The sequence below is a fragment of the Nonomuraea roseoviolacea subsp. carminata genome, assembly GCF_024172185.1.
Lineage (GTDB): Bacteria > Actinomycetota > Actinomycetes > Streptosporangiales > Streptosporangiaceae > Nonomuraea > Nonomuraea roseoviolacea.
Genome location: NZ_JAMZEC010000001.1, coordinates 1,766,467 through 1,824,137 on the forward strand (window position 1 = coordinate 1,766,467; position 57,671 = coordinate 1,824,137).

43 protein-coding genes (2 of these 43 only partly in view) are annotated in these 57,671 nt (G+C 72.4%); 24 read left to right on the plus strand and 19 right to left on the minus strand.

Features of this window, described 5'->3' with window-relative positions:
* Positions 1 to 245, plus strand: partial view of a hypothetical protein gene (locus tag HD595_RS08035; protein ID WP_253767106.1) — the 3' end only. It extends 598 nt beyond the left edge of the window; only the last 245 of its 843 coding nucleotides appear in the window; its start codon lies beyond the left edge, outside the window; it ends in the stop codon at positions 243 to 245.
* A 79-nt stretch (positions 246 to 324) separates the two neighbouring features.
* On the opposite strand, the gene HD595_RS08040 is transcribed toward HD595_RS08035, so the two are convergent.
* The gene (locus tag HD595_RS08040) at positions 325 to 1,197 is read right to left on the minus strand and encodes a sugar kinase (RefSeq protein WP_253767108.1); all 873 of its coding nucleotides are present in this window, start codon (positions 1,195 to 1,197) and stop codon (positions 325 to 327) included.
* Positions 1,198 to 1,386: 189 nt separating this feature from the next.
* Between HD595_RS08040 and HD595_RS08045 the strand changes: the two genes are divergently transcribed.
* The 3 genes from HD595_RS08045 to HD595_RS08055 all read left to right on the plus strand — a co-directional run bounded on the left by HD595_RS08045 (position 1,387) and on the right by HD595_RS08055 (position 3,347).
* Positions 1,387 to 2,109, plus strand: a complete 723-nt coding sequence (locus HD595_RS08045) for a hypothetical protein (protein ID WP_253767110.1) — start codon at positions 1,387 to 1,389, stop codon at positions 2,107 to 2,109.
* Between the two features lie 182 nt (positions 2,110 to 2,291).
* A complete protein-coding gene (locus tag HD595_RS08050) occupies positions 2,292 to 2,996 on the plus strand; it encodes a maleylpyruvate isomerase family mycothiol-dependent enzyme (protein WP_253767112.1) in 705 nt (234 codons plus the stop codon).
* 105 nt (positions 2,997 to 3,101) lie between these two features.
* The gene (locus HD595_RS08055) at positions 3,102 to 3,347 is read left to right on the plus strand and encodes a DUF6343 family protein (RefSeq protein ID WP_253767114.1); all 246 of its coding nucleotides are present in this window, start codon (positions 3,102 to 3,104) and stop codon (positions 3,345 to 3,347) included.
* Between the two features lie 8 nt (positions 3,348 to 3,355).
* On the opposite strand, the gene HD595_RS08060 is transcribed toward HD595_RS08055, so the two are convergent.
* From HD595_RS08060 to HD595_RS08070, 3 genes are all read right to left on the minus strand, one after another.
* Positions 3,356 to 3,607 (minus strand): DUF3040 domain-containing protein, encoded by a 252-nt coding sequence (locus HD595_RS08060; protein WP_253767116.1) that lies wholly within the window; start codon positions 3,605 to 3,607, stop codon positions 3,356 to 3,358.
* An 87-nt stretch (positions 3,608 to 3,694) separates the two neighbouring features.
* A complete protein-coding gene (locus HD595_RS08065; RefSeq protein WP_175594158.1) occupies positions 3,695 to 3,940 on the minus strand; it encodes a type B 50S ribosomal protein L31 in 246 nt (81 codons plus the stop codon).
* A gap of 27 nt (positions 3,941 to 3,967) precedes the next feature.
* Positions 3,968 to 4,768 (minus strand): SDR family NAD(P)-dependent oxidoreductase, encoded by an 801-nt coding sequence (locus HD595_RS08070; protein WP_253767118.1) that lies wholly within the window; start codon positions 4,766 to 4,768, stop codon positions 3,968 to 3,970.
* A gap of 225 nt (positions 4,769 to 4,993) precedes the next feature.
* On the opposite strand from HD595_RS08070, the gene recQ reads away from it, so the two are divergent.
* Complete coding sequence (recQ, locus tag HD595_RS08075; protein WP_253767120.1) at positions 4,994 to 6,802, plus strand: DNA helicase RecQ; 1,809 nt, start codon at positions 4,994 to 4,996, stop codon at positions 6,800 to 6,802.
* A 128-nt stretch (positions 6,803 to 6,930) separates the two neighbouring features.
* Here recQ and HD595_RS08080 read toward each other — a convergent pair whose 3' ends face one another.
* Both HD595_RS08080 and HD595_RS08085 read right to left on the minus strand, forming a co-directional pair.
* Positions 6,931 to 7,905, minus strand: a complete 975-nt coding sequence (locus HD595_RS08080; protein ID WP_253767122.1) for a glycoside hydrolase family 5 protein — start codon at positions 7,903 to 7,905, stop codon at positions 6,931 to 6,933.
* On the minus strand, positions 7,906 to 8,520 hold the full coding sequence (locus tag HD595_RS08085; RefSeq protein WP_253767124.1) for a PadR family transcriptional regulator: 615 nt from the start codon (positions 8,518 to 8,520) through the stop codon (positions 7,906 to 7,908).
* Between the two features lie 78 nt (positions 8,521 to 8,598).
* On the opposite strand from HD595_RS08085, the gene HD595_RS45680 reads away from it, so the two are divergent.
* Positions 8,599 to 8,730 (plus strand): hypothetical protein, encoded by a 132-nt coding sequence (locus HD595_RS45680; RefSeq protein ID WP_301309467.1) that lies wholly within the window; start codon positions 8,599 to 8,601, stop codon positions 8,728 to 8,730.
* Between the two features lie 399 nt (positions 8,731 to 9,129).
* Here HD595_RS45680 and HD595_RS08090 read toward each other — a convergent pair whose 3' ends face one another.
* On the minus strand, positions 9,130 to 9,684 hold the full coding sequence (locus tag HD595_RS08090; protein WP_253767126.1) for an NUDIX hydrolase: 555 nt from the start codon (positions 9,682 to 9,684) through the stop codon (positions 9,130 to 9,132).
* 229 nt (positions 9,685 to 9,913) lie between these two features.
* On the opposite strand from HD595_RS08090, the gene HD595_RS08095 reads away from it, so the two are divergent.
* From HD595_RS08095 to HD595_RS08105, 3 genes are all read left to right on the plus strand, one after another.
* Complete coding sequence (locus HD595_RS08095; protein ID WP_253767128.1) at positions 9,914 to 10,537, plus strand: cysteine hydrolase family protein; 624 nt, start codon at positions 9,914 to 9,916, stop codon at positions 10,535 to 10,537.
* A gap of 190 nt (positions 10,538 to 10,727) precedes the next feature.
* The gene (locus HD595_RS08100) at positions 10,728 to 11,009 is read left to right on the plus strand and encodes a hypothetical protein (RefSeq protein ID WP_253767130.1); all 282 of its coding nucleotides are present in this window, start codon (positions 10,728 to 10,730) and stop codon (positions 11,007 to 11,009) included.
* A 412-nt stretch (positions 11,010 to 11,421) separates the two neighbouring features.
* Positions 11,422 to 11,901 (plus strand): hypothetical protein, encoded by a 480-nt coding sequence (locus HD595_RS08105; RefSeq protein WP_253767132.1) that lies wholly within the window; start codon positions 11,422 to 11,424, stop codon positions 11,899 to 11,901.
* A 16-nt stretch (positions 11,902 to 11,917) separates the two neighbouring features.
* On the opposite strand, the gene HD595_RS08110 is transcribed toward HD595_RS08105, so the two are convergent.
* Together HD595_RS08110 and HD595_RS08115 are read right to left on the minus strand one after the other, a co-directional pair.
* Entirely contained in the window at positions 11,918 to 12,424 is a 507-nt protein-coding gene (locus HD595_RS08110; RefSeq protein WP_253767134.1) for an erythromycin esterase family protein, read from the minus strand.
* Between the two features lie 86 nt (positions 12,425 to 12,510).
* Positions 12,511 to 13,320 carry an alpha/beta hydrolase gene (locus HD595_RS08115; protein ID WP_253767136.1) on the minus strand — a complete coding sequence of 270 codons (810 nt, stop codon included), beginning with the start codon at positions 13,318 to 13,320 and terminating at the stop codon, positions 12,511 to 12,513.
* Positions 13,321 to 13,537: 217 nt separating this feature from the next.
* On the opposite strand from HD595_RS08115, the gene HD595_RS08120 reads away from it, so the two are divergent.
* Genes HD595_RS08120 through HD595_RS08135 form a run of 4 tightly spaced genes read left to right on the plus strand, consistent with a single transcriptional unit; the run spans position 13,538 to position 18,019 of the window.
* Entirely contained in the window at positions 13,538 to 14,542 is a 1,005-nt protein-coding gene (locus HD595_RS08120) for an NAD-dependent epimerase/dehydratase family protein (RefSeq protein WP_253767138.1), read from the plus strand.
* A 29-nt stretch (positions 14,543 to 14,571) separates the two neighbouring features.
* On the plus strand, positions 14,572 to 15,261 hold the full coding sequence (locus HD595_RS08125; RefSeq protein WP_253767140.1) for a PIG-L deacetylase family protein: 690 nt from the start codon (positions 14,572 to 14,574) through the stop codon (positions 15,259 to 15,261).
* A 32-nt stretch (positions 15,262 to 15,293) separates the two neighbouring features.
* A complete protein-coding gene (locus HD595_RS08130) occupies positions 15,294 to 16,235 on the plus strand; it encodes a methionyl-tRNA formyltransferase (RefSeq protein WP_253767142.1) in 942 nt (313 codons plus the stop codon).
* On the plus strand, positions 16,232 to 18,019 hold the full coding sequence (locus HD595_RS08135; RefSeq protein ID WP_253767144.1) for a hypothetical protein: 1,788 nt from the start codon (positions 16,232 to 16,234) through the stop codon (positions 18,017 to 18,019). Before HD595_RS08130 ends, HD595_RS08135 begins: the two co-directional genes overlap by 4 nt.
* On the opposite strand, the gene HD595_RS08140 is transcribed toward HD595_RS08135, so the two are convergent.
* Positions 17,965 to 19,221: a condensation domain-containing protein gene (locus HD595_RS08140; RefSeq protein WP_253767146.1), complete on the minus strand. Its 1,257-nt coding sequence runs from the start codon at positions 19,219 to 19,221 to the stop codon at positions 17,965 to 17,967. The two genes, HD595_RS08135 and HD595_RS08140, sit on opposite strands and share 55 nt — an antisense overlap.
* Positions 19,222 to 19,229: 8 nt before the next feature.
* Positions 19,230 to 19,475, minus strand: coding sequence for an acyl carrier protein (locus HD595_RS08145; protein WP_253767148.1), 246 nt, complete (start codon positions 19,473 to 19,475; stop codon positions 19,230 to 19,232).
* Between the two features lie 135 nt (positions 19,476 to 19,610).
* Between HD595_RS08145 and HD595_RS08150 the strand changes: the two genes are divergently transcribed.
* The 8 genes from HD595_RS08150 (at position 19,611) to HD595_RS08185 (ending at position 37,188) form a co-directional block, all read left to right on the plus strand.
* Positions 19,611 to 21,068: a class I adenylate-forming enzyme family protein gene (locus HD595_RS08150; protein ID WP_253767150.1), complete on the plus strand. Its 1,458-nt coding sequence runs from the start codon at positions 19,611 to 19,613 to the stop codon at positions 21,066 to 21,068.
* A 61-nt stretch (positions 21,069 to 21,129) separates the two neighbouring features.
* Positions 21,130 to 22,623: a condensation domain-containing protein gene (locus HD595_RS08155; protein ID WP_253767152.1), complete on the plus strand. Its 1,494-nt coding sequence runs from the start codon at positions 21,130 to 21,132 to the stop codon at positions 22,621 to 22,623.
* Positions 22,620 to 28,838, plus strand: a complete 6,219-nt coding sequence (locus HD595_RS08160; protein ID WP_253767154.1) for a non-ribosomal peptide synthetase — start codon at positions 22,620 to 22,622, stop codon at positions 28,836 to 28,838. The genes HD595_RS08155 and HD595_RS08160 overlap by 4 nt, the downstream gene beginning before the upstream one ends.
* A complete protein-coding gene (locus HD595_RS08165) occupies positions 28,835 to 34,222 on the plus strand; it encodes a non-ribosomal peptide synthetase/MFS transporter (RefSeq protein WP_308211109.1) in 5,388 nt (1,795 codons plus the stop codon). The genes HD595_RS08160 and HD595_RS08165 overlap by 4 nt, the downstream gene beginning before the upstream one ends.
* A gap of 223 nt (positions 34,223 to 34,445) precedes the next feature.
* Positions 34,446 to 34,652 carry a cold-shock protein gene (locus tag HD595_RS08170; RefSeq protein ID WP_253767156.1) on the plus strand — a complete coding sequence of 69 codons (207 nt, stop codon included), beginning with the start codon at positions 34,446 to 34,448 and terminating at the stop codon, positions 34,650 to 34,652.
* 348 nt (positions 34,653 to 35,000) lie between these two features.
* Complete coding sequence (locus HD595_RS08175) at positions 35,001 to 36,434, plus strand: DEAD/DEAH box helicase (protein ID WP_253767158.1); 1,434 nt, start codon at positions 35,001 to 35,003, stop codon at positions 36,432 to 36,434.
* A gap of 269 nt (positions 36,435 to 36,703) precedes the next feature.
* Complete coding sequence (locus HD595_RS08180) at positions 36,704 to 36,976, plus strand: MFS transporter (protein WP_253767160.1); 273 nt, start codon at positions 36,704 to 36,706, stop codon at positions 36,974 to 36,976.
* A 74-nt stretch (positions 36,977 to 37,050) separates the two neighbouring features.
* Complete coding sequence (locus HD595_RS08185) at positions 37,051 to 37,188, plus strand: hypothetical protein (protein WP_253767162.1); 138 nt, start codon at positions 37,051 to 37,053, stop codon at positions 37,186 to 37,188.
* An 822-nt stretch (positions 37,189 to 38,010) separates the two neighbouring features.
* On the opposite strand, the gene HD595_RS08190 is transcribed toward HD595_RS08185, so the two are convergent.
* The 4 genes from HD595_RS08190 to HD595_RS08205 form a co-directional block, all read right to left on the minus strand.
* Positions 38,011 to 46,056, minus strand: coding sequence for an RHS repeat-associated core domain-containing protein (locus HD595_RS08190; RefSeq protein ID WP_253767163.1), 8,046 nt, complete (start codon positions 46,054 to 46,056; stop codon positions 38,011 to 38,013).
* A 358-nt stretch (positions 46,057 to 46,414) separates the two neighbouring features.
* Positions 46,415 to 47,527, minus strand: a complete 1,113-nt coding sequence (locus HD595_RS08195) for a 2-oxo acid dehydrogenase subunit E2 (RefSeq protein ID WP_253767165.1) — start codon at positions 47,525 to 47,527, stop codon at positions 46,415 to 46,417.
* A complete protein-coding gene (locus HD595_RS08200) occupies positions 47,520 to 48,530 on the minus strand; it encodes an alpha-ketoacid dehydrogenase subunit beta (RefSeq protein ID WP_253767167.1) in 1,011 nt (336 codons plus the stop codon). The genes HD595_RS08195 and HD595_RS08200 overlap by 8 nt, the downstream gene beginning before the upstream one ends.
* The gene (locus HD595_RS08205) at positions 48,521 to 49,408 is read right to left on the minus strand and encodes a thiamine pyrophosphate-dependent dehydrogenase E1 component subunit alpha (protein ID WP_253767168.1); all 888 of its coding nucleotides are present in this window, start codon (positions 49,406 to 49,408) and stop codon (positions 48,521 to 48,523) included. Before HD595_RS08205 ends, HD595_RS08200 begins: the two co-directional genes overlap by 10 nt.
* A gap of 232 nt (positions 49,409 to 49,640) precedes the next feature.
* On the opposite strand from HD595_RS08205, the gene HD595_RS08210 reads away from it, so the two are divergent.
* Together HD595_RS08210 and HD595_RS08215 are read left to right on the plus strand one after the other, a co-directional pair.
* Positions 49,641 to 50,033 carry a hypothetical protein gene (locus tag HD595_RS08210; protein ID WP_253767170.1) on the plus strand — a complete coding sequence of 131 codons (393 nt, stop codon included), beginning with the start codon at positions 49,641 to 49,643 and terminating at the stop codon, positions 50,031 to 50,033.
* Between the two features lie 99 nt (positions 50,034 to 50,132).
* A complete protein-coding gene (locus HD595_RS08215; protein ID WP_253767171.1) occupies positions 50,133 to 50,582 on the plus strand; it encodes an SRPBCC family protein in 450 nt (149 codons plus the stop codon).
* Between the two features lie 100 nt (positions 50,583 to 50,682).
* On the opposite strand, the gene HD595_RS08220 is transcribed toward HD595_RS08215, so the two are convergent.
* Entirely contained in the window at positions 50,683 to 53,889 is a 3,207-nt protein-coding gene (locus tag HD595_RS08220) for an AfsR/SARP family transcriptional regulator (protein ID WP_253767173.1), read from the minus strand.
* Between the two features lie 142 nt (positions 53,890 to 54,031).
* A complete protein-coding gene (locus HD595_RS08225; protein WP_253767175.1) occupies positions 54,032 to 54,595 on the minus strand; it encodes a TetR/AcrR family transcriptional regulator in 564 nt (187 codons plus the stop codon).
* Between the two features lie 170 nt (positions 54,596 to 54,765).
* On the opposite strand from HD595_RS08225, the gene HD595_RS08230 reads away from it, so the two are divergent.
* A complete protein-coding gene (locus tag HD595_RS08230) occupies positions 54,766 to 55,200 on the plus strand; it encodes a DUF6463 family protein (RefSeq protein WP_253767177.1) in 435 nt (144 codons plus the stop codon).
* On the opposite strand, the gene HD595_RS08235 is transcribed toward HD595_RS08230, so the two are convergent.
* A complete protein-coding gene (locus HD595_RS08235) occupies positions 55,197 to 55,565 on the minus strand; it encodes a nucleotide pyrophosphohydrolase (protein WP_253767179.1) in 369 nt (122 codons plus the stop codon). The two genes, HD595_RS08230 and HD595_RS08235, sit on opposite strands and share 4 nt — an antisense overlap.
* Before the next feature lie 103 nt (positions 55,566 to 55,668).
* Positions 55,669 to 57,671: the 3' portion of a CHAT domain-containing protein gene (locus tag HD595_RS46665; protein ID WP_253767181.1), read on the minus strand. The gene runs 826 nt beyond the window's last position; the window shows 2,003 of its 2,829 coding nt (coding positions 827-2,829); its start codon lies beyond the right edge, outside the window — the gene reads right to left on this strand; the stop codon is at positions 55,669 to 55,671.

Genomic DNA, 57,671 nt, shown 5'->3' on the forward strand with positions numbered 1-57,671 from the left:
CCTCCGGCACGCCCACCTCCTCCGGCACCTCGGAGGAGGAGGACTCATCGGACTCCTCGGAAGAGTCCACCCCCGAGGAGAGGACCACCCGGAAGCGGTCGTCCGCCGTCCCCAAGGCGGGAGCGGAGACGGGCGGCGGCGGCGAGGCGGGCCCGGACGGGCGCGCGCTCGTGCTGGGCGGGTCGGCGCTGGTCATGGCGGCGGGCATCGGCGGCCTGCTGACCCGCCGCCCCCGGCGCGGCTAGCCGCCCGAGGGCCGGCCGTCCAGAGGTGGGCGCGGTCGTCCAGAGGTGGGCGCGGTCGTCCTGAGGTCGGGCTGGTCGTCTAGAGGTCGGCGCGGTCGGGGAGGCCCTGCCAGTCGCTGGCGCTGCTCACGGCCGCCGCGCCCAGCACCGTGCCGCGGTGCAGCCGCTCCTGCGGCGTCAGCCCGTCCAGCGCCGCGCTGATGTACCCGGCCACGAACGCGTCGCCCGAGCCCGCCGTGTCCACGATCGGCACCTGGAGCCCCGGCGCGTCGTAGCGCATCCGGTTGGCGCGCACGCTGGCGCCCTTCATGCCCCGGTGCACGACGACCTCCCGCTCCGGCGTGAGCGCGGGCTTGACCAGGTCCAGCTCGTCCTGGCCGAGGAACAGCAGGTGGGACTCGCAGGCCAGCTCGCCCAGCACCTCCTCCGCCTCGCGTACCGACGGCCACAGCTCGGGCACGTAGTTCACGGCGAACGAGATGACGACCTCGGCGGTGCGGGCGGCGCTCACGGCGGCGCGGACCGCTTCCAGCGCGCCTCGCCCGAGCCCCGCCGTCAGGCCGGTGACGTGCAGCATCTTCGAGGCGGCGATGCGGTCGATGGGCACGTTGCCCGGCGAGAGGGACGATCCGGCGGACCCGGCGCGGTAGTGCGTCACCTGCGGCTCCCGGCCCACCCGCGACTCCCTGAGCAGCATGCCGGTGCGGGCGCCCTCGCTGACCCGCACGTCGGCGACGTCCACGCCCTCGCCCCTCAGCACCGTGAGGACCCTCGCCCCCAGTTCGTCGCCCCCCACCTTGCCGAGGAAGCAGGCCCGGTGACCGAGCCGGGCCAGGCCCACGGCCAGCGTGAACTCGGGCCCGCAGACGTCGAGCCGGGCCTCGGACTCGTGGCGGACCCGGCCGCTGGAGACGACTCCCAGCGCCTCGCCAAGGGTGTAGACGTCCGTCATGGGCGAGACTGTAGCCGGTCTGGGTGTCTCCACAGGTTTTTCTGAGCGATTGCCCTGGTAGTGGGTGTGATCAAAGTTTTGTCGGAACTTTGCACAACCTTTTCCCCATACTGTGGCTCTAAGTAGTAGTAAAGCGAGCCGGCTTCCCGGGCCGGTTCCAGCGATACGGGGAGAGGAATCAGCACCCTCATGAGAAAGATCGCTGTAGGTATCGTCTCCGCCCTCGTGGGCGGGGCCATGCTCGTGTCGGGTGGAAGCGCCGCCATGGCCAAGACCAAGGCGTCCACCGTCGACATCAGGGACATCTCGCCGAACCCGGTCGTCGTCAAGGGCGACGGCGAGACGGAGGCGTTCTTCAAGGTCGACGCCAGCAGCGACGTGGACAACGTCAAGCTCAGCGTCACCCCTGTGGGCGTGCGCACGCTGCGCGCCCAGGAGGCCAAGCAGCTCGAGTCGTGGCGCTTCAGCGTCCCGTTCAACGCCGACGACCCCGAGGGCAAGTGGCGCGCCACCGCCCAGGCGTTCAAGAACGGCCAGGTCGTCGCGACCGACGAGGCCGTCTTCAGCGTCGAGGTCCAGGACGAGAAGGCCGAGACGCGGATCGCCAACTTCAGCGCCGACCCCTACAAGGTGCGCAAGGGCAGGACGATCTGGGTCTCCGGCCGTCTCCAGGTGGACGACGAGGGCTGGGAGGGCGTTCGCGGCGAGAAGGTGAACGTCTACTACCGCGCCAACGGCTCCAGCGGCTGGAAGTGGGTCTCCTCCGCCACCACCAAGTGGGGCGGCAAGTTCACCGCCCAGACCCGCGCCTGGAAGAGCGGCTCGTTCAAGGCCGTCTACGAGGGCAACGACGAGCTCCAGGGCACCGAGAGCCGCACGGACTACGTCCGCGTGGTCTCCTGGCGTCACTGAGCCGTCACTGAGCACGACCGGTCGTCATGACCGGTGAGCACGTCCGAGCGCGAGCCCGGTCCCCTGACGGGGGCCGGGCTCGCGCCGTTTCCGGCCTTTCCGGCCTCCCGTCCTGTCCGGCCGCCGGCCCCCGTGCCCCCCGACGGCCGTGAGAGGCGGCGTCCTGGGGGTAGCGTCGAAATATGGCTGACGACCTGCTGAAAGAGTTCGATCCGTTCGACATCTTCGACGCCGAGGCGGCCAGACTCGACCGGTTCTTCTCCGGTCTGGACGACGAGGGCTGGCAACGGCCGTCCCGGTGCGAGGGGTGGTCGGTGCGTGACGTCCTCGCGCATCTGGCGGGCGAGGAGCTGTATAACCACGCCTGCCTCGACGGCAACGTCCAGGACCTGCTGGCCCGTCTCGCCCGCGAGGGGGTCAACGGGTTCCACGACTTCAACGAGTGGTCCGTGCGGCAGCGCCGGCCCATGCCGGTGGCGGCCGTGCTGGAGGAGTGGCGCGAGCAGAACGGCGACACCCGCCGCCGCATGCGCGAGCTGGGCGCCGACCACCTGATCGACACCATGGCCGGGCCGTACCCGGTGGGGTCGCAGACGTTCCACTACGACTCGGAGTACGCGACCCACGCCGACGACGTCGGCGCCCCGGTCTCCGAGGCGGAGATCGAGGGGCGGACGCTGTGGCGGGTCGCGGTGGGGCGGTTCGTCCTGGCCGAGCAGGGGGCGGACGTCCAGGTCGAGCAGACGGCGGAGCAGATCTGGGTGTACGCCGACGGGGTGAGCGCGACGCTGTCGTACCCGGAGTTCGCCGAGGCCACGGTGGGGCGGCTCCCGGCCGGCCACGGGCTCGACCCGCGGCTCGCCGAGCGGCTGCGCTGCCTGGCCTGACCGACGACCGGGGCGGGCTCGCGCGGGCCGCCGCGAAGAAGGGCTCCGCGGGCCGTGGAGGTGTGCCTCCGCGGCCCGCCTGGCCCGGTGAGTGTGGGAGGAGACATGTGGCTGCGTGACCGCTCGGGGACCGAGCCGGCGTCCGCGCGCAGCCCGCTGCGCGCCCGGCGGGCGCTGTCGACGGTGGCGTTGGTGGCCGGGGTGACGGCGGCCGTGTTCTTCGCGTTCAGCGCGATGAGCACGGGCGCCGACGTGTGGGCCTGGGAGGCGGCGATCGGCGCCGTGGTCGCGATCATCGCGGCGATCGACCTCGCGGTGCTGCGGCGGCGCCGCGACCGGTCAGGCCGCTGAGCCCGCCTTCAGGCGACGAGCACGGCCAGGGTGAGGAGCGCCACCACCAGCAACACCGAGAGCACGATCAGCCACACGTGCCGTCTCACCCAGCCGCGCGCGCGTTCCCCGTACGGCCGCATGTAGCCTTCGCCGCCTGCTTCGATGCTGTTGATCGCCGCGACGCGCCTGGCCAGATCCGGGTCCTCCAAGGCCAGGGCGTGCTCGATTTCCGCGAGGATGCGGCGTTCCTTTCCAGAGAGACCCATCGCGATCACCATGCTCCCACGCCGGTGAAGGCTTTGTACCCACAAGTAATGGGGGCATGCGACCCCTCGGGCCGGAAGTAGGGCCGTAAATGTGTCCGGTCAGTTCGTGCCGTACCGCTGCCGGAAACGCTCGACGCGACCGGCGCTGTCCACGATCCGCCCGCGGCCGGTGTAGAAGGGGTGGCTCGCGGAGGAGACGTCCACGTCCACGACCGGGTACGTGCGGCCGTCCTCCCACTCGACGGTCTTCGCGCTGGTCACGGTGGACCGGGTGAGGAAGGCGAACCCCGCGCTCGGGTCACGGAAGACGACGGGGCGGTACGACGGGTGCAGGTTCTTCTTCATGCCCCCCCAACCTGGCGACAACGGTTTTCATTCCCGGGCTTCGGGGTCCAGTCCGAGCACCGACCGGCCGCCGTCCACGGGCAGCGTCACGCCGCTCACGAACGCGGCGTCGTCCGACAGCAGGTACGCCACGGCGGCGGCGATCTCGGCCGCGGACGCCACCCTGCCGAGCGGGTGCAGCCGCGCCATCTCCGCCTCGATCCCGGCCGCCTTCTCGGGCCCCAGCGCGGCCAGGAACTCCGCGTACCTCTCCGTCGCCACCGAGCCCGGCGCGACGGCGTTGACCCGGATGCCGCGCCTGCCGTACTCGACGGCGAGCGCCCTGGTCAGGCCCTCGATGGCGGCCTTCGCGGTGGAGTACGGCAGGCTGCCGGGGACGGCCCGGCGGGCCTGGTGCGAGGTGACGTTCACGATGGCTCCGGACGCGCCGGCGGCCAGGAAGCGGCGCACGGCGACGACGCAGCCGGTGACGGCGAGGTCGAGGTTGGCCGCGATCAGCGCCCGGATCTCGGCGGTGGAGGAGGTGTGGACGGAGGCGTCGCGGAAGACGGCGGCGTTGTTGACCCAGCCGGCGAGCGCCCCGGACTCCTGGGCGAGGTCGGCCGCCCGCTCGACGACGGCCTCGTCGGAGGCGTCGCCGACGACCGGGATCACCCCGTCGCCCGGCCAGGCGAGGGCGGCGGCGTCGCGTTCGACGACCACCACGCTCACCTTCTCACCGCGTCCCCGTCCGGCCGACTCATCGCCTCCCCTGCCGGCCAGCAGCCGCTCCACGACCGCCCTGCCGATCCCGCGCCCTCCGCCGGTCACCACGTACGACAAGCTCATGATCCCCACGCTATGCCCGGCTCCGGGATCAGCGCGCCCCCGTCACGCCGCGCAGGACGGCCGCCGAGCCACAGGGCGCCCGGGCCCTGCATGCTCGGCGGCCGCGGGGATGACCCCGCACAATCCCGGCAGAGCGGACGCTGGAGTCCCAGGAGCCTCGTGAATTCCTCATCGCCGTGGGCGAATCCGTGCCGGCGATCACTCCCGATCACATAAGGTAGCCGCATGGATACCCCCATCGAGGTCCTGAATCGGGTGTTCGGCTACGACTCGTTCCGGGAAGGCCAGCAGGAGATCATCGAGCACGTCGTGAAGGGCGGCGACGCGCTCGTCCTCATGCCGACCGGTGGCGGCAAGTCGCTGTGCTACCAGATCCCGGCGCTCGTGCGGCCCGGCGTCGGCGTGGTGATCTCGCCGCTGATCGCGCTCATGCAGGACCAGGTCGACGCGCTGAGAGCGCTCGGCGTGCGCGCGGGGTTCCTCAACTCGACGCAGGGCATCGACGAACGGCAGGCGGTCGAGGCGGCCTTCGTCGGCGGCGAGCTCGACCTGCTCTATCTCGCGCCCGAGCGGCTGCGGGTCGACTCCACGCTGCGCCTGCTCGCCAGGGGTGACATCTCGCTGTTCGCGATCGACGAGGCGCACTGCGTGTCGCAGTGGGGCCACGACTTTCGGCCCGACTACCTCGCGCTGTCCGGGCTGCACGAGCGCTGGCCGGAGGTGCCGCGCATCGCGCTGACCGCGACCGCCACCCCGGCCACGCACGCCGAGATCTCCTCCCGGCTGGGCCTCGACCAGGCCAGGCACTTCGTGGCCGGGTTCGACCGGCCCAACATCCACTACCGCATCACGGCCAAGAGCGAGCCGAAGCGGCAGCTCCTGGAGTTCCTGCGCACCGAGCATCCCGGCGACGCGGGCATCGTCTACTGCCTGTCGCGCTCCTCGGTGGAGAAGATCGCCGAGTTCCTGGCCGACAACGGCATCCCCGCCGTGCCCTACCACGCGGGGCTCGACGCGGCCACCCGCGCCGCCCACCAGTCCCGGTTCCTGCGCGAGGACGGGCTGATCGTGGTGGCGACGATCGCGTTCGGCATGGGCATCGACAAGCCCGACGTGCGCTTCGTCGCCCACCTCGACCTGCCCAAGTCGGTCGAGGGCTACTACCAGGAGACCGGCCGCGCCGGGCGCGACGGCCTGCCCGCCACCGCCTGGATGGCCTACGGCCTGCAGGACGTCGTGCAGCACCGGCGGCTGGCGCTGGAGGGCGACGAGGCGCACCGGCGGCGCCAGGTCCTCCACCTCGACGCGATGCTCGCCCTGTGCGAGACCGCCGGCTGCCGCCGCGTCATGCTGCTCGACTACTTCGGCCAGCAGCTCGACAAGCCCTGCGGCAACTGCGACACCTGCCAGGCGCCGCCCGAGTCCTGGGACGCCACGGTCCCGGCCCAGAAGGTGCTGTCCACGGTCCTGCGGCTGTTCCGGGAGCGGCGGCAGAAGTTCGGGGTGGGGCAGATCGTCGACATCCTGCTCGGCAAGAAGACGGCCAAGGTGCTGCAGCACGGGCACGACTCGCTGAAGGTGTTCGGCGTGGGGACCGAGCTGGGCAACACCGAGTGGCACGGGGTGGTGCGCCAGCTCCTCGCGCAGGGGCTGCTGGCGGTCGAACCGGCGCACGGCGCGCTCGTGCTCACCGACGCGAGCGCCGACGTGCTGCGCGGGCAGCGCGAGGTCCGCCTGCGCCGCGACGCCCCGCGACCCGCCCGCTCCCGGCCGTCCGGCGGTGGCGGCTCCGCACGGCCGGCGGTGGAGCTGCCGGCGGAGGCGGCGCCCGTCTTCGAGCGGCTGCGCGCCTGGCGCGCAGCCACGGCCAAGGAGCAGGGCGTCCCGGCGTACGTCATCTTCCACGACGCCACGCTGCGCGAGATCGCCACGCTGGCGCCCTCGTCGCTGGCGGAGCTGGGCAAGGTCAGCGGGGTCGGGGAGAACAAGCTGGCCAAGTACGGCGAACAGGTTTTGGAAGCCCTGGCCTCCTGACACGGCATTTCATCGGGCCACCCGGAGCGCACACCGGGAGGGCGGCGTCATGGCGCGGCCTTCCCGTTCCTTGTCGCAGCGGGCTCGTCGGGTGGAGGTGCGCGGTCATGTGACCTCGTGATCACGGATTAGCTCTGCCTGCCGAGGCCGAGGGCCTCAAGGAGTGCGGGGTCCCATCTGCCCGCGCTCTCGTCGTACAGGGCGAAGGTCGGTCCGAAGGACCAGTAGCCCCACGAGAAGCCGTGGTCCTCGGCGAGCCGCCGGTTGCAGGAGGCCCAGCGGGCGCGTGAGACCGGGTCGGCGTTGTTGGACGAGCCGAACTCGCCGACGAAGATCGGCCTGTCGTGTGCGCGGGCCCAGTCGGCCAGGCGGGCGAAGGCGTCGGACAGCACGGAGCGCTCCTCGTGATCGCCCTCCCAGGTCGTGCCCAGCCAGGAGACGGGGTCGCCGAACGGGGTGTCGGTGCCGAGCCAGGTCTCGCCCTGCATGGTGAACGTGGTCGGCCAGTACTGGTGGACCGTGACGATCAGATTGCGGTCCTCCTCAGGCAGGTGGAGGTCCGGCAGGCGCCGCAGGTTGTTGTAGGAGGCCGGGCCGATGACCACGGCCCGGGCGGGGTCGGCCTCGCGCAGGGCGGCGAGGATCCGGCGCAGGTAGTCGTTCCAGAGGTCGTCGAGCGGGCCGCGGGGTTCGGCCAGGGGTTCGAGCATCACGTGGGCGGGGCGGCCGGAGAAGCGCGCGGCGACCTGGTGGGTGGTGGCGAGCAGCCGCTCCAGGTGGCGGGGTGGGTCGGCGTGCAGCTCCGGGTCCTGGAGGTTGTTCAGCACGACGCTCAGCCCGCGTTCGGCGGCCTGGTCGAGGATGAGGTCGACGCGGTCCAGGACCGCCGGGTCCACGACGAATCGTCCCCCGGCCTCGGTCGTGTGCGCGGCCCAGCACGTCGCCAGCCGGATGGCGGTGAATCCGGCCTCCCGGCACAGGTCGAGATGGTGGGGGCCGACCGGGACCGTCCATCCTTGTTCCAGCTCGGCGCCGAGGTCGGCGCCGATGTTGATCGTGCGAGCCAGGAGGCGGTTGGTCTCGTGAATGGAGGGAGTGCTCATTTACCTGACGTCCTTCTGCTGGGACTCGGGCTTGTGGGAGGACTGCGGGCCGGGCCAGTGTGTGGCCGGGTCGCGGAGCCGGGTGGTGAAGGCGCGCAGCCAGTCGAGTTCGGCGCGGCGCAGGGCCAGGGGGAAGGCGTGGTCGGCGAGGAACACCGGCTCGACCCCGTTGCGGGCGGCGGCGTCCAGTGCCTGGCCGGTCTCCTCGACGTGCCGCGCCATCCGCTCGGCCCGGCGTTCGAGGAGAGTGATCACCTCGGTCCGGGGCAGGGCGAACATGAACATCAGCGCGACCGTGAAACCGGAGGTGTCGCCTTCAGGGCCGTCGAGCAGTTCGCGCAGCCAGTCTCGTAGCCGCGCGCATCCCGCCTCCGTGATGCCGTAGACGGTCCGCTCGGGGCGGGCGCCCTCGCGGACCGTCTCGCCTTCGGTGACCAGGCCGGCGTCGATCAGGCGCGGCAGCACGTCGTAGAACGACGCGTTCTTGATCTTCAGGGTGCGGTCGTGGCCGCGTTCGCGCATCTCCAGGCGCATGTCGTAGACGTGACGCGCGCGCTCGGCCAGCAGGCCGAGGACGGCCACGGTCATGGGGGTGCGCAAGGGGCGTGGCGGCATCGGCACACTCCTCTCTATGGTCGAGTTCGACTAGACGAGATCGACTATAGCGTGCTGCCCACTATTGAGGTTCAGTCGATGAGCCCGCGCGCCACCCTGGGGGGGCCGGTCTCGGCCGGGCGGGCCCTGACGCTGTTGCGGGGCAGCGACCAGCTGCCGCCCGAGGACGTTCGCGACGTGGCCGTGGACGTCGTCGGGGGCAGCGGCTGAGGCCGGCGTTCGAGGCGCTGGCCGAGGAATGCCGGCCGACTGAAGCTCGCAGTCGCCCGGGCGGCGCGCGGTCGCCCGGGCGGCTCATGGTCGCCCGGGCCCAGTCGAGGACGGCGGCCCGGCGGCCTCGCGCCGCCCGCGCGGGCGGCGCGCGCAAGGTGTCGGAATCGTCCCCGCCGCTGAAGGTGTCGTGTCGGGCCGGCCTTCGTTCAAGCCGAGGTGTTGGCGCGCTCGTCCGGGTCGTCGGTGTTCGCCTCCGGACGGAGAGACGGAGATACGAGAAGTCGCTCAAGGCACGCCGGGCTGAAACCGCGGCGCACGGAGAGCTGGATGGCGGGACGCGGTCCGGTGGTCGGCTGGGTTGGCGTCGGGAGTGAGTTCCCGGCGCTCCTGGTCACATCAGGCGTGCGGTCTCGCGCCGTCCTGGGCGTCGGACAGGGCCGTGGCGGCGCGGTCCAGGGTCTCGCGGACGTTCGCCTCGGTCGTCAGCTCCCGGGCCTCGGCGAGGGTGAGCCAGCGCAGCGGCGCGTCCTCCCGCTCGGGCCGTACGGCGTCGGGCGAGCCGGTGGCCAGCATGAAGCGCAGGTCGGCGTGCTCGTGGGCCGGTTCGCGCGGCGAGGCGGGCACCTGGACGATCACCAGGTGAACGGGGTTCTCGTCCGGCCAGGGCGCCAGGTCGGTCAGGCCGGTCTCCTCGGCGCCCTCGCGCAGCGCGATCGCCAGCGGGTCGGTCTCGCCGGGGTCGGCGTGACCGCCCACGAGGATCCAGGCGTGCTGACGGGCATGCCAGCGCAGCAGCACCCGTCGCGTCGGCGGGTGCACGATGAGCGCCGTCGCGGTCAGGTGCAACGGGAGCTCGCGCCCCCAGGGGCCGCCGGGGCCGTCCAGGATCTCCCGCGTCCGTTCGGCGTCCACGGCCTCGACGGCGTCTCGCGGCTCCGGCAGCACCACCATGAATCTCTCCTTCGTCCGTGCGCCTGAGAGGGTCCCACATCGCCGTACCGATGCGACACCGAATATCAGGGCTGACGCCCCGGCCCAGCTCGGCGGACAACTGCTGGTTGTGCTCCGTCGGCGTGTCGGCTGTTGGACCGCGCGTTCCAGGAACCGGTTCGATGACGCCACGCCGACGTCGCCCCCCGGCGGCCGCGTCCGCCGGGCACCTCATCACCCAAGGAGAGACATGACCGTCGCCATCCCCGCGCTGGACCCTCGCACGACCGCGCTGCTCGTCATGGACTACCAGCCGGCGATCCTGGCCTCGCTCACAGAGGCCGCCGAGCCCGAGGCGCTGGTGTCCCGGATGGCGGGCGCGATCGCCGACATGCGGGCGCACGGTGCGGTCATCGCCCACGTACGGGTCGGCTTCACCGAAGCCGACTGGGCGGCGATCCCGCCGGCCAACAAGACGTTCGCCTTCGTCGCCCGGCAGCACCTGATGCACCACGAGGAGCCCGGCACCGCCTTCCACGACCGGCTCATCCCCGAGCCCGGTGACATCACCGTCCGCAAGACCCGCTACGGCGCGCTGTCCACCACGGACCTCGACCGCCGGCTGCGCGAGCGCGGGATCACGACCCTGGTCATCGCCGGGGTCACCACCAGCGGCGTCGTCCTGTCCACCGTCACCGACGCCGCCGACCGCGACTACCGGCTCCACGTCCTGTCCGACTGCGTCGCCGACCCGGATCAGGGGACGCACCACGCCCTGATGACCGGCGTCTTCCCGAGGATGGCCCACGTCATCGACGTCGCCGGACTGCGGTCCTCGCTGCACGGGAGCCACCCAGGGCGGCGATCCGGGTGATCGGCGCTTCGGCGCGGGGCGGTGGCGACGGCCCCACGAAGAACGGTCGTCGCCACCGCACTGACCCCGAAACCGGGCGGTCAGCTTCACTGCCACATTAGCCGGACAATCGGCGTGGCGCTCTCGGTGCCGTTCCCGCCCGCTCCGTACAGTGATCATGAACTGTCGCTTCGTGGTAACAGGGGGAACCATGAGAAGCCTCATCGCCGCCGGCAGCCCGCTCGTCCTCGCCGCCGTGCTGGTCGGCGCGGCGGCGGGACCGGCCGCCGCCGCGCAACGGGACGACGGCATCGGGAACGAGTGCAGCTCGTCCTCGCGCACCTCGTCCACCTGGGTGTACGCGGTCGACGACGAGGTGGTGTCCGGGTCCTACACCTCCGAGGTGTGCAAGGACCCCGCGATCGGCTGGCGCCCGTACTGGTGGGAGAACATCGTCAACGAGACCGACGACCTGGGGTCGTACGAGCAGTGACCCGTGAGCGGTGAGCGTGCGCGACCGCACGCTCGTGGCGCCGGTCCGAGTCGTCCTCGGACCGGCGCGCCGCACACCCCGCGAGGCCACCGGCCCGCGCGTTTTTCCCGAAAGGCATTCGGCGCCCTCCGCCGGGAATTCCGGAAAGAAAATCACCGGCATCGGCAGCACGGCGGCAAATAGTTGTGGCGTAGCCTCTTGCCATGGATCCGGACTCCGGCCGCCAGGAATGGGGCGACCGAGGAAGAAAGCGCACCGTGGTGGCCGGTTGCCTGGTCGTCGGGGCGATAGGGGCAATTATCTGGCTCATTGCCCTGGGTGTGATCCTGTATTTCCTTTTACGATCATAAATCGCGGTTGGAACCTCCTGCGGCGCTCCGGTGTACGGGACGTGAGAGAGCGAGGAGGCATCGTGAGATCGATCGTGGTGGTTGTGGTGCTTGTGCTGGCCGCCGGATGCGCGGGAACACCGGGAACAGCGGCGCCCGGGAAGGCCGGGACAGCGGCGCCGACGAGTGCCGGTCCGGCCGTGGCGGCGGCGTGTTCCGGGGCGTCGGGGCTCAGCGCGGCCGGCGGGCTGCCGGAGGTGCGCGGCGAGGGGCGGGGCGCGGAGGTGTGGGGGCTGTTGTTCGCGCCCGCGCCGTTCGAGCGCGGACGCGAGGTGAAGATCGTATGGCGCATGACCGGTGAGGGCCCCCTGACGGTCACGGCCACGCTGCCCGACGGCACCCGGGCCCGCCGCACGTTCGGGCCCGAGCAGCACGGCGGGTCCACATGGCGGCGGCCGGGCGACGAGTGGGGCACGGGATTCGTGTTCCCCAAGCCGGGCTGCTGGAGATTCGACCTGACCAGGACGCGCGGGACCGGCCAGGTGCGGCTACCCGTCCGCTGACCCCGTGGACGGGCCGTCACGGCTTCAGCTTGTCGGCCTCCCGGACGTCGTGGAGGTGGACGAGGACGTCGAAGGAGCGGGCGAGCGCGAGGTCGGCCGGCGGGTAGGGGTACTGCGTGCCGATGTTGCGCGTGGGGCGCGCGACGCCCAGCCAGGCGCGCGCCGCCGCCGGGGCGTCGCGGATGTCGAGGTAGTAGTCCTCGTGACGGACCTGGTCGAGGGTGTACTCGTTCATGCCGGGCGTGGCCGCTCCCACGATGAACTTCTTCCAGTCGCCGCCGAGCGCGGCGTCCTTCGACAGGAAGGAGCCCTGGTGGAAGGTGAAGCCGATGGGGAGGTACTTCGTGCCCGGCGTGTCGCGCAGGAACGAACCCTGCGTCCTGGGATACATCCTGGGGTCGCCGGCCGCGTAGCCGACGTGGTCGTTCTGCGCCGACAGCAGGATCTTGTCGCCGGTGCGCCGCTGCCACCAGGTGATGTTCTGGGCCATCACCTGGTCGCGGAAGCGCTGGGAGGCGGCCACCGAGTCCGGGTCCTATGAGGCGGGCCGGTGCGCCGGGTTGGGGCGGCCCCTACCCGGGCGCGCGCGGGGTGGCTTCCGGTGGCGCGTCAGGCCGGCAGGACGCGGGCGACGAACGCGGTCACGTCCGCCAGGACCTCCTCCCGGTTCGTCTCGTTGAAGACCTCGTGCCGTGCGCCCGGATAGATGCGCTCCGTGAGGTCCGCTCCCCTGATCGCCTCGATCCCGGCACGCGTGCCGGGCAGCGGCACCAGCCGGTCGTCCTCGCCGTGCACCCACAGCGTGGGCAGCGCGCCGAGCGACCCGGCCTTGGTGATCGTGGCCAGGGTGGTGGCGAACGCCTCCAGCGTGGGCCGCTTGAACGGCCCGTGCCAGACGAGGGGGTCGGCCGCGTAGGCGGCGCCCACGGCGGGGTCGCGGCTGAGCGTCGAGGGGTCGATGGGCACGTCCGGCGGCTGCTCGTACGCGAGCAGTTCGCCGATCGGCCCCCACTCCCCCAGCACCGGCCCCGACAGCACCAGCGCCGTCAGGCCCGCGCCGTGCCGCTGGGCGTAGCGGGCGGCGATCATGCCGCCCATCGAGTGGCCGATCATCACGACCGGCACCCCGGGATGCTCCCGTACGGCGTGCTCCCGGAGGGTGTGGACGTCGGTCACCACGTCCTCGAAGTCCGCCACCAGGGCCCGGTCGCCCTCCGACCGGCCGTGCCCGAGGTGGTCCACCGCGTACACCGCCGCGCCGTCGCCGGTGAGCGTGCCGGCCACCCATTCGTAGCGTCCGAGGTGCTCGCCGTACCCGTGGACGAGGATCGCGAGGTAGCGAGGGCTCTCGTGCGGCCACTCGCGGGCCGCGAGCTTGCCGTGGGTGCCGGTGAGGGTGTGTTCGCGTGAGGTCGCCATGCCGTGGGATATGTCCGCGCGGACGCTGGTCCACGCGCGGCGGACGGCACCCGACCGGACCGTAATGCACCTCGATAGGACGATAAAAGATGAAAACTTCTGCCACTGGTGACAAGTAGGGCGAAAACTGTTTTAATCCGACGCTAGGTGGCCCCGGGGCGCCATGACCCGGAGTGACCGTTTCCTCGAGTCACGGCTTCGTGGGAAAGGCAGGCCCGTGGGAGCTCCAAGTGGCGAAGTAGTCGTCACGGGCGGTCTCGGTTTCATCGGCTCACATCTGGTGGACGCCTACCTGGCGGCGGGCCACCCCGTACGGATCATCGACTCCGACGCCGGCGCGGTCATCGACGGCGAGGACTACGACGCGAACCCCCGCTGCACGGTCGTCCGGCATCGGGTGGAGGACTACCTGGCCGGCGGCGGCGACTTCCGGGGCGTGGACCGCGTCATCCACGCCGCCTCCTACGTCGGCCCCGCCAGCATCCTGTCCAGGTCGGGCCGGCTGGGCCACGACATCATCGGCAGCACGGCCCCGGTCATCGAGGCGTGCGCGAGCGCGGGCGTGCCGCTGTGCGTGTTCAGCTCGGCCGAGGTGTACGGCCGCAGCGGCGTGCTCGACGAGAAGGACGACATCGTCGTCCCCACCCACTACAACACCCGCATCGAGTACGCCATCGCCAAGACCCTGGCCGAGGCGATGGTGGCCAACAGCCGGCGGCACGGGCTGCGCGGCATCGTCATCAGGCCGTTCAACGTCGCCGGGGCGCGCCAGTCGCGGGCCGGCGGGTTCGTCATGCCGACGTTCGTGCAGCAGGCGCTGGCCGGGCGGCCGATCACCGTCTTCGCGGGCGGCGACCAGGTGCGCGCGTTCATCGCGGCCGACGACCTGACCGGCTTCCTGCTCGGCTACATGGACGCGGCGCTGGAGGGGGACGACGTCGTCATCAACGTCGGCAACCCGGCCAACGCCGTCACCATCATGGAGCTGGCCGAGCGGGTCAAGGCGCTGCTGGACAGCCCGTCGCCGATCGTCCGGGTGGACGGGAGGAGCGTGCACGGCCCGCACTACGCGGAGGCGGAGTCGTTCCACAAGATCCCGGCGCTGCGGGCGGCCACCGGCCTCGGCTGGCGGCCCCGGGTGCCGCTCGACGAGCTGATCCTCAGCACGGCCGACTACTACCGCGCACGAGAGGACCGAAGGGCAGTGAATGCACCGCTTTAGCCATCTCCCCGGACGGCGGTGACCGGGGCGTGCGACGCTTCGAGCGCGTGCTGGTGATCTCGCCGCACGCCGACGACGAGGTGCTCGGGTGCGGCGGGCTGATGGCCGCCCAGGCCGACGCCGGGGCCGAGGTGCACGTCCTGTTCCTCGCGGTGGACGGGATGCGGCACTACGGCCTCGACGGGGCCACCACGTACCGGCAGCGCCTGGACGAGATCGAGGACGTGCGGGCCACGCTCGGCTTCAGCTACGAGATCGCCTACGGCGACCGTGACCTGACCGAACGGCTCGACACGCTGCCCCGCAGGGAGCTGGTCGACCTGTTCGAGCGGGCGCTGAACGAGCGGCGGCCGGACCTGCTGCTCCTGCCCAGCTTCGCCGACTACGACCAGGACCACCGGGCGGTGTTCGCGGCCGGGTTCGCGGCGGCGCGGCCCATCGCGCAGCAGTTCGGCAAGTGGCTGGTGCCCCACGTCTTCCTGTACGAGATGTCGAAGATCCAGTGGGCGTCGGAGCCGATGCCCCGGTCCACCGCGTACTGCGACATCGGCGCGTACATGGAGCGCAAGCTGGAGGCGTTGCGCGGCTACAGGAGCCAGCACCGGCCCTCCCCGCACATCAGGAGCGAGGAGTCGGTGACGGCGCTGGCCACGCTGCGCGGCGCGGAGATCGGCGTGGAGCGCGCGGAGGCGTTCGGCGTGCTGAGGACGGTCCTGTGACCACGAACGCGCAGGCGGCTGAGGGAGGTCCTGTGAAGACGTTCGCGTTCTGTACGGGGATGGAGTTCGCCGCTCCGGCCGTGGACGTGCTGGCGGCGCAGGGCACGGCCCCGTCGCTGCTCATCGGCTACCCGCCGAAGCTGAGCCACCGGTCCGGGTACGCGCCGCTCCAGGAGGCGGCGGACAAGCATGGCATCCCGCTGCTGGAGACCGACGACATCAACGACGGCCGGGCCCACGAGCTGGTCACGGGCAAGGGCATCGACCTGCTGGTGGTCGCCGGGTGGTCGCAGCTCGTCCGCGACCCGCTGCTGTCGGCCTGCCCGCTGGGCGCGATCGGGCTGCACCCGACGCGGCTGCCGGAGGGCCGGGGACGGGCGCCGCTGCCCTGGACGATCATCAAGGGCCTGACGTCGAGCGCGGTCAGCCTGTTCTACCTGAACGAGGGCGCCGACGAGGGCGACCTGATCGCCCAGCGCGACTTCGAGGTGAGCCGCCGCGACGACGTCACCGAGGTCTACCGCAAGGTCACCCGCATCAACATCGAGCTGCTCGCCACGTACGTGCCGCTGCTGCTGTCGGGGCAGGTCGTGGCCAGGCCGCAGCCGCCCGGCGGGTCCTGGTGGGAGCGGCGGCGGCCCGGCGACGGGGTGATCGACTGGTCGAGGCCCGCCGGCGACGTCTACGACTTCGTGCGGGCCCTGGCCGCGCCGTACCCGGGCGCGTTCACGTCCGTGGCCGGTCGCAGGCTGTACGTGCACAGCGCCGACCTGGTCGAGTGGGGCGGGGCGGACGAGCCGCCGGGCACGGTGCTCGCGCCGGTCTGGTCCACGGGGACGGCGGGCGTGCTCGTGGCCTGCGCGTCGGGGCTGCTCGTGGTGCGCGAGGCGCAGTGGGAGGGCGGCGAGCGGCGGGACGCGCTGGCGCTGCTGGAGGCGGGCGAGCTGCCGGTCGGCACCCGCCTGGGCACGTGACCGCCCCACGGGGGACCGTGCGGCTGAGCGGGGCGGTGATGGCGCACCCGCGCCGCCGGGAGGCCGCCGAGAAGCTGGCCGGAGACCGGCTGGCCGTGGTCACCGACCCGGACCCGGGCGGGCGGCCGTCGGCGTTCCGCACGTCGCTGCTCGCCTGGTCGAGCGTCCCGCGCGAGTCCACCCACCACGTGGTGCTGCACGACGACATGGTCCTGTCGGGCACGTTCTTCGAGCGGGCCGAGCGCGCCGCCCGCGCCATGCCGCGCGCCGCGCTCGCGCTGTTCGCGTTCTGGAACTCGCGCAACGGCGCGGCTGTGCGGCTCGGCGCGCTGGCCGGGGCGCGCTGGGTGCCGGGCGCGGGCGAGTACACGCCGGTGGCGGCGCTGCTGCTGCCCCGGGACGTGGCCGCAGGGTACGTGGAGTGGGCCCGCGACCGGGGCGACACCTGGCCGGACGACGTGCTCATGGGCCGCTACCTGCGGCAGGCCGGGGTGCCGGTGTTCGTCGCGGTGCCGAGCCTGGCCGAGCACGAGGACCTGGCGAGCCTGGTCGACAACGACTTCCAGGGTCTGCGCCGCGCGCCGTGCTTCTTCGCCGACGACCCGCAGGCGGGGCGGGGCGAGGACGGGCCGGTGCCGTCGCTGCCGGTGATCCCGTTCTTCAAGCGCGGCGTGGCGCAGTGCGCGGTACGGGTGCCGGGCACGACCCGCTGGCGCGACATCCTGTGCGCGGACTATCTGCGCGGCCGGGGCGTGGACGTGGACGGGCTGCGCGGCCCGGGCGAGCACGGGCAGCTCTGGCTGGCCGCGTACACGATGGGCGTCGTCCACCGCGGGCCGCGCGGCGACCCCGAGGTGCTGGACCGGGCGCTGGCCACGATGGGGCCCGGCGGGCTCTGCCACGCGCTCGGCTCCCGCGAGCTGGCCCGCCTGTCGGACGGGCTGCGCGAGGTGGCGCGGGACGGCCTGGAGGCGGGGCTGGCGGCGCGGCCGCGGCGGAGCGGGCGGGCGGCGGTGGCGGTGACGGGCTCGGCGACGTTCGTGCGCGACCAGGTGGCGCTGCTGCTGGCCGACCGCGGGCACCGGGTGACCGGCTCCTCCTCGGCGGACACGGTGGTGCACGTGTGCGCGCTCGGCTGGGACCCGGACGCCGACCCGGAGGAGGAGCTGCGGCTCGCGCGCGAGGCCCTGGCGGGGGCGCGGCACGGGGTGCTGCTCAGCTCGTGCGCGGTCTACCGGCGAGGTGCCGACGCCGTGGACGAGGACAGCCCGGTCGAGCCGGGGTCGGCGGTGCTGGCGGTGGAGGCCGCCGTGCCCGGGGCGACCGTGCTGCGCCTCGCGGAGCCGTACGGGCCGGGGATGCCGCGGAGCGGCACGCTGCCCGAGCTGGTGCTGCGCTCGTCGCTGAGCAGGCCGCTGCGCGTGGACGGCGGCACGGCGCAGCTCGTGCACGTGCGCGACGTCGCCACGGCCGTGGAGGCGGTGCTGGCGCGGCGGCCGGGGGCGCGGGTGTTCAACGTCGCCGATCCCGTGCGGCTGCGGCTGCGCGAGCTGGCCGAGGCGGTGACGGGCGCGGTGCGGCCGGTCCCGGTCGAGGAGGCGCCCGGCGGTGCGGAGGCGCCGGTGATCGACGCCGGGCGCGCCGGGCGGGAGCTCGGCTGGCGGCCGGCGGTCGGCCTCGACTACGGGCTGCACAACCTCGCGCAGTGGACGGCGTACGAGAGTGACCGTCAGGACACGCGGCAGGCGGCGTCCACCACGAGCGTCTCCAGGTCGCGCAGGTAGCGCTCGATGCCGGCCGGTCCGAGCAGGGCCGTGTCGGCGTACAGCGACACCTCCATGCGTCCCGGCTCGCCGCCGAGGTGCAGGCGGAAGTCGCAGATGTTGCGGTCCATGGCGTCGGTCCGGGCGACCTCGGTCCGCTCCGCCGCCGCCCGCAGGGCGCGCTCGTCCGGTGACGCCGCCCCGGGCTCGTCGCGCTGGACGAGCCGCTGGTCGTTGAAGCAGCCGAACGACCGGATCCCCGGCCCGGCGGCCGAGACGGCCTCCTCCATGGCGTACGGGTCGAACCACGCCTGCCGGTAGGCCCGCATGGCGGCGCTCCAGCCCTGCCGTACGAGGTCGCCGAACGAGGGCGTGTCGAGGTCGAGCACCACGAGGCCCTCCTGGGAGATCGTGGAGACCACGTCGCGCCGGTCGGCGGCGAAGCGGTTGTTGACGATGACCCGCATGCCGCAGTGCCGCTGCCCGGTCAGCCCGCCCGCGAGCCGCATGGCGGCGGCCAGCAGCACGGTCGAGGAGCTGACCCGGTGGCGCGCGGCCATCGCCTGGGCCGCGGCGGCGAGCGCGGTGGACGACATCGTCGCCTCCACGAACCGCGGCGTCTCCGGGACGAGCGCGGCGTCCGGCACCGGGTCCATCCGGGCGTGCTCCTCCAGCCAGAAGGCGACGGCCCGGCCGGAGACGCGCGTCCCCTCCTCGGACCGCTGCCACGCGGCCAGTTCCCGGGGCGTGGCCGCGGTCACGGGCGGCAGGGCGTCGCGGATCAGCAGCAGCCGGAAGTCGCGTACGACGAGGTCGGCGGCGTGCCCGTCGGCGGCCAGGTGGCACAGCACGAGCACGACGTCCCTGACGTGCTCCCCGTCCACCACGAACGCGACCCGCAGCGGCCACTCGTCCGCGTAGCGGAACGGCTCGGCGGCCAGCCGGTCGCGCACCACGTGGGCCGGCTCGGACGTGATCTCCACGTGGGGCCGCGCGGCGGGCCAGAGGAGCTGGAGCGGCGCCTCGCGCGGACCGGTGAGCCGGGTGCGGAGCGACTCGTGCCGCGCCACGAGCGCGTCGAGCGCCCGCCCGGCCCGCTCCACGGTGACGGGCCGCCGGGGGCCGGGGAACACGCGGGCGATGTTGAGGTAGTGCTCCTGCGGCGCGGCGGCGAGCACGGCGCGCCAGATGTCCTGCTGCCCCCAGGTCAGCGGCGCCTCCACCGGCCCGCTCAGCGGGGCTCCCGGACCCGCACCTCGCGGACCAGGTCGTCGAGGGTCTCGAACTCGGTCGGATCGACCTCGGCCCCGAACTCGGTCTCCACGGCGTCGATCAGCCGCAGGAAGCCGAGCGAGGTCACGCCCAGGTCGGCCAGCCGGGCGGGGCCGGCCAGCACGTCGGCCGCCTCCACCTCGCCGTCCGTCGCCTCGGCGACCAGGCCGGCCAGTCGTTCGCGTAGTTCGCCGTCGGTCAGCACGTGACCCCCGTTTCCCCGGATTCGGGGCGAGTGTGCCACGGCGTAGATCGTCCGGGCAACCACCGATGGGCGGGGGGTTGACGGTTGTGTGCATTTTTTCTACCGTCTGGCGGCAGCCCGAAAATATTTCTGGGGGTGGTCCCGTCGGCTGTTCCGGTCCCCTCACTGCTCGGCGCGAGAGCCGCCGCCGATCCCGGTCACGAGGCCCTGGCCGTCGCCGGGTCCGGCGGGTTGACGCTCCGGGACTGGGACGAGCGCTCGGACGCCGCCGCCCGCGGCCTGCTGGAGCACGGGGTGCGGCGGGGTGACCGGGTGGCGCTGGTCTTCGGGGCCCGCGACTGGATCGCGTACGCGGTCTGCTGGATGGGGGTGCTCAAGGCGGGGGCCGTGGCGGTGCCCCTGTCGGACCGCCTCGCGGTGCCCGAGCTGACGTCCATGATCGGGCACTGCGGCGCCACGCTGACCGTCCACGGAGCCGGCCCGCCGCCCGTGCCGGGCGCGTTACCCGCCGGCGAGCTGAACGGGCGCGCCGAGCCGCCGCCGGTCGAGCTCGACCCCCTCGACCTGGCCCAGATCCTCTACACCTCCGGCACCACCGGCACCCCCAAGGGCGTCGCCGCCACCCACGCGAACCTCACCTCGCCGCCCGTCCACCCGAAGCGCCGCCCGTTCGCCCACTCGCGGCACCTCGTCCACGCCTTCCCCATCGGCACGAACGCCGGCCAGGTCATGCTGCTCCACGCGCTGACCGCCGCCCCCACCGTGGTCACGCTCCCCCTGTTCACCCCGGCCCGCTTCGCCGCGCTCGTCGAGGAGCGCGCCGCCGGGACGGTGTTCGTGGTGCCGGCCATGGCCATCGAACTGCTGAACGCCCGCGTGCACGAGCGCCACGACCTGTCGAGCGTGCTGCTGCTGGGCTCGGCCGCCGCCGCGCTGCCGCCGCCGGTGGCCGCCCGGCTGGCCGGGGCGTTCCCGTCGGCGACGGTCGTCAACTACTACACCTCCACCGAGGCGGCGCCCGCCCAGACCATCATGGTCTTCGACCCCGACCGTCCGGGCGCGCTCGGCCGGGCCGCCGGGGGCAGCACCCTCAAGATCGCGACCGCGGACGGCGAGCCGGTGGCGCCCGGCGAGACCGGCGAGGTGTGGATGCGGGCCGCGGCCCACCCCCGCGCCTACTACGGCGAGCGCGGCGGCACCTTCCGCGACGGCTGGGTGCGCATGGGCGACCTCGGCCGCCTCGACGCCGACGGCTACCTGTACCTGGTGGACCGGGAGAGCGACGTCATCAAGTCGGGCGCGTTCAAGGTCTCGACGCTCCAGGTGGAGGCGGCGCTGCACGAGCACCCGTCGGTGGCGGAGGCGTCGGTGTTCGGGGTGCCGCACCCGGTCATGGGCATGGCGGTGGCGGCGGCCGTGGTGCCGCGCGAGCCGCTGACGCTGCCGCAGGTGCGGGCCTTCCTCGGCGAGCGGCTCGCCGCGCACGAGCTGCCCACCCGGCTGCTGTGCCTGGACGCGCTGCCGAGGAACACCGCGGGCAAGGTCGTCAAGCGCGAGCTGCGCCGCCTGGCCGAGGAGCACGCCGGCACCTGACCACATCGGCATCTGACCACATCGGCACGAGAACACATCGGGCGGAACACGGAGAGACGGCATGGTCCTTGCGTCGCAGGCGCAGCACGGAATGTGGATCACCGAGAGGGTGCACGGCACGGGCACGGCGTACCACATGCCGTTCGCCCTGTGGTTCGACGGTCCGCTGGACCGCGAGGCCATGCTGGCCGCGTGCGCGTCCGTCGTCGCGCGGCACCCGGTGCTGTCGTGTGTGTTCGAGGAGCGCGACGGCGAGCTGCACCTGGTGCCCGCGGCGGCCAAGCCGCCGGTCGAGTTCCTGCCGGGCGTGCCCGACCCGGAGGCGTTCGTGGAGCGGGAGATCGCGCGGCCGTTCGACCTGGAGCGGGGGCCGCTGGCGCGCTTCTCGCTCGCTGGGGTGTCGCCGGAGCGGCACCTGTTGTTGTTCGTCGGGCATCACCTGGTCTTCGATGGCATGTCCAAGGACGTCCTGGTGCGGGACCTGGCCGCCGCGTACACGGGCGGGCCGCTGTCGCCGCTCCCTCTGCCGTACGGCGGGAGCGGGGAGGTGCCGGCCGAGGCCGCGGCGTACTGGCGGGAGCGCTGGCGCGAGGTGCCGTCGGTGGTCGTCGGGGGCGTGCCGCGCGCGCCGCGCGTGGCCGGGCGCGGCGAGACGGTGCTGTTCGACCTGACGCGCGAGATGGCCGCCGCCGCGTTCGACGGGGTCTCGCGCTTCGAGCTGTTCCTGGCCGCCGTCCACGCCCTGCTCTTCCGGTACGGCAACGCCGAGGTGTCCGTGGCCGTCGCCCTGTCGACGCGGACGCCGGAGACCCGCGACCACATCGGGCTGTTCGCCACCGAGCTGCCCGTATTCTCCGCGCCGGAGCCGGACCTCGCGTTCCGGGACCTCGCGCTGCGGCTGCGGGCCGAGATGCGGCGGCTGAACGCCTTCCGGGAGGTGCCGGTGGCGCGGGCCGTGGGCGGCATCCGGCCGAGGCCGGCGCTGGCCCCGGCCTCGATCAGCTTCCGGCGGCGCGCGGCCGACCGGGACTTCCCCGGGCTGCGCGTGTCGGCGGAGTGGAAGATGTCCAACCACGTGGTGCGCAACGCCCTGCACTTCCAGGCCGTGGACGGCGACGACGGGCTCCACGTGACGCTGCACCACAGCCCCGAGATCGTGTCCCGGGAGGAGGCCGAGCGGGTGGCCGCGCACCTGCGCGCGGTGCTGGAGGCGGTCGCCGCCGACCCCGGCGTCCGGCTCGCCGCCCTCCCCCTCCCCGAGGCCGCCGTGGTCACCGCCTCCCCTGGCGCCTCCCCATCGGAGTCACCCCGTTCGGGAGCCGCCGTGGACGGCGAGCTGGTCGGGCAGGTGCGGGCGATCTGGATGGAGGTGCTCCGGCTGGACGACATCGCGCCCGACGAGGACCTGTACGACCTGGGCGGCCACTCGCTGACCATCACCCAGATCTGCGCCAGGATCCGCAAACGGCTCGGCGTGGACGTGCCCTTCGACGTGTTCCTCGACGACCCCACCATCGCCGGGGTCGCGGCGGCGGTCGGCGAGCTGCGCGCATGATCTCCCTGGGCCAGGAGCGGCTGTGGTTCCTGCACCGGCTCGACCCCGCCGACCCCGCGTACCGGGTGGCGGTGGTGCGGCGGCTGCGCGGGCCGCTCGACGCGGACGCGCTGGAGGCGGCGTTCGCGGAGGTGGTGGCGCGGCACGAGTCGCTGCGCACGCGCTTCCCCGACCAGGACGGGCTGCCCGTCGCGGTGGTGGACCCGCCGGGGCCGGTGCCGGTCGAACGGGTGGAGGTGTCCGGGCCGGAGGAGGCCGAGCGGCTGTTCGCCGCGCGCGCCGCGGCGCCGTTCGACCTGGCCGCCGCCCCGCCGCTGCGCGTGACGCTGGCCCGCCTGGCCGACGGCGACCACGTGCTCGGCGTGGTCCTGCACCACGTGATCGCCGACGGCTGGTCGCTGAACGTGCTGATGGACGACCTCGCCGCCTGCTACGCGGCCCGCCGCGACGGCGTCCCCGCCGCGCTGCCCCCGCTTCCCGTGCGGTACGCCGACCACGCCGCCGCCCAGCGCGCCGCCGTCGCCTCGGCCGACCTGGAGCACTGGACCGCCCGGCTGGCCGGCGCGCCCCTGCTGGAGCTGCCCACGGACCGCCCGCGTCCGGCCCGGCGCAGCAGCAGGGGGCGCGAGACCCCGTTCGAGCTGCCGCCCGAGCTGACCGGCGCGCTGTCCCGGCTGGCGCGGGCCGGACGCTGCACGCTGTTCATGGTGCTGCTGGCCGCCTACCAGCTCCTGCTGTCCCGGCACACCGGGCAGGACGACGTGGTGGTCGGCACGCCCACGGCCGGGCGCGACCGCCCCGAGCTGGAGCCCATGGTCGGGCTGTTCGCCTCGACGATGGTGCTGCGGGGCGACCTGTCGGGCGACCCGTCGTTCACTGAGCTGCTGCGCCGTACGCGCGCGGTCGTGCTGGAGGCGATGGCGCACCGCGACGTGCCGATCGAGCGGGTGCTGTCCGCGCTCGACATCGAGCGCGACCTGTCGCGCACGCCGCTGTTCCAGGCGATGCTGGCGCTGCACAACGCCGCCACCGGGTACGGCGAGGCCGCCACGTTCGCCGGGCTGGACAGCACGCCGTTCCCCCACGGCGACCCGCCGGCCATGGTAGACGTGCGGATGGAGCTGTGGCCCGACGGCGGCGGCCTGCGCGGCGCCCTCCACTACAGCGCGGAGCTGTTCGAGCCGGACACCATGGAGCGGATGGCGGCCCGCTTCGTCACGCTGCTGACCTCGATCGCGGCCCGGCCGGACGCCCGGATCGGCGAGCTGGACCTCCTGCCGGCCGCCGAGCGGGAGCTGGTCACCGCCGCCTGGAACCGCACCGCCCTCGACGTTCCCGAGGGCACCGTCGCCGACCTGGTGCTGCGGCAGGCGGAGCGGCGGCCGGACGCCGTCGCCGTCGAGTGCGCGGGCGAGCGCGTCACCTACCGGGAGCTCGCCGAGCGGGCCCGGCGGGTCGCCGCGGACCTGCGGGAGCGGGGCGCGGGGCCCGGCTCGGTGGTCGCGCTCCGGCTGCCGCGCTCGGCCGGCCTGCCGGGCACGCTGCTCGGCGTGATGCTGTCGGGCGCCGCCTACCTGCCCATCGACCGGGGGCTGCCGGACGAGCGGGTCGCGTACATGCTGGAGGACTCGGGCGCGCGGCTGACGCTCGGCGACCTGCCGCCCGCCCCACGGCCCGCGGCACTCGGCGGCCGGCCCGGGAGCGAGGCCGCGTACGTGCTCTACACCTCCGGCTCGACCGGCCGCCCCAAGGGCGTGGTGGTGCCGCACGGCGCGCTGGTCAACCTGCTCACCGGGATGGAGACCCTGCTCGGCTCCTCCTCCTCGGACACGTGGCTGGGCAGCACCTCGCTGTCGTTCGACATCGCGGGGCTGGAGCTGTACCTGCCGCTGGTCACCGGCGGGCGGCTGGTGCTGGCCGGGGACGAGGAGGCGCGCGACGGCGCGGCGCTGGCCCGGCTCGTCACCGGGTCGGGCGTCACCCACGTGCAGGCCACGCCGTCCGGCTGGAGCATGCTGCTGTCGGCCGGGCTGGACCCGGCGGGCCTGGTGGCGCTGGCCGGCGGCGAGGCGCTGCCCCTCGCCCTGGCGCGCCGGCTGCGCGGCCGGGTCGCGCGGCTGCTCAACATGTACGGGCCGACGGAGACGACGATCTGGTCCACGGCCTGGGAGGTGCCGCCCGCGCCGGAACGGGTGAGCATCGGGCGGCCGATCGCCAACACCACGGTCCACGTCCTCGACGCCTCCGGCGCTCCGGCGCCCGTCGGGGTGCCGGGCGAGCTGGTCATCGGCGGCGCCGGGGTCGCGCTCGGCTACCTGGGACGGCCGGAGCTGACCGCCGAGCGGTTCGCGGGCGGGCGCTACCTGACCGGCGACCGGGCCCGCTGGCTGGGCGACGGCACGCTGGAGTTCCTCGGGCGCGCGGACGGCCAGGTCAAGCTGCGCGGGCACCGGATCGAGACCGGCGAGGTCGAGGCGGCGCTGGAGTCGCACCCGGCGGTGGACCGGGCGGCGGTGCTCGTGCGGGGCGACGACCTCGTGGCGTACGTCGCGGTCCGAGCCGGTGACATCGCGCTCGGGACCGGTGACATCGCGGTCCGAGCCGGTGACATCGCGCTCGGGACCGGTGACATCGCGGTCCGAGCCGGTGACATCGCGGTCGGGACCGGTGACGTCGCGGTCCCCGAGGGGCTGGCCGGGCACCTGGCCGCGTGGCTGCCCGTGTACATGGTGCCGAACGTCGTCGTCCCCCTCCCCGCGCTCCCCCTCACCCCGAACGGCAAGGTGGACCGGCTCGCGCTGCCCGCGCCCGGCGCGCCCGAGGCGGGCCGGGGCGGCGCGCCGCGCACCGACCGCGAGCGGCGGGTGGCCGGGATCTTCGGCGCCGTGCTCGGGCTGCCCGAGGTGGGCGTGGACGACGACTTCTTCGCCCTCGGCGGCCACTCGCTGCTCGCCACCCAGGTCGTCGCCCGGCTGGAGGCGGCCGGGACGCCCGTGCCGCTGCGCGAACTGTTCGCGCACCCGACCGTGGCCGCCCTGGCCGCGCTGCTGGAGAGCGTGCCGGAGGAGCGCGCCCGCCCGCTGCGCCCCCGCCCGGCCGGCACGCTGCCGCCGCTCTCCCCCGCCCAGGAACGCCTGTGGTTCCTGCACCGGCTCGACCCCGCCGACGCGGCGTACACCATGTTCGTCGTGCGCAGGCTGCGCGGGCCGCTGGACCGGGCGCGGCTGCGCGCGGCGCTGAGCGGGGTCGTCGCCCGGCACGAGGCGCTGCGCACCCGCTTCCCCGAGGTGGACGGGCGGCCCGTGGCCGTCGTGGAGCGGCCCGCTCCCGTCGCCGTCGAGGAGCTGGACGCCCGCGACGAGGCCGAGGCCCGCGCCCTGGTCGCCGCCCGCACCAACGCCCCCTTCGACCTGGGCGCGGCCCCGCCGCTGCGGATCACGCTGATCCGCCTGGCGGACGGCGACCACGTGCTGTGCGCGGTGATGCACCACATCGTCGCGGACGGCTGGTCGATCGGCGTGTTCCTCGACGACCTGGCCGCCCTCTACGCCGGGACGCAGCCCGAGCCGCCCGCCGTGCAGCAGGGCGACGTCGCCCGGTGGCAGCGCGACCGGGACGGCGCCGCCGCTCTGGAGTACTGGCGCGAGCGGCTGGCCGAGCCCCCGGTGCTGGAGCTGCGCACCGACCGCCCCCGCGCCGAGGGACCGGCCCGGGGCGGTCATCACGTGCAGGAGCTGCCCGAGGAGCTGGCCGGGGCGCTGGAGGCGGTCGCCCGGCGGGAACGCGGGACGCTGTTCATGGTGCTGCTGGCCGCCTACCAGCTCCTGCTGTCCCGGCACACGGGGCAGGACGACGTGCTCGTCGGCACGCCCACGGCCGGTCGCGACCGGGTGGAGCTGGAGCGGGTCGTCGGCTACCTCAGCAACACGCTGGTGCTGCGCGGCGACCTGTCCGGCGACCCGACGCTCGCCGAGCTGCTGGACCGGACCCGGGGTGTCGTGCTGGAGGCGATGGCCCACCAGGACGTGCCGTTCGAGCGGCTGCTGGCCGAGCTGGACGTCGAGCGGGACCTGACGCGCAAGCCGGTCTTCCAGACGATGCTGGCGCTGAACCAGGGCGGCCGGGACGAGCGGGACCGGATCGGCGACCTGGAGATGTCGTACTTCGACGACGGCTACCGGCAGGCCAAGTTCGACCTGACGGTGGAGGCGTGGCGGTCGCCGGGGCTGCTGCGGGTGGCGTTCGGGTACGACGCGGGGCTGTTCGACGCGGAGACGGTGCGGCGGCTGGCGGAGCGGTTCGCGGTGCTGCTGGAGGCGGTGGCGGATCCGGGGCGGCTGGACGTGCCGGTGTCGCGGCTGCCGGTGCTGACGGGGGAGGACGAGGAGCTGCTGGCCCTCGCCGGTCACGGCCCTGACCTCCCCGGCTTCGGTGAGGAGAGCGTGCCGGGGATGGTGGCGCGGGCCGCGTCCGCGTACCCGGAGCGGGTGGCCGTGGTGTGCGGCGAGGAGAGCGTCACCTACGGCGAGCTGGAGCGGCGGGTGGCGGGGCTCGCGGCCGAGCTGGCCGGGCTCGGCGTGAGGGACGGGATCGTGGGGCTGCGGCTCGGGCGGTCCGTCGAGGCCGTGGTGGCGATGCTCGCCGTCTGGCGGGCCGGGGCCGCCTACCTGCCGCTGGATCCGGCCCATCCGGCCGCCCGGCTCGACCGCCTCGCCGCCGAGGCCGGCGTCCGGGCCACGGTCACGGAGTCCCTCGCCGTGCTGCCCGGTGTCGCCGTGCCGCGCGAGGAGCCCGGGCTGGCGTACGTGCTGCACACCTCCGGCTCCACCGGCGCCCCCAAGGGCGTCGCCGTCGAGCACGCCGGGCTGGCCGCGCGGGTGCGGTGGATGCGCGAGGCGTACGGGCTGCGGCCCGGCGACCAGGTGGTGCAGCTCGCCCCGCTCGGGTCCGACACGCACGCCGAGGAGCTCTATCCCGCGCTGGCGGCCGGGGCGACGGTCGTGGTGGTGCCCGGCGACGGCGGCACACTGCCCGACCTGCTCGCCGAACGGCCCGGCGTCACCGTGCTCGACCTGCCCGCCGCGTACTTCCACCAGCTCGTGGACGTGCTCGACGACGTGGCCTGGCCGGCGGCGCTGCGGCTGGTGATCCTCGGCGGCGAGCAGGTCGAGGGGTGGGCGGTCGCGCGGTGGCGGGAGCGGTTCGGGGACCGGGTGCGGCTGGTCAACACGTACGGGCCGACCGAGGCGACGATCATCGCCACGGCGGCCGACCTGACGGATGACGACCCGCGCCCGCCCATCGGGCGGCCGGTCGCGGGCGTCACGGTCCGGGTCCTGGACCGGCACGGTCAGGCGGTGCCGCCGGGGGCGCCCGGCGAGCTGCACATCGGCGGGGCGGGAGTGGCGCGCGGCTACCTGGGGCGTCCCGACCTGACGGCTGAGCGGTTCGCGGACGTCGGGGGCACGCGGTGGTTCCGCACCGGGGATCTGGTGCTGCTGCGGCCCGACGGCCTGCTGGAGTTCCTGGGGCGGCTGGACGAGCAGGTGAAGATCAGGGGGTTCCGCGTCGAGCCGGGCGAGGTCGAGCACTGCCTGCTGGGCTGTCCCGGTGTGCGGCGCGCCGTCGTGGTCGCCCGGGACGGCGAGCTGGTCGCGTACGTCGTCGGCGAGGCGGCCGTCGCCGGGGAAGCGGCCGTCGCCGCGGAAGCGGGCATCGCCGCGGAAGCGGGCGTCGTCCGGGAGTCAAGCACCGCCGGGGAGGCCGCCCGGCTGGCCGAGCACGCCGCGCGGGCGCTCCCGCCGTACATGGTCCCCGCCCACTGGGTGATGCTCGACGCGCTGCCGCTCACCCCCAACGGCAAGCTCGACCGGGCCGCGCTGCCCGCCCCCGGCCGTCCGGAGGGCACGGACCGGACGCCGCCGCGCTCCGACGCCGAAGAACTGGTGGCCGACGTCTGGGCCGAGGTGCTGGACGCCGACAAGGTCGGGGCGTTCGACGACTTCTTCGCGCTCGGCGGGCACTCGCTGCTGGCCGTCAAGGTGGCCGCCCGGCTGCGCGCCCTCGCTGGGGTGGATCTGCCGATCCGCACGCTGTTCGCCCGCCGTACCGTCGCCGAACTGGCGCTCGCCGTCGAGGAGGCGCTGGTCGCGGAGGTGGCCGGGCTGTCCGACGAGCAGGCGCGCGCCCTGCTGGACGCGGAGGACCCGTCGTGACCGACCTGACCTCACCATCGGCCGGGCTGAGCGAGGCGCAGCGCGAGCTGCTCGCGCGGCGGCTGCGCCGTCGCCACGCCCCGGCCGCCCGCACGATCCCGGCGCTGCCCGAGGGGCAGGAGCCGCCGCTCTCGTACGCCCAGGAGCGGCTGTGGTTCATGGAGCAGTACGCGCCGGGCAACGTGGCCTACACGATCCCCTTCGTGCGGCGGCTGCGCGGCCCGCTGGACGCCGAGGCGCTGTCCGGGGCCTTCGACGAGGCCGCGGCCCGGCACCAGCCGCTGCGCGCCCGCTTCCCCGCGAGCGACGACGGCCGACCGCTCGTCGTGATCGAGCCCGAGGTGTCCGTGCCGTTCACGACCGCGGCGGCGGCCTCGTCCGAGGAGGCGCGGGAGCTGGTGGACGCGTTCCTGGCCGAGCCGTTCGACCTGGCGGCGGGCCCGCTGATCCGCGTCCTCCTCGTCCGGCTGGCCGACGGAGACCACGTGCTGGCCGTCGCCGTCCACCACATCGCGGCCGACGGCTGGTCCGCCGACGTGCTGCTGCGCGAGGTGCTGGGCCGGTGCGCGGGACGGCCGGCGCCGGGGCTGCCGGTCACCTACGGCGACTTCGCCGCCTGGCAGCGCGGCCGCCCGGACGCCGAGGACGACGTGGCGTACTGGCGGGAGCGCCTGGCCGGGCTGCGGCCCCTCGACCTGCCCGCCGACCTGCCGCGCCCGCCCGAGCTGACCTACCGGGGCGCCGCCCACTCCTTCACCGTGGACCGCGAGCTGGCGGCCCGCCTCGCCGGGATCGGCCGCGACCGCGGGTGCACGCCGTACATGGTGCTGCTGGCGGCGTTCGCCGCGCTGCTCGGCCGGTACGCCGGTCAGGACGACGTCGTGCTGGGCTCGCCGGTGGCGGGCCGGTCGCTGCCCGAGCTGGAGCACCTGGTCGGCTGCTTCGTCAACATGCTGCCCATGCGGGTGGACCTGTCCGGCGGGCCGGCGTTCACCGAGTTGCTCGACCGGGTGCGTGAGAGCGCGACCGGCGCGTACGCGCACCAGGAGTTGCCGTTCGAGCGGCTGGTGGCGGAGCTGAACGTGCCGCGTGAGGTGTCGCGGTCGCCGGTGTTCCAGGTGCTGTTCGCGATGCAGAACTACGCGGACCTGCGGGCCGCGCCCGCGGACGGTTTGGTGGTGGAGGGGTTCGACCTGGGGGTGTGGGCGACCCGGTTCGACCTGGAGCTGTACACGTGGGGCGAGGGGTCGTTCCTGTTCGTCTACAACACCGCGCTGTTCGCGCCCGAGCGGATCGAGCGGATGGCCGGGCACCTGGCCACGCTGCTGGAAGGCGTGGCGGCCGACCCGGCGGCGCCCGTCCACCGGGTTGAGCTGCTGACCGCCGCCGAGCGGGCCGAGCGCGAGCGGTGGAACGACACGCTCACGCCGCTGGGCGAGCCCGACCTGCTGCATCGGCCGTTCGAGGAGCGGGCCGCGTCGCGGGAGGTCGCGCTGGTCCATCCGGGCGGGAGCCTCACGTACGAGGAGCTGGACCGGCGCGCCACGGCGCTGGCGGGCGAGCTGGTCGCGGCCGGGGTGCGGCGCGGCGAGCTGGTCGCCGTGGTCATGGAACGCGGCTGGGAGCAGGTGGTCGCGGTGCTGGCCGTCGGCAAGGCCGGGGCGGCGTACCTGCCGGTGGACGCCGACCTGCCGGACCGGCGCCGCTTCGAGCTGCTGGAACGCGGGGAGTGCGCGGTCGCGGTCACGCAGCCGCGGCTGGAGTCGTCGCTGGAGTGGCCGCCCGGTGTGACTCCTCTGGTCGTCCACCCGGACCTTGCGGACGCCGCTTCCGTGACATGCCCGGCGTCGCCGGACGACCTCGCGTACGTCATCTTCACCTCCGGCTCCACCGGCGCCCCCAAGGGCGTGATGATCGAGCACCGCGCCGCGCTCAACACCGTCCGCGACATCAACCACCGCTTCCGCGTCGGCCCGTCCGACCGGATCATCGCCCTGTCGGCGCTCAGCTTCGACCTGTCGGTGTACGACGTGTACGGCGCGCTCGCCGCCGGGGCCGCGCTCGTCATGGGCGAGCCCGCCGGCGACAAGGACCCGACCGCCTGGGCCCGGCTCGTCGAGGAGCACCGCGTCACCGTCTGGAACTCGGTGCCCGCCCTCATGGAGCTCCTCGTGGACCACGCCGAGCACGAGGGCTCGGACCTGTCCTCGCTGCGGCTGGTCATGATGTCGGGCGACTGGATCCCCACCACGCTCCCCGGCCGCATCCGCGCCCTGGCCCCCGACGCGGAGATCGTCAGCCTGGGCGGCGCCACCGAGGGCTCCATCTGGTCCATCGCGTACCCCGTCGGCGAGGTGGACCCGTCCTGGACGTCCATCCCGTACGGCACGCCGCTGGCCAACCAGAGCTTCCACATCCTCGACCGCGGCCGGTGCGACGTGCCGGTGGGGGTGCCCGGCGAGCTGCACATCGGCGGCGCGGGCGTGGCGGCGGGCTACTGGCGCGACCCCGAGCGGACGGCCGCCTCCTTCGTCACGCACCCGCGCACCGGCGAGCGCCTCTACCGGACGGGCGACCTCGGCCGCTACGGCCCGGACGGGACGATCGAGTTCCTGGGGCGGGCGGACGCGCAGGTGAAGATCCGCGGGTACCGGATCGAACTGGGCGAGATCGAGGCCCACCTGTCGCGCCACCCGGCGGTGGCGGAATGCGTGGTGGGGACGTCCGGGACGGGGACGGGGGCGCAGCTCGTCGCGTACGTGGTGCCTCACGAGGGGGACCTCGACGTGGCGGTACTCCGTGCCCACCTCGCGGAGACCCTGCCCGCGTACATGATCCCCGCCCGTTTCGTCCCCCTCCCCTCGCTCCCCCTGACCGCGAACGGCAAAGTGGACCGCGCCCGCCTCCCCGCCCCGTCCGCCCATTCGGCCATAACTCGGACCGTCGCTCCCTCCACCGATGCCGAGCGCATGGTCGCCGCCGTCTGGGCCGACGTGCTGGAACGCGACGACTTCGGCGTGGACGAGGACTTCTTCGACGTGGGCGGCCACTCGCTGCTGGCCATCAAGGCGGTCGCCAGGCTGCGCAGGGAGCTGCCACCGGGGGCCACCCCCATCGCGGTGGTGGACCTGTTCAAGCACCCGACGGTACGCGGCCTGGCCGCCCTCCTGGAGGGCACCGCCACCGCCTCGCGCGGACTGCTGCACGAGCTGACGTCCCAGCGCACGTCTCCGCCGGTCCTCACGTACGTGTGCGTGCCGTACGGCGGGGGCGCGGCGGTCGTGTACCAGCCGCTGGCGGACGCGCTGCCCGAGGAGTACGCGCTGTGGTCGGTGGCCATCCCCGGCCACGACGTCGGCCTGGACGAGGAGCGGCTGCCGCTGGAGGCGGTGGCCGCCCGATGCGTCGCGGAGATCATGGAGAAGGTGCGCGGCCCGGTCGCGCTGTACGGCCACTGCGGGGTGGGCTCGGCGCTGACCGTGGAGATCGCCCGGCGCCTGGAGGCCGAGGGCCGCCCGCTCGAAGCCGTCTACATCGGGGCGATCTTCCCGTTCGCCCGGCCGTCGAAGGGACCGGCGGCGCTGCTGGCGAGGCTGGCCCGGCGCGAGTTCCTGCGCGGCGACCGCGGCTACGTCAACTGGCTGACCTCGATGGGCCTCGACATGAGCGACCTCGACCCGGCCCAGGCGCGGCACATCGTCCGCAACATGCGCCGCGACAGCGAGGCGGCCGAGGAGTACTTCACGGGGTTGTTCGAGAGCGCGGTGACGCGGCTGCGGGCGCCGGTGATCAGCGTGGCCGGGGAGCACGACCCGGCGACGGAGTTCCACGAGGAGCGCTTCCGGGAGTGGCACTTCCTCAGCCCGGTGGCGGGGGTGGTGGAGCTGGACGAGGCGGGCCACTTCTTCCTGAAGTACCGGGCCGGGGAGCTGGCGGCCATCGTGACCCGTACGCACCGGGCCTTGGTGGAGGGCGGGCAGGCGGGCGGCGAGACGTGGCGCCTGGCCGCGACCTCGACGGATGATCCGTCAGAGACGAGCGCACCACGCCGCAAGCCGACGACCCCTGCTCCCAGCATGGGGAGGTTCGCCGCCGTCGCGTGCGGCCAGCTCGTCTCCATGCTCGGCGCCGCCCTGACCGAGTTCGCCATCCCTGTCTGGATCTACCTCACGACCGGCTCGCTCGCCCAGTTCGCGCTGCTGGCGGTGGTCGGCCTGGTGCCCGGGATGCTGGTGGCCCCGCTCGCCGGCGCCGTCGTGGACCGCGGGAACCGCCGTACCGTCATGCTGTGCGGCGACGCGGCCGCCCTGACCACCCAGTTGGGGTTGGGCCTGCTCCTGTGGACGGGCAACCTGCAGACCTGGCACATCTACCCGCTCCTGGGCATCCTCTCCTTGGCCCTGACCTTCCAGCGGCTGGCGTACGGCTCGGCGGTGCCGCAGCTCGTCCCGAAGCGCTACCTCGGCCACGCCAACGGCATGGTGCAGATGGCCGGCGGCATGACGCAGCTCCTGGTGCCGCTCGCGGCCACGGGCCTGATGGCGGCGATCGGGCTGGAGGGCATCCTGGTGCTCGACGTGGCGAGCTACGCGTTCGCGATCGGGGTGACGCTGCTGGTGCGGTTCCCGGCGGCGATGGCGTGGCGACGCAAGGAGCCGGTGTTGGCGGAGATGGTCGCCGGCTTCCGCTACTCGTGGGGCGATCCTGGCTTCCGGCGCATGCTGCTGTTCTTCGCCGCGCTGAACGTGTTCCTGGCGCCGCTGTTCCTGCTCGTCTCGCCGCTGGTGCTGTCGTTCGGGACGCTGGCGGACGTGGGCCGGATCTCGTTCGCGTCGGGCCTGGGCGTCTTCCTCGGCGGCCTGACGATGACGGCGTGGGGCGGGCCGCGGCGGGGGCGGATGCGGACGGTGCTGTGGTTCACGCTGGCGCTGGCGGCGTTCTGCCTGGTGACGGGGCTGCGGGCGGACCTGGTGACGATCGGGGTGGGGGCATTCGGCATGTCGCTGTGGCTGACGCTGCTGAACGGCGTGTACGCGACGATCGTGCAGGTGAAGGTGCCGCAGCGCTTCCACGGGCGGGTGTTCGCGCTGAACACGCTGATCGCGTGGAGCACGCTGCCGCTGGGCTTCGGCCTGGTGGCGCCGTACGGGGCGGCGGTTTTTGATCCCTTGATGGCCCCGGACGGTCTGTTGGCGGGGACTGTGGGCGCGGTGATCGGGACGGGGGCCGGGCGGGGGGTGGGGTTGATGTATCTGCTGTTCGCGGTGGCGATGGCGGTGCTGGCGGTGGTGACGCTGCGGTCCAGGCTGCCTCGGCTGGTGGACGAGACGCCGGACGCCCTGCCGGACGACCTGGTCGGCTTGGAGGCCCTGACCAGCCGCTGAATTCTCACGTACTTCAACACGGGTCGGCGCACCAGGACTGGACGTGTGCTACGTTAGATCCAGTTGCAGTTGTGGTACCCATAAGAACTTGTGTGCACCTGACGGTATGTAGCCTCAGGTGCATTTTTGTTTTACCGGTCTTCTCCGGGTGTGGGCCTATCTCGGCGACGCGAAATTCGTCCGATGCGGATTTCGGCTTTGCACCTATCAAGAGGAGATCATCATGGCTACCGGCACCGTGAAGTGGTTCAACGCGGAAAAGGGCTTCGGCTTCATCGAGCAGGACGGCGGCGGCGCCGACGTCTTCGCGCACTACTCCAACATCGTCGCCAACGGCGGCTACCGTGAGCTGCGCGAGGGCCAGAAGGTCGCCTTCGACGTCACCCAGGGCCAGAAGGGCCCCCAGGCCGAGAACATCGTTTCCGCCTGACACTGAAGCACCACGCCGCTGGGGCCCGCGCCGTAGGGTGCGGGCCCCAGCGCGTCGCTCGGGTGGTAACCGACGTGCTGTGACGGCGTCACAAGCCGCGAAGGGCAGCATGTCCGTTCTTCCACCGCACACCGGCTGGACCACTGATGGCTCCGGTTCGGACATAAGTCCCCTCCGACCGGCATCGCCGCCCCCGTTCCCTTCGGCGAATGCCCTCCATTTCGACGCCCGAGGCCAGGCTGTTCTCCGCCGGCTCGGCTCGTCTTTCTTCGGCTCGTTCTTGACATTCTTGTGCCGCTCATCGCGCCGGGAATCACTTGACACGTGCCGCATCGAGGAAGGTTCTGCATGAACCACGCAACTCGCCAGCACGACCGCTACTCCCCCACCCGCACGGGCGGCTCCGCCAACCCGGGCAGGGGTGACCGCTTCGCCTCGCCGGCTCGGGGCCGTTCGGGGGCCTCCGGCCGTTCCGGTGGTCACGGGCGGCGTCCCGCCGCGCTTCAGGGGGAATTCGCACTGCCGGTCACGGTCACCCCGGCCTTGCCCGCAGCCGCGACGTTCTCTGAGCTGAACATGCCGCCCGCGCTGATGAAGGTGCTCACCAGCCTGGGTATGAAAGAACCGTTCCCGATCCAGGCGGCCACGCTGCCGAACTCCCTGGCCGGCCGGGACGTCCTCGGGCGTGGGCGCACCGGGTCAGGCAAGACACTCGCCTTCGGCCTGGCCTTGCTCGTCCGCACCTCCGGACAGCGTGCCGAATCGAGGCAGCCGCTGGCTCTGATCCTCGTTCCCACTCGGGAACTGGCCCAACAGGTCACCGACGCGCTCACCCCGTACGCCCGGTCACTGAAGCTGCGGCTGGCCACCGTCGTCGGCGGCATGTCGATCGGCCGACAGGCCAATGCGCTGCGCGCTGGTGCCGAGGTCGTCGTCGCGACCCCGGGACGGCTCAGGGATCTCATCGAGCGCGGCGACTGCCGCCTGGATCAGGTCGCCATCACCGTGCTGGACGAGGCCGACCAGATGGCCGACATGGGCTTCATGCCGCAGATCACCTACCTGCTCGACCAGGTGCGCCCCGGGGGCCAGCGGATGCTGTTCTCCGCCACTCTGGACCGCAACGTCGATCTGCTGGTCCGCCGCTACCTGACCGACCCCGTGGTCCATTCGGTCGATCCCTCGGCGGGCGCGGTGACCACGATGGAGCACCACGTGCTGCACATCCAGGGCGCCGACAAGCATGCCACCACGGTGGAGATCGCTGCTCGCGATGGCAGGGTGATCATGTTCCTGGACACCAAGCACGCCGTGGATCAGCTCACCGAAAGCCTGCTGAACAGCGGCGTACGCGCCGCCGCGCTGCACGGGGGCAAGTCCCAGCCCCAGCGCACCCGCACCCTCGACCAGTTCAAGACCGGCCACGTCACGGTGCTGGTGGCGACCAACGTCGCGGCTCGTGGCATCCACGTCGACAACCTTGACCTCGTCGTCAACGTCGACCCGCCAAGCGACCACAAGGACTATCTGCACCGCGGCGGCCGCACCGCCCGCGCCGGCGAGTCCGGCAGCGTCGTCACCCTCGTCCTGCCCAACCAGCGCCGTGGCATGACCCGCCTGATGGCCGACGCCGGCATCGTGCCGCAGACCAGCCAGGTCCGTTCGGGCGAGGCCGAACTCAGACGTATCACGGGCGCCCAGGCTCCCTCAGGGATTCCCGTGACCATAGGCACGCCGGTCGCCGATCGCCGGCCGCGCCGGAACCGCCGACGATTCGCGTAGCGGGAACCCTCGCGAAGATGACCGGTGGCCCTCAATGGGATCGTGTGGGAGATCCGTAGCGGGTCATCCTGGCGGGATGTGCCCGAGCGGTACGGTTCCGAGCAGTCGCTCCACACCTCCTGCACTGCGGTGGTCGCCTGCGCCTCCCACAACCCTTCAGGCGACTCGAAGATCCCCAGGCCCGACGAGAACGAGATCCGGCAGGCATTGCAGGAGATCCTGCTCGGCGGCCTGGCGATGACGGCTTGGGGCGGCCCGCGGGGGGCCGCATGCGGACGGTGCTGTGGTTCACGCTGGCGCTGGCGGCGTTCTGCCTGGTGACGGGGCTGCGAGCGGACCTGGTGACGATCGGGGCGGGGGCGTTCGGCATGTCTCTGTGGCTGACGCTGCTGAACGGGGTGTACGCGACGATCGTGCAGGTGAAGGTGCCGCAGCGCTTCCACGAGCGGGTGTTCGCGCTGAACACTCTGATCGCGTGGAGCACCTTGCCCCTGGGCTTCGGGCTGGTAGCGCCGTACGGGCGGCCGTCTTCGACCCCCTGATGGCCCCGGACGGGCCGCTCGCCGGGACTCTCGGGGCGGCGATCGGGACGGGGGCCGGTCGGGGGGTGGGGTTGATGTATCTGCTGTTCGCGGTGGCGATGGCGGTGCTGGCGGTGGTGACGCTGCGGTCCAGGCTGCCTCGACTGGTGGACGAGACGCCGGACGCCCTGCCGGACCACCTGGTCGGCTTGGAGGCCCTGACCAGCCAGTAAGCCTCTATTCTATTGTACTCAATTACCGAAAACAGAAGGCTCTAGACGAACAAGCTCAATCGTAGCTTCATCCACGACCGGCCGAGGCCGCAAAACTCAAGGCGAGACAAAAAGGCCAATCTACAACCTCTCCTTGCAGCCAGGGAGAGGATCACAGTTAACGAAGCTGAAGCCGCGAGAGGTCAGCGAAGAACTGTGGACAGCGATCCAAGCGCTGTTGCCCCAGCGCCAGCGGCGGTTCATAAGAAATAACCCAATGGTGTTTCGCAATCCGCGAATTCGAACGCCTATTAGAGACCCTTACCAAAAGTTACGCAGCCCATCACAAGTAGCTGTCAGAGCACGCTCACCATAGCCGGCCATATAGCCTTCAATCGTAGCCTGACATCCATTAAGTGATCTTCACGAACGGCCAAGATCGTCATTTTTCAACACAGAATAATCGAATTCAATCTCGTCGAAATATTCCACCATCCAAGCTCGTCGCTCGGAATGCGACATCCCCCAAGCCCATTCAAGGCACCGATATAGGCGCTCACGCCGAAGCTTCTTAGAGGAGAAGCCAAAAGGTCCAACTATACCGTGACACAGGTCCGAGAGCCAATATATGCGCTCGAACTTCAGTTGAGATTCACTTTGAGAAAGATTCTCTCCGCGCTTCAGTTCTCCCGAATCTGTCCTTATTTGCAACTGCGCCCTATGAATTAGCAAAACTATCACACGTTCAATATCAACTTTGTTACGCTTGCCAAAAAGCTGCCGAAGCATCTTGCACCCCCAAATAAGGGCGCAGCATCGAACGCTGCGCCCTTATCAAACTTCCTAGCAGGGCTTATGGTTCGCTATGTAGATCTTAGTATCATAATCCCAATCGTCGTCATGAGGATCTGCTGCCCACCTGAGGAGAATCTCTGCCCGGTGATTACCGTTCTGTAGATTCTTGCCGTCAGGCCCGACTCGAAGATACCCAACCTCTCCCTCCAACGGCTCGAAGATCGAGTCGAGCATCTGCCAGTCTTGCATTTTTGAAGCTCTTTCCAATTTGTCCCGGCTCTCCTTGGAGCCGTCGACATCGGGACGTCCATATCTGAGCAAGTCCTGAATAGTCGCATTAGGCTCAGGACGCGACGGCCGTGCTGAACCAGACTTCTTCTTGAACGGGTTCCAGCCATCGTTGTGGACGAGGATAGCTTGGTCCCCGGCCAGCACATGGTAGGTGTGCGCGCGGTCAACCGTAAGGTTGTGAACCTGGCGGACAGCGGTCCAGCTAGCGATCGATGTGATCTGGACGTACGTGCCGGCTGCGGTCTGCAGCCACATTCCGCGCTGCAGCTGGCCGGCCGGGATCCAGGCTTTGAGTGCGGGGATCCAGAAGGGATGGTTGTCTGTGGCGACGACCGCGCCTATTCGGTCGCCCTTTCTCCCATCCGCATCTACGGTGATCTTGACCAGCCGCTTCATCCCTTGGCCAGCGATCAAGGCAGTGACCAATTGGGGCCCAGTGCGGCCCGTCGCCGGATCGGCGGCGAAGACCTTGTCGCCGATCTTGATGTCCTCGATCGGCTTGGTGCTCCCGTCCGCCATGAGCACCTTGGTGCCTTCGACGAAACTGTTGGGCGGGTCGCAGGTGAAGATCGGGGGTGGTGGGGGGTCGCCCGATTCGATCTCCGTGTTCTCGGGGTCGACGGCGGCTATTCCGTCTTCACATGTCCCCATCCCGTATCGGGAAGCGTCACAGTTGATAATGGGATTTTCGTAGGCATCGGGATCGACTCCGTAGAGCTCCGCTACCGCGTCGCCACTGATGAAGATCTGATCCGGATGCGCGCATGGTTGGCCGGGGGCGCAGTTCTCAGGCGCGCCGCACCTTGACTTCGGGCAGGGTGGAGGGGTGCACGGACTCTTGCAGGGCCCATGAATCGTGCTTTGCTTGGTGGGCTTTCGTCCCCTGTCGTCGAGATTCTCGGTAGTTGGAATCTTCCTGCATGAAGGGGACGAACATTTCGGCTGGCCGCAGCCGCCGGCTATTGCACATCCGTGAGGCTGCTGGTGAGGAGTCGAGCTGGTGGTTGTCGGGCGCCGTCCTTGGGGCTTGCCACCCACCTTCTTCTTCGGCTTGACGGGCTGCTTTGGCTCTCGCCTGTCGTCACCGTAGGGGCTTGAGCCGGTACCGATCTTACGCCCAGGCTTGATCGGCGTCTCCGCCTCGAGTGTCGTGTACTTGATCTTCCGAGTTTGCACAGAGGCAATCGTGAGAAGCAAAACACCGAACAGGCCCAGCCGAGCTCCCCGGCCTTTTAGTGCCGGCTTGACGGGCTGTTGCTGCGCCGGCTTGGCAGGTGGCTGTTTTGCGGCCTCCCGACGAGCAAGCACTTCAGCAGGCGAGATGATCTTTTTGGGATCTCCTGACCCATTGCCCAGGTCAACATAGTGACCGGTAGGGTCCGAGCCGGTAAGCGGCGACGCATTTGCATACGCATACCGATTCGCCTGGATGGAAGGCTCCGCCGGTAATGTCCAGGTATCGCCGGACGCGAATGTGCCGGTGCCCGGCTGGTACCACCGGGCATGCATGTTGACCTTGCCGGTATCCGGGTCCGTGTACTCACCTTGGTAACCCAGCGCCGACTTCGTCCCCGTCTGCGCGAGAACCTCGCCGTACGGGTTGTACGCAGTCGACCCCGACAACGCCGTACCGGAGAACGTCCCAACCAGGTCGTCATGGATGTCCGTGAACGCCCCGAGCGCCGCGTTCGCCCCCTCCTTGACGCTGACCAACCCACCAAAGGGGTCGCGGCCGTACTTGGACTGCACCGCGCCCGCCTGGTCGGTGATGGCCACGACGTCGTTGGACAAACCCGCATACGCGAAGCGCTGCTGCGTCGTCCGCGTCTGCCGGGTGGCCATGCGGTCGAAGGCGTCATATGTATACGTGGCGTCGCCGTCGTTGATGAGGCGGTCGAAGGCGTCGAACGTCAGATGTTTCGTGGTGCCGTTCTTCGTCTCCGTGGCGAGCGTGCCGCGCGGCGTGTACGTGTAGTCCGTGCCGTCGCCCGACGTCAGGCGATTGCGCTCGTCGTAGGTGTAGGTCTTGTTTCCGGCCTGGATGCGGTTGCCGGAGGCGTCCCACTTGTAGGTCGTGGTCGTGCCGTCCGGGCCCTTCCAGGACGTGAGGCGTCCCGCGTGGTCGTATCCGTAGGTGTTGTTGCCGGCTCCCGCCGTTCCCTCCGTGATCTTGGAGGTGAGGTTGTCGTCCTTGTCCCAGCCGTAGGTGATCTTGGCTAACTGGCCGCCGGTGCTGTTCTTCAGCGTGTGGGTGGCCACGCGGTCCACGGCGTCGTATGTGTAGACCTGCGTGTTGACCGGGTTGGTGGACGCGACGGTGCTGAGCCGGTCGGCCTTGTCGTAGTCATAGGTGTTGGTGCGGCCGCTGACCGGGTCGGTGACCGTCCTGAGGCGGTTGTCGTCGTCCCATGTGTAGGTCGTGGTGCCGCTGGCGTCGATCCGCTGGGTCGGGTTGCCCATCGGGTCATAGCCGAAGGCGCTCGTCTGGCCGGTCGGGCCGGAGACCTTGGTGAGCAGGCTGCGGTCGTTGTACTCGAGAACCTGGTCGTTCATCTTGGTGACGCGGTCGGCCAGGTCGTAGCCGTACGTCTTGTCGTCGGTGTACAGCCCCTCGCCCGAGCCGCTGACCTTCGTCACCCGGTCGAGGAGGTCGAACTCCCTGTCCAGGCGCACCCCGCCGGGCTGGATCAGTGCTGTCTCGTTGCCCGCGACGTCGTAGACGTGGGTCCAGGTGCGGTCCGCCAGGTTGGGGTGGGCGGTGGTGGAGGGCTCGGTGAGGGTCTCGATGAGGCCGAGCGTGTTGTACGCGGTCCAGGTGGCGTTGCCGCGGCCGTCGGTCAGGCGGGTCCGCGCCCCCGACGCGTCGTAGCCGAAGCTGGTGGTGATGGACTCGGTGTCCGAGACGGGCTCGACGAGTTCGGTCAGCTGGTTGGTCGCGTCGAACGTCCGCTTGGTGACGTGCCCCTCGCCGGATGTGACCTTGGTGAGGTTGCTCGCGAGGTCGTAGCCGTAGCCCCGGGTCTTGACGGTTGCGCCCTGCTTGTCCACGCTCTTCAGGCCGGTCAGGCGGCCGGCGAGGTCGTAGTCGGCGATGAGGGCGTTGCCGAGGGCGTTCGTGACCTTCGCGGGACGGCCGACCAGGTCGTAGTCGAAGGTCGACGTGTTGGTGACCGGGTCCGTCTCCGTGCGGACTTCCGACGCGGCGTTGACCGTGTAGGTGGTGGACTTGTTGCTGGGCGGGGTCACCTTCGTGAGGGCGCTGGCGTCGTTGTACTCGTACTTGGTGACGTAAGCCGCGGTGGTCGGCTTGCGCTCCACGAGCGTGCTGGTGATCCGCCGGCCGAGGTCGTCGTACGTGGCCTCGCTGCGCGCGCCGGTCGGGTCGATGGCGGCCAGTTCCTCGCCCAGGAGGTCGTAGTGCGAGACCCACTGGCCCGCCGGCTGCCCCTGCGCCGCGGGCGGGTCCGTGACGCGCACCGGGTTGTCCAGCGCGTCGTACTCGATCGTCGTGACCTGACCGCGGGGGTTCGTCGTCTTCGTCAGACGGCCGGCCTTGTCGTATTCGTAGAGGACCTTGGGCGTGACGGCCGTGCCGCCGGGCGGCGTGTACGGCATGCCCGTCACCGAGGTGAGCTGACCGGCGCGGTCGAAGCCGGAGGTGGTGATACGGCCTTCCGGATCGACGGCGTGGGTCTGGCGGCCGACGGCGTCGTAGCCGAACTTCGTGGTGACGCGGTCGTCGCGCGCGGCGCCGGCCTTCTCGACCTTCACCGGCGGTGACTTGACCTCGATCAGCTGGTCGTTCAGGTCGTAGCGGAGCGTTGTGGTGAACGCTGCGGCGTCGGCGCCCGACGCGTTGCCCCGGGGATCGACCGCCTCCACGATCAAGCCTCGGTCGTCGACCTTCCAGGTGGTCGTCACGTCCTGCCCGTCGTTCTTGACGGTCTGGCGGACGAGACGGTCCTCCTTGTCGTAGGCGTACTCGGTCGTCTCCACTCGGGTGGTGCCGGTCGCGGACTGCTTGGTGGCGATGATGTTGCCGTTGGCGTCGTACGTGTAGCCCGTCTTGCGGCCGAGCTCGTCCGGGTCGAGCGTCTGCGACGTGAGCCTTCCGGCGGCGTCGTAGACATAGTCGACGCGGACCTTGCCACCGCCGGTGACCTGCCGCGTGACGTTGCCTGCGGCGTCGTAGGTGTTGGCCTCAGTGACGACGTTCCTGCCGGTGATGGCACCGTTCAGCGTGGCGTTGGTGGCCGTGGTCTCCGAGAGCAGGTCGTCGCGGTAGTAGGTGTAGGAGGTCGTGCGGCCCATCGCGTCCTTGCGCGTGGCCAGCCGCCCGCCGTCATCGTACGAGAACGACTCGAGGGTGATCTCTGCGGGAGCGGTCGGAGCGACGGGGCTGCCGGTCCAGTTCTTCAGGGTGCGCGAGGCCAGCTCGCCGCGCTTGGTGTAGGTGTAGCCGAAGATCGAGCCGAGCTCGTCGGTCACCGTGACCTTGGCACCAATCTCGTCCCAGGCGGTGCGGATGACGCCGCCCTCGGGATCGGTGGCAGTCTCCTCTCGGCCGTGGGTGTCGTAGGTGTAGGCGAAGACCTGCTCCTGGTCGCCGCCGGTCAGGTCCTTGACGGTCTCCGAGAGGGTGTTGCTGTCCGGGTCGTACGCGTACGTGGTCTGCGCGGTGTGGGTGACGCCGGTGACCTCGTTCTTGACCCCCGGGCTGGTCTGGGTGGCGATCCGTCCCAGCAGGTCGTAGGTGTAGGTCGTCTTGGCGCCGTCCGGCTGAGCCTTCGAGATCTCGGTCTCGCTCGTCACACGTCCCAGGACGTCGAACTCGGAGGCGACGACCAGGCCCTCGGGCATGGTCTGCTCGGCGAGGTCGCCGGCGGACGTGTAGCGGTAGCTCGTCGCGTTGTTCCGGGCGTCGGTGCGCGACTTCACCAGGCCGGCCGGCGTCGTGCCACCGCGTACGGCGGGCTCGGTGCCGTCGGTGTAGGCGATCGTGGCCGAGCGGCCGTTGGGGAAGTCGGGCGTCGCCGGGGTGATCTGCTTGGTCTGCTCGCCGTACTGGTTGTACTCGAAGGTCGTGGCGTAGGTGTTGTCAGTGGAGCTGCTGGAGCGGGCGTCACGCACCTTCAGGACGCGGTCGTTGCGCAGGTCGAACTTGTCGTCCTTGTTGAGGTAGTACTCCGTGTAGGTGGTCTGGCAGCTGTCGAAGGTGCGGCAGGTCTCGGTGGAGAGGGTGTTGCCGCGCTCGTCGTTCTGCCAGTAGACCCCGGTGCCATTAGGATCCCGGCGTTCCGACAGGTAGCCGCCCGTGTCATAGGAGTACGTGGTCTGCTTGCCCAGCTGGTCGGTCTTGGACATCAGCCGGTAGCCGCGCCACGCGTCGTGGACAGCCGTGATCTTCTCGTTCTTCGGGTCGGTGACCACGACCGTGGAGGTGCCGGCGGCGCGGTCGATGATGCGCTCGCCCAGTTGCCAAGTTCCGCCGTGCTGGTCGGTGTGGGTCTTGATGCGCTCGGTGGCGGGGTCGTAGGTGTTGACGGCCCAGATCCGGCCGGACGGGAGCGTGATCTTGGTCAGGAGGTGGGGCGCCTGGAGGCGGGCGGCGTAGTGGCGGGCCACCTCGGTGGCCGACAGGGGGCGGTCGTAGAGGGCCACCTCGTCCAGCGAGGCCGCCAATCCACCACCGCCGAGATCCAGATAGTCCAGCTCGTTGGTGCCGGTGATGGGACCGTTGAGCGTCCCAGCGACCTGTCCGTCCAGGTACAGCGTCTGCACGTCACCGCCGGCGGCGAGCACGACGTGGTGCCACGCACCATCCTTGACCGTGGCGTTGGTGACGATCGGGGTGGTGGTCTGGTGGAACGACGCCGACAGCTTGCCGGCCGACGTGATCTCCAGCATCGGCTTGGAGGTGCTGTCGAAGGAGCCGTGCGCCCGCATGATCGTGCCGGTGCCGGTGGTCTTGAACCACAGCTCCGCCGAGGCCCACTTGCCGACCCTGGGCATGAAGCCGCCCGGCAGGGTTATGTTGGCGCTGGTAGAGGCGGCGATGTCCACAGCCGTGTCGGCGGCACCGGCCAGCGCTCCCGGCTTGCCCAGGGTGACATCGTCGTCGTAGTAAATGTCCTCGGCGCCCCAACCCAGGTCCTTGCCCTGGTAGCCCGTGCTCTCGCCGAGCCTCCAGTAGCCGAGCGGGTCGGAGTCCAGGACCGTGCTGCGATACAGCGACCCGGGGCTGTGCTCGTAGAGGGTGCAGCCGCCCGCGGGGTCGCACACCTTCTCCAACACGTCGCCGTTGTAGGTGTAGGACCAGGTCAGCGGCTTGCCGTCCACGGGGTCGGTCGAGACCGCGGTGATGTGCGCGCCGGTCCAGGCGAAGGTGAGCGAGCGGCCACCTGGGGCGGTCGCCTTGGAGAGCTTGCCGTCGGTCCCGTACGTGAGTTCCTGGACGCGTCCACGGTTGTCCGTCATCTTCAGCAACCGGCCGGCGCTGTCGAACAGGTAAGACGTGGAGGACTTGTCCATCAACCGCCAACTACCGTCGGCGTTCTTGGCGAGCGTGGCGTACATACCGGGTGGCGGCTGGTAGCCGCCGTCGTCCTTCTTGGCGAACCGCACTTGGCGGCCGTCAGGGTAGGTGACCAGGGCGGCCTCGCGGCCGGCCACGTTCTCCGGGAGGATCCGCATGTCCCACCGGGTCGCCCAGCCCGCGCCGAAGGCGCCGTCACGCCGCGGGTCCATGCTGTTGAAGGACCGCACCACCGACAGCGGCGGCCCGGCAGCCGCGACCTGCAGGTCGGTGAACGTGGTGGTGTAGTTGCCGGACTGCTGGTTGAACTCCTGGCCGTTGACTCCCCGTATCGACAACTGTGACGTGATGGTGGGCTGCCGGACGCCCACCACCAACGTGTAGATGTCGGAGTAGCCGCTCTGACCGCCGATCGTCGAAGCGTCGCTGACCTGGACCCGCCACCAGTACTGACGGCCCCACGCCAGCGTGCCCTCGGGGACCGTCCAGGTGCTGTACTCGTTGCAGCAGAACGGGTCGTGCGTGGTGCAACGGGACATCGACGGCGTTTCGCAGATCTCAAACTTGTAGCCGATTGAGCCGCCGTACCAGGTGGTGGCGGTGACGTGCAGCGTGGGCTCCGTCGTCATCACCTGGATGCCGTTGTCAGGCGACATCGACGTCACGCTGGGGGGCGGTGGCTTGGGGCAGTCGCCGATCAACATCCAGCCGGTCGGCTGCTCATTCGGGGGATAGCTGTTCAGGTTCGCCGGGATGTTCTGGATGGCCTTCCAGATGCGCTGACCCGCCGCGACATAGGTGCCGTATGCCACGTACACGCCCTTTTGCCACGGCGAGTACGAGCCACACGGCGGATCACACTGCTGCCAGGGGTTACAAGCCTGCGTCGAAGTCACCCCTGCCTTCGTCGCGGTGGGGCTGGGGGTGGGCGAGGTCTGGCGAGGGGACGCGGTGCGCCGCACCCTCACCAGTCCGGAACGTTCCTCCTGCGGCAACGCCTTCTTCAGCGGCTTGGCCTTGCCCTTCGGCGTCCCTGGATCCGCAGTCGTGCGGGTCGCATTGGCCGGTGCCAGCGACGGTAGGCCGGCGGCGGTTCCCCAAGACTGCTTCGGCGTCTCGGCCGAGCCTCCCGCGACCTGCGGCACTTTCACGGAGGCGGCCGCCACCACCGGTTGCGGGTCGAGCCCCAGCAGCCCGGGAAGCATCACGGCCAAGACCGTGATCACCAGGATGCGGGCACGACGATCCCAAGGCAGCAAGCGGCGCATACGCCGTCACACTCCGAACCACGTGGGGCATCCCCGAGGGGACGCCGGACGAAGCTCCACCCCGTCTGAGCCAGATGACAAGGTCTCTGACTCGCGCGGCTCGGAGCGCGTTGCTCAAACGGACGAAGCGTAACTTCCACCCGAAACAGCCACAAGATCGAATTAAGTCATACAAAGATCACGGATGGTGACTTACCACTCTTGAGCCCAGCCACAAGAGGGCGAGACGGGCCTTGCCGCCAGTCCGGCCGGCTCGTCAACTGGCTCACGGGCACTACGCAAGTGATACGCGAGCGCTCTGCGGAGGAAGAAAAGTGCCGCCGACTCTCCTTGATTCGCCACCATGCCGCAAATAGGGTCAATGGCGCCTCAGGCCGCCTTCGCTACTTCCAGCATCTCGTCGAGCGACGAACTCACCGGCCTCCGGTGACTCCAGCGACTCCTTCAATGCCTGGAGGAAGAGGATCGCGTCGCGGCCGTTGTTGAGGCGGTGGTCGTAGGCGAGGCCGATCGTCGCCACCGTACGGTCCCCCTCCGGCTGTGGTGAGGCCAGGGCGAGGGCGCAGGCGTGGCCCGGGGCGATGATCGGGATGGCCAGGACGATGTCCGGGTCGTGGTGCAGGGTGACCGCGATGTTCGCACCCCGGAGGTCAGCTTCCCTGAAGGTGCCGTGCTGGGCGTGCTTGCGGAAGGCGGTCATGGTCTCGGCGATCTCCGAGAGCGACGGGCGGCCGGGGATGACCGGGACGTACAGGCCCGTGCCCAGGTCGATGGTCACCCCCACCGCGGGCGTGTCGGGGATCGTGGCGGTCGACTCGTCCACGAGTTCGGCGAAGAACATCGGGTGCTTGTCGTGCAGGGACGCCACCGCGGCGATGAGCAGGTCCGGGAGGCCGACCAGTTTGCGGAGTCGTCTGGTGAGGTCGCGGGTCAGGGTCAGGGCCGCTCCGACGTCCACCTTGATCGCGGTGTACGCGGCGGGGATGGTCCGGTGGGAGAGCGTCACGGTCCGAACCACCGCCCTCTGGTGGACCGAGAGGGCCGCCTGCGAGGCTGAGGAGCCGGACGCCGCCAGGCGTTCGACGTCCGCGCGGCGCACCACCTTCACGTCCAGGGTGTGGACCAGCGCCGGGTCGAGGCCGAGGCTGTCGATGAGCTCCTGGGCCGGGGCCGTGATGATCGGCCCCGCTGTCTTCTCCTCGCGTGCCGGGGCGGGGCTCGGCGCGGCGGGCTCCGCGTCGCCGGACGTGACCCGCGCCAGCAGGTCCCCCGGGCGGCAGACGGCCCCCTGCGCCAGCAGGTGCGTGAGCGTGCCGTCCTCCTCCGCCGTCAGCTCCTCCACCGCCTTCGACGTCTCCAGCGTCGCCACCGGCTCGTCGCGCCGCACCGGCGCGCCGTCCGCGGCGAGCCACTCCAGCAGCGTGTACTCCGAGTCGTTGTTGTTGAGCTTCGGGACGCGGAGCTCACCCATGCAGGCCCTCCAGTACGGCCGAGCGGATCGTCGTGTCCTGCACCAGCACCTCCCGCTCCAGGTGGACGGCCGTCGGGATGACGCTCGGGGCCGAGCTGACCAGGGCGACGGGGCGGCGCAGCGTCCCCCACAGGCGCGCGTGCAGGCCGGCCGCGACGTGCTCGCCCCACGTGCCGCCGGCCGTGCCGTCCTCCGCGACGCACACGAGCCCGGTACGGGCCAGCAGCGGCACGAGCCCCGGCACCCCCGCCGGGTCGAACGGGTGCAACCGCGACGGTACGAGCAGCGCGCCCGCCAGGTCGTGCTCCAGCAGGAGAGCGCGCATGGCCGACACCGCCCGGTGGACGAGGCCGCCGGGCACGATCAGCGTGTAGTCCGGGTCTCCCCCGTCGGCCAGCTCCACCACGGCGACGTCGTCCACCGTCCGCCAGGCGAACAGCTCGTCCACGGCCCCTTCCCCGTACATGGGACGGGTGTAGAGGACCTTGTCCTCGAACAGCAGACACGGCTCGCCGAGCGCGAGCATGCGGTCGAGGACGACGCGGTTGTCGTGGAACGGCGTCACCTCGAACAGCGACAACCCCGGCACCCCGAGGAAGTGCTTCTGCAGCGTCTGGCTGTGCGTGGGGCCGTAGCCGCGGTGCCCGCCGGACGGGCAGCGGACGACCAGCGGCATGGGGACGCGCCGGCCGTACATGGTGACCGACTTGGCGGCGAAGTTCACGATCTGGTCGAACGCGAGGGCCGCGAAGTCGCCGAACATGATCTCGACCACAGCCTTGTCCCCCGCCAGCGCCAGCCCGGCGGCGACGCCGGCGATGGCGCCCTCGCTCAGCGGCGTCGCGAGGACGCGGTCCGGGAAGCGCTCCGACAGCCCTTTGGTGATCTTGAAGGCGCCGCCGTACGGGTCGAGGATGTCCTCGCCGAGGACGTACACGGACGGGTCGTCCCGGAGCAGGCCGTGCAGCGCCCGGTTGAGGTTCTCCCCCACCCTCATGCGCATGCGCCGCCCCATGACGCGAGCGGCCGGGCGGTGACCTCGGCGGCGACGCGCTCGACCCGGTCGCGGGCCGCGGCCTCGATCCGGGCCGACTGGGCGGGGTGCGCGGCCCGGTAGGCGGCGTACCAGTCGGCCGGCGGCGCGCCCGGCGGCCGGACGTCGTCGCCCTTGCTGTGCGGGCCCAGCCGGTGGGTGCGGAACTCCAGCACGAGCGGCCCGGGATCCGTCCGCATCTCCTCGATCAGCGGCGCCACCTCGTGCCTGACGGCGGTGACGTCCAGGGCGTCGAGCGCGTGGTGCCGGACGCCGAACGCCGCCGCCCGTCCCGCCACCGTGCCGGCCATCTGCGCCGACGTGGGCGTGGACTGGGCGATGCCGTTGTGCTCGACGACGACCAGGAGCGGCAGCCGCCAGAGCGCGGCCATGTTCAGCGCCTCGTACACCGCCCCCTCGCCCCAGGTGCCGTCGCCGATGTACGCGCATGCCAGCGTGCCGGGCTCGTGCCGCCTGAGGTGGAGCGCCACCCCGGCGGCCACGGGCATGCTCTGTCCCTGCACGCCGGTGGACAGGTAGCGTCCGCGCCGCAGGTGCTGGCTGCCGCCCACCCCGTCGCAGACGGCCCCCTTACGACCCATGATCTCGGCCAGCAGCCCCTCGGGGTCGTCGAAGCGGGCCAGGTAGTGGCCGTGGCCGCGGTGGTTGCTGAAGATCCAGTCGCTGTCGCGGAGCAGGGGCCGCAGCGAGACGGGGACGTACTCCTGCCCGAGGCAGGTGTGGGTGGTGCCGTTGAGCTCCCCCTGCTCGAAGAGCGCGAGCAGTTTCCGCTCGAAGCAGCGGATCAGCAGGAGCAGTGCCAAGTCCTCGTCAGCCAGCCCGTTCATAGGCCCCTTGAGTCCCCGAAAAACGCGGAAAAAGCCTGAAAAATCCCTGGAAAGGCTATCCAACCGTGCCTATCCCGTCCACAGTCTCGATCAAGCCGCGCGTCCCCTCGATGTAAGCGCCGAACGGTCTTCTGATCGCTCCCCGTACGGGACTACCTTCTGATCCATGACCCCTCTGGAGCCACTGAGATCCCCCTACCGGCCACGCCGGATCCGGTCCTTAGGCGTGACCATGACCGCCGGGTGGAGCGTGAAGGTCATCGGCATCACGGCGGAAGGAGAGCTGCCCGACGACTTCGAGGTGGAGGCCGCGCTCCAGGCGGCCGAGCAGGACCTGCCCGACGGGGGCGGGGTGGCGTTCGTCATCGTGGACCGCGGCACCGACGCGCTGTGGGCGAGCGTCTGCTGGTGGCACTCCGACATCCTGTTCCAGCGGCAGTGGCGGGCCGAGCGGGGCTCGACCGACCTGCGCCGGCTGCCGCCCGACGCGCCGGTCGGCTGCGTCTGGCAGTTGCTGGCCATCGACTGCGAACGGCGGGCCTGGGTGGAGCACGTGCTGACCCGGCCGCACGACCCCGACCTCACCGGCTACCTGGCCGCCGACCCCATGGTGGAGGCGAGCTGACGGACGATCTTAAGGACACCGGAAGGGGATCGTAAGGGCGCCCCGGCATCGTGGAACACGTCGGAAGACGGACGAACCCCACGAACGAAAGGCACCACGATGACGCAGACCGCGCAGTTCGAGATCACCCGAGTCCTCGACGCCCCCCGCGAGGAGGTCTACGCCGCCTGGACCGAGCCGGGCCGCCTGTCCCGCTGGTTCGGCCCCCGTTCCTTCACCGCCCCGGTGGAGCGGATCGTCGCCGACGTCCGGCCCGGTGGCGCGTGGCAGGTGGTCCTGGTCGGCGAGGGCGGCTTCGAGGCCCCGCTCGGCGGCACCTACCGCGAGGTGGACGGGCCCGGCCGGCTGGTCTTCACCACCGGCGACCCGGACAACCCGGGCGACGGCCCCGCCTCGGTGGTCACGCTGGAGCTGACCGAGACGGCCGGCGGGACCGCGATGCGCTTCCACCAGTTCGGGGTCAACACCGACGAGGAGCACGCGCGGCAGGCCAAGGCGGGCTGGACCGAGTTCTTCGACCGGCTGGCCGAGCACGTGGCCCAGGCGTGACGGCCCGGCCCGCCGACGGTCCGCGCACGTGGCCAGGCATGACGGCCCAGGCCGCTCACAGTCGGGCCGCTCACAGCCGGGCCGCTCACAGTCGGGCCGCTCACAGGCCGGGCGCGTCGGCCGGCTTGAGCCGGCCGCCCTCCTCGTACAGCGCGTCGAACGCCGCCCCGCCCAGCGCCGCGCGCACCCGCTCGACGACGCGCCCGATCTCCTCCGCCTGCGACGGCCCCGCCGGCGTCTGGTGGGATTCGCGGACGGCGGCGGCCAGCCCGAGCAGCCGCGCCGCCCGCTCGGGCGAGCCGAGGGCGGCCAGGGCGGAGGCGAGCCCGTCCACGGCGAACGCGACGCTGGCCGGGTCGCCGACCCGCTGCGCCGCGGTCAGCGCCTCCAGGTGCAGCGCGCGGGCCTCCTCGGCGTCGCCGAGCCGTTCGCGCAGATGCCCCAGCTCGACCAGGGTGGTGGGCAGGTGCAGCGCGGGCTCGGCGCCGGGGTCGCGCGGCACCCCTTCGAGCAGGTGCAGCAGATGCCGCTCGGCCACGTCGTCCCGCCCGGCCCGGCGCGCGGCGAAGGCGAGGCCCATCTCGGCCATGACCGTGCCCTCGCGGAAGCCCTGCTCGACCGACAGCCGCATCGCCCGGCCGCACAGCTCCATCGCCTGCTCGTAGTCGCCGCCCTGCAACGCGTTCCAGCCGAGCCACGCCGTACGGCGGGCGGCCTCGTTGCCCATCCCGAGCTCCTCGGCCACGCGCAGCCCGTCCTCGAACATCCGCCTGGCCCCGTCGGCGTCGCCCTTCATGGCGGCGAGGCCGGCCAGCCACTCCGTGGCCTGGAGCAGCCCCCACCGGTCGCCGAGCTTGTCGAACAGGCGGACGCTCTCCTCGCTGTCGCGTTCGAGGGCGACCACGTCGCGGGTGGTGAAGGCGTCACGGGCCCGCTTGCTGAGGGCCGCGGCGATGCCCCATTCGTCGCCGATCGCGCGGAACGTCGTCAACGCTCCGCCGACCAATTCCTGAGCCGTCGGCACGTCGGAGGCCGCCATGCCGAGGAAGAGCTCGGCCCGGGCCCGCTCGCGCGGGTCGGTGACCGCCGCGGTGTCCCAGGTGGCCTGGTCGCCGAGGAGCATCGCGAACCCGGCCCGCCAGGCCGCCGCCCGCGCCCGCCCGGGCGCCTCGCCGTGGAGGGCGAGGGCCGTCTCCAGCGAGCGCCGGGCCTCGCCCGGCCTGCCGCGCAGGTACCAGTACCAGCTCAGCGCGTTGACCAGGCGGATAGCCGTGCCCGCGTCGTGGCCGCGGGCCGCCGTCTCCAGGGCCGCGCGCAGGTTGGCCGTCTCGGCGTCGAGCCGTCGCAGCCACGCGCGCTGATCGTGCCCGTACAGGGCGGGCTCCGCCCGCTCGGCCAGGGCCAGGTGGTGGCGGGCGTGGGCGCGCCGCACCTCCTCCAGCTCCCCGGCCTCGGCCAGGCGGTCCAGGCAGTACTCGGACACCGACTCCAGCAGCCGGTACCGCACCCCCGCCGGGCCTTCCACGACCACCACCAGCGACCGGTCCACCAGCCGCGCCAGCAGGTCGAGGACGTCGAGCTCCGCGAGCTCCGCGAGCTCCGCGAGCTCCGCGAGGTCGCCGTCGCCCGCGCAGACCTCCTGGGCCGCCTCCAGCGTGCACCCGTCGGCGTGGACGGCCAGGCGGCGCAGCACGACCCGCTCGGGCGGCGTCAGCAGGTTCCAGCTCCAGTCGATGACCGCGGTCAGCGTCTGCTGGCGGGCCGGCGCGCCGCGATGACCGGCGGCGAGCAGCCGGAACCGGTCGTCCAGCCGCGCCACCACGCCCCGCACGCCGAGCGCCCGTACACGGGTGGCGGCCAGCTCCAGCGCGAGCGGGATGCCGTCGAGCCGGCGGCAGAGCCGTACGACCGCCTCGGCGTTGCCCGCGTCGAGCGCGAAGCCGCGCGTGGAGGCGGCGGCACGGGCCACGAACAGGCGCACGGCGTCGGACCGCTCCGCGGCGGCCAGCGCGACGGCGGGAGAGGCGCCGAGGACGGCGTCGAAGGCGGTGAGGTCGGGCACGCCGAGCGGCGGCACGCTCCACAGCACCTCGCCGGGCAGGGCCAGCGGCTCGCGACTCGTGGCCAGCACCCGCATCCCCGGCACGGCCCGCAGCAGCGTCTCGGCCAGCTCGGCGACCCGGTCGACCACGTGCTCGCAGTTGTCCAGCACGAGCAGCAGCTCGCGAGGGCGCAACGCCTCGCCGAGCCGCGCCGCGGGCGCCGCCCCCTCGGTGCCCTCGCGGATGCCGAGCGCCTCCATGACGGCCTCGGCGGGCGAGCCCGTGGCGCCGTCGAGCGCGGCCAGCTCGACCAGCCAGGCGCCGTCGGCGTACGCGCCGGACAGGCGGTGGGCGACCTCCAGCGCGAGCCGGGTCTTGCCCACGCCGCCGCTGCCGGTCAGCGTGACCAGCCGCTCGTCCGCCAGCAGCGCGGCGACCTCGGCGACCGCGTCGTCGCGGCCGATCAGCCTGCTGACGGGGGCGGGCAGGTTGGTGGGCGGCAGCTCGGCCGCGGCGCTGAGCGCGGGGTCCTGGCCGAGGATCGCCTGGTACAGCTCGGCCAGCTCGGGGCCGGGATCGAGGCCGAGCTCCTCGGCCAGCCGCTCGCGCAGCTCGGTGTAGCTGGCCAGCGCCTCGCTCTGCCGTCCGGCCCGGTACAGGGCGCGCATGTGGACGGCGCGCAGCCGCTCCCGCAGCGGGTGGCGGGCGACGAGGTCGCCCAGCTCGCCCGCGAGCAGCCCGTGCTCGCCCAGCTCCAGGCGCGCCTCGGCGTGCCGCTCCAGCGCGGCGAGGCGCTGCTCCTCCAGACGGACGATCGCCGCCCTGGTGAACTCCTCGTCGGCGAAGTCGGCGAACGCGGGCCCCCGCCACAGCCCCAGCGCCTCCGACAGGAGCGCGGCCGTGGCGCGCGGGCCGTCGGCCGTCTCGGCGCGCGCCACCAGCTCGGTGAAGCGGGCGGCGTCCACGGCGCCGGGCCCGGCCTGGAGGAGGTAGCCGGGGGCGCGGGAGACGACGAGGTTCTTGCCGCCCGGCTCGGCGTCCTCCAGCGCCCGGCGCAGCTGGGAGACGCGCACCTGGAGCGCGCCGGCCGGGTTGCCCGGCGGCTCGCCGCTCCACAGGTCGTCCACCAGCCGGTCGGCGGACACGACGTGCCCGTCGCCGACGAGGAGGTCGGCGAGGAGCGCGCGCACCTTCAGGCCGGGGATCGCCACGCTCTCCCCGGCGTCGGTCCAGACGGCCAGCGGGCCGAGCACGCCGAATCGCATGCCCGTCACCTTATGCGCGACCTTGAGCCGGCGAGAAGGCTGGTGATCAACCGCGATCCTCCGGGTGGTCCACAGGCTCAAGGAAGCCGCCCGCGCCGGATGACACCAGGAGGAGGCCGCCGTCAGCCGTTCCCCGTCGTTCTCACGGGGACGTGCCGAGGGGGGACGCCCCCAGGGCGACGGCGGCGGCCTCCGCGGCGGCCCTGACCAGGCCGTCGAGCCGGTCGTGATCCTCCGCCAGCAGGAACAGCCACGCGAAGACCGGCCCGATCAGCAGCGCGTGCGCGACGGCGGGATCAGGGCGCGACGGGAGCTCTCCCCGGGCGACGGCCCGGTCAAGGACGTCGCTCACGCAGCGCCGCTCGGTCGCCACGAACGAGCCGGTGAACCGTGCCGCCAGCGCCGGATCGGCATGGAGGTCGGCGAACAGCCCCGGGACCACACCCGGCGGGGGCGCGACGAGCCGGGCGGCGATGTCGCCGAGCAGGGCGCCGAGATCGCCCCGGAAGGAGCCGGTGTCGGCGGGCGTCTCCAGATCCAGGCCGTGGACCACCGCCGCGAAGATCATCTCCTGGCGGGTGGCGTAGCGCCGGTAGATGGCCGCCTTGCCCACGCCCGCGCGGGCCGCCACCGCGTCCACGGTGAGGCCGGCGTAGCCGCGCTCGGCGAGGAGCTCGCGCGCCGCCTCCGCCACGGCCCGGTCCACGCGGTCCTCACGCGGGCGTCCCGTCCGGCCCCCATGCGGCCGTCCCGTCGGTCCCTCACGCGGTCCCCGCTGACGCCCCTCTCCCGGTCGCCCGGCTGGCTGCTCCACGCGGGCAGTGTACGAGACCCCCGGCGGGCGACCGGGGCACCGATGTGCCAACATACGAAACCATGAGTTCCGTAAAACCGGTGAGAGGCGTCGTCTGGGCCGGGGGCGTCATCGTGTTCCTGGCCTGCGCCCACACGCTGGTCACGCTGGCCGTGAGCGCCCGGCACATCCCCTCGTGGCTCCAGGGCGGGATGTGGGCTCCGGACCTGTTCGCCACCCTCGCCGCTCCGCCGCCGGTCACGGGCGCGTTCTGGATCTCGTGGGGCAGCTTCGGCGTGCCGCTGGGGCTCCTCGGCGCGCTCGTCGTCCGCATGGGGCGGGCCGGGCAGGTGCCGCCGCTGTACGTGCCGTGCGGCATCACGGCGTGGTGCCTGGTGGCGGCGGTGTGCTTCGAGCCGTCGCCGTTCGCCACGGCGGCGATCCCGTCGATCATGCTGATGCTCGCCTGGCGCAGGCGGCGCGCGGAGACGGGGACGGCCGTCGCCCGCGTCGGTTAGCGTCCGGTGTCGGGCGGCGGCTTGGGCGCCTTCCTGGCCGATCCGCGGTAGAGCGCGGGGTCGTAGCGGTGCTCGTTCTCGTCCAGTTTGGCCCGGGCCGCCTCGACCAGGTCGATCCCGAGGACGTCGGCCAGCCGCACCAGGTAGGCCGTCACGTCGCCGAGCTCGCCGCGGACCCGGTCGAGCGCGGCGGGGTCGAGGCTCGCCGACTCGTCCGGCGTGAGCCACTGGAACTCGGCCACCAGCTCGCCGGCCTCGCCGGCCAGGGCCATCGCGAGGTTCTTCGGGGTGTGGAACTGCTCCCAGTCGCGGGCCCGGGCGAACGCGCGCAGCCGCGCGGCCAGGTCCTCCAGCTCGGTGCTCACGTGCGCCGACCCTACCCCCCTCGCCGCCCAGAGGACTCTCCTCACCTCCCGGAAGGCCCTCCCCGCCGCCCGGGAGACCTTCCTTACCGCCCGGAACGTCCGGTCATGTGCCCGGCGGGTCCAGGCGGACGTCCGCGCCGACGCAGACGAAACCCGCCGAGGCCCCCGGCAGGTCGCCCGAGACCTCCCGCTGCGCCTCGGCCAGCGCCGTGGCGGCGGAGTGCCCGGCGGCCAGCAGGCGGTGCAGGGCCACCATGGGCGAGGCCGTCTCGGCGTCCGGCACGGGCACGACCGAGGCGATGACCGTACGGGCGCCGTGGGCGAGGAAGGTGGCGCTCAGCCCCAGCAGCTCGTCCCCGGCGCGGACGATGGACCGGCCGCTCTCGCACGCCGCCAGCACCACGACGCGCGGGGCGCGGCGCAGCCGTTCCAGGTCGTAGAGGGTGAGCGGGCCGTCCGACAGGTGCAGCGAGGAGAACAGCGGATGGGCGGCGTGCAGCCGGCCGTGCGCCGCCAGGTGCGCGAGCCGCGCCCCGTCGAGACCCGCGAGGACGTGCTCCGCTCCGGCGTCGGCCCCGGTGAGCGCGTCCACCCCGTGCAGGCGCGCCACCGCCTCGGCCTCCCCCAGCGCCCCCGGCAGCCCGGGCCCCGCCACGACCAGCACGTGCCCGCCCGCCTCGCCGTCGCGGGGAGGAGGGGCGCAGGCGGCGGCGTACCAGAGCGTCGCCGACGGCGAGACGGTCGTCGGCCGGCCGGCGCAGGACGGCAGGATCGACCAGGGCAGCGCCTGCAGCGGCCCCGTGGGGATCACCACGAGCGGCCGGTCGCCGACGGCGGCCGCGAGCGGGCGCAGCAGCGCGGCGTCGAGACGGTCCGCCGCGTGCCGGAGCAGCTCGGCCGCCGCGTCGCGGTTGGCCGCGGACGTGCGGCGGGCCAGGCGGCGCAGCGCGAACGGCACCCGGTCGGCCAGGTCCCTGACCGGCGCGACGGACCCGAGGTGGTGCAGCGACAGCCGGCCGCCCGCGACGGTGACCGCGTGCAGTTCCCCCTCCAGCAGCACGAACTCGACCAGGGCCGCGTCGCCGAGCGCGCCCGCCAGCATGGAGGCGCCCGCCTGCCGGGCCCCGGGCGACGCCGGGCCGCCGGCGGGCAGGCGGCGGTGGTGGTCGCGGATCTCGCGTTCCAGCGCCAGGCGGCGCTGGTCGAGCCGGCCGGTCGGCCGTCCGGCCCGGCGCAGCTCGTTGATCTCCCCCATGACGGACCGCAGGTCGGTGAGCGCCCTGGCCAGGCCGGGGTCGTCGGGCGGGTGGACCGGCGGCATCAGCAGGTGACTGGCCCGCCCCTCCTCCGCCCAGGCCAGCACCGCCTCGGCCCGGCCGCCGCGCAGCGCCACGCCGAGGCCGAGCGCGGCCAGGTCGAGCCGGTACTGGCCGCTGTAGGCGCGCAGGTCGGTCGCGCCCAGCGTGGCGCGGTGCTCGTCCAGCACGCGCAGCCCGGCCCGGGCGGCGGTGGCGGCGCCCCGCTCGTTGCCGCGGGTGAGGCGCAGCAGCGCGGTGGCGTGCCAGGCGCGGGCCCGGGTCAGGGCGGGGCCGCCGAAACGCGGGCGGGCGGCCTGTTCGAGCTGGCGTCGCGCCTGGGCGACCCGGCCGCGCTCCAGGGCCAGGCGGGCGGCGAGCACCCGGGCCTCCACGGCCGCGCCCGGCCATCCCGCCGCGTCCAGCTCGACCGCCGCCCGCTCCAACCGCCCAGGAGCCGGCGCCCGCTCCAACCGCCCGGAAGCCGGCGCCCGCTCCAACCGCCCGGAAGCCGGCGCTCGCTCCAACCGCCCGGAAGCCGGCGCCCGCTCGCCTCCGTCCGCCCGGGCCTGTCCCCCGGCCGCCGGGTCCCCCGCGAGGGAGCGCAGCACCGCGAACCGGGCCAGCGCCGCCCACTCCGGACGGCCCTGCCGGGTGAACTCGGTGACGGCGCGCCGGGCCTCGCGCACGGCCTCGCCGTCGTCCCCCTCCAGCCCCGCCGTACGGGCCAGCAGCAGCCGCACCTCCGGCAGGCCGATCGCCCGGCGCGTCCGCTGGAGCCGGTCCACCGCCTCCCGGGCGGCCAGCCGCG

Coding starts and splice junctions, on each gene's coding strand:
- HD595_RS08040 (WP_253767108.1), bottom strand. CDS start 1,197: ATGACGGACGTCTACACCCTTGGCGAGGCGCTGGGAGTCGTCTCCAGC.
- HD595_RS08045 (WP_253767110.1), top strand. CDS start 1,387: ATGAGAAAGATCGCTGTAGGTATCGTCTCCGCCCTCGTGGGCGGGGCC.
- HD595_RS08050 (WP_253767112.1), top strand. CDS start 2,292: ATGGCTGACGACCTGCTGAAAGAGTTCGATCCGTTCGACATCTTCGAC.
- HD595_RS08055 (WP_253767114.1), top strand. CDS start 3,102: ATGTGGCTGCGTGACCGCTCGGGGACCGAGCCGGCGTCCGCGCGCAGC.
- HD595_RS08060 (WP_253767116.1), bottom strand. CDS start 3,607: ATGGTGATCGCGATGGGTCTCTCTGGAAAGGAACGCCGCATCCTCGCG.
- HD595_RS08065 (WP_175594158.1), bottom strand. CDS start 3,940: ATGAAGAAGAACCTGCACCCGTCGTACCGCCCCGTCGTCTTCCGTGAC.
- HD595_RS08070 (WP_253767118.1), bottom strand. CDS start 4,768: ATGAGCTTGTCGTACGTGGTGACCGGCGGAGGGCGCGGGATCGGCAGG.
- recQ (WP_253767120.1), top strand. CDS start 4,994: ATGGATACCCCCATCGAGGTCCTGAATCGGGTGTTCGGCTACGACTCG.
- HD595_RS08080 (WP_253767122.1), bottom strand. CDS start 7,905: ATGAGCACTCCCTCCATTCACGAGACCAACCGCCTCCTGGCTCGCACG.
- HD595_RS08085 (WP_253767124.1), bottom strand. CDS start 8,520: ATGCCGCCACGCCCCTTGCGCACCCCCATGACCGTGGCCGTCCTCGGC.
- HD595_RS45680 (WP_301309467.1), top strand. CDS start 8,599: ATGAGCCCGCGCGCCACCCTGGGGGGGCCGGTCTCGGCCGGGCGGGCC.
- HD595_RS08090 (WP_253767126.1), bottom strand. CDS start 9,684: ATGGTGGTGCTGCCGGAGCCGCGAGACGCCGTCGAGGCCGTGGACGCC.
- HD595_RS08095 (WP_253767128.1), top strand. CDS start 9,914: ATGACCGTCGCCATCCCCGCGCTGGACCCTCGCACGACCGCGCTGCTC.
- HD595_RS08100 (WP_253767130.1), top strand. CDS start 10,728: ATGAGAAGCCTCATCGCCGCCGGCAGCCCGCTCGTCCTCGCCGCCGTG.
- HD595_RS08115 (WP_253767136.1), bottom strand. CDS start 13,320: ATGGCGACCTCACGCGAACACACCCTCACCGGCACCCACGGCAAGCTC.
- HD595_RS08155 (WP_253767152.1), top strand. CDS start 21,130: ATGGTCCTTGCGTCGCAGGCGCAGCACGGAATGTGGATCACCGAGAGG.
- HD595_RS08160 (WP_253767154.1), top strand. CDS start 22,620: ATGATCTCCCTGGGCCAGGAGCGGCTGTGGTTCCTGCACCGGCTCGAC.
- HD595_RS08170 (WP_253767156.1), top strand. CDS start 34,446: ATGGCTACCGGCACCGTGAAGTGGTTCAACGCGGAAAAGGGCTTCGGC.
- HD595_RS08175 (WP_253767158.1), top strand. CDS start 35,001: ATGAACCACGCAACTCGCCAGCACGACCGCTACTCCCCCACCCGCACG.
- HD595_RS08180 (WP_253767160.1), top strand. CDS start 36,704: ATGCGGACGGTGCTGTGGTTCACGCTGGCGCTGGCGGCGTTCTGCCTG.
- HD595_RS08185 (WP_253767162.1), top strand. CDS start 37,051: ATGTATCTGCTGTTCGCGGTGGCGATGGCGGTGCTGGCGGTGGTGACG.
- HD595_RS08190 (WP_253767163.1), bottom strand. CDS start 46,056: ATGCGCCGCTTGCTGCCTTGGGATCGTCGTGCCCGCATCCTGGTGATC.
- HD595_RS08195 (WP_253767165.1), bottom strand. CDS start 47,527: ATGGGTGAGCTCCGCGTCCCGAAGCTCAACAACAACGACTCGGAGTAC.
- HD595_RS08200 (WP_253767167.1), bottom strand. CDS start 48,530: ATGCGCATGAGGGTGGGGGAGAACCTCAACCGGGCGCTGCACGGCCTG.
- HD595_RS08205 (WP_253767168.1), bottom strand. CDS start 49,408: ATGAACGGGCTGGCTGACGAGGACTTGGCACTGCTCCTGCTGATCCGC.
- HD595_RS08210 (WP_253767170.1), top strand. CDS start 49,641: ATGACCGCCGGGTGGAGCGTGAAGGTCATCGGCATCACGGCGGAAGGA.
- HD595_RS08215 (WP_253767171.1), top strand. CDS start 50,133: ATGACGCAGACCGCGCAGTTCGAGATCACCCGAGTCCTCGACGCCCCC.
- HD595_RS08220 (WP_253767173.1), bottom strand. CDS start 53,889: ATGCGATTCGGCGTGCTCGGCCCGCTGGCCGTCTGGACCGACGCCGGG.
- HD595_RS08230 (WP_253767177.1), top strand. CDS start 54,766: ATGAGTTCCGTAAAACCGGTGAGAGGCGTCGTCTGGGCCGGGGGCGTC.